Source organism: Marinobacter koreensis (genome assembly GCF_023156285.1).
In the GTDB taxonomy this organism is placed as follows: domain Bacteria; phylum Pseudomonadota; class Gammaproteobacteria; order Pseudomonadales; family Oleiphilaceae; genus Marinobacter; species Marinobacter koreensis.
In genome coordinates this window covers 572,057-629,727 of record NZ_JAKZAJ010000003.1, presented here as the reverse complement: position 1 = coordinate 629,727, position 57,671 = coordinate 572,057, and the positions used below count along the sequence as shown (strand labels likewise).

At 57.5% G+C, this 57,671-nt stretch carries 46 protein-coding genes, 1 other RNA gene and 1 riboswitch (2 of these 48 running past the window's edge); of the genes, 30 read left to right on the top strand and 17 right to left on the bottom strand.

The features are described from left to right. The 13 genes from MLD04_RS11185 to MLD04_RS11125 form a co-directional block, all read right to left on the bottom strand. Positions 1–832, bottom strand: partial view of a glycosyltransferase family 4 protein gene (locus tag MLD04_RS11185; RefSeq protein WP_248158198.1) — the 5' portion only. The gene continues 293 nt to the left of window position 1, outside the view; only the first 832 of its 1,125 coding nucleotides appear in the window; it begins with the start codon at positions 830–832; the stop codon falls past the left edge of the window. A 64-nt stretch (positions 833–896) separates the two neighbouring features. Continuing rightward, the gene (locus MLD04_RS11180; protein ID WP_248158197.1) at positions 897–2,726 is read right to left on the bottom strand and encodes a hypothetical protein; all 1,830 of its coding nucleotides are present in this window, start codon (positions 2,724–2,726) and stop codon (positions 897–899) included. Between the two features lie 174 nt (positions 2,727–2,900). Further along, entirely contained in the window at positions 2,901–3,830 is a 930-nt protein-coding gene (locus MLD04_RS11175; protein ID WP_248158195.1) for a glycosyltransferase, read from the bottom strand. Positions 3,831–3,842: 12 nt separating this feature from the next. Continuing rightward, on the bottom strand, positions 3,843–4,433 hold the full coding sequence (locus tag MLD04_RS11170; protein WP_248158193.1) for an acyltransferase: 591 nt from the start codon (positions 4,431–4,433) through the stop codon (positions 3,843–3,845). Next, positions 4,433–7,033 carry an RIFT barrel domain-containing protein gene (locus MLD04_RS11165; protein WP_248158191.1) on the bottom strand — a complete coding sequence of 867 codons (2,601 nt, stop codon included), beginning with the start codon at positions 7,031–7,033 and terminating at the stop codon, positions 4,433–4,435. The genes MLD04_RS11170 and MLD04_RS11165 overlap by 1 nt, the downstream gene beginning before the upstream one ends. Positions 7,034–7,038: 5 nt before the next feature. Beyond that, the gene (locus MLD04_RS11160) at positions 7,039–8,526 is read right to left on the bottom strand and encodes an exosortase/archaeosortase family protein (protein WP_248158189.1); all 1,488 of its coding nucleotides are present in this window, start codon (positions 8,524–8,526) and stop codon (positions 7,039–7,041) included. 118 nt (positions 8,527–8,644) lie between these two features. After that, entirely contained in the window at positions 8,645–9,415 is a 771-nt protein-coding gene (locus MLD04_RS11155; protein WP_248158186.1) for a PEP-CTERM sorting domain-containing protein, read from the bottom strand. A 42-nt stretch (positions 9,416–9,457) separates the two neighbouring features. Further along, positions 9,458–9,540: riboswitch (cyclic di-GMP riboswitch) on the bottom strand. 191 nt (positions 9,541–9,731) lie between these two features. Continuing rightward, positions 9,732–12,359, bottom strand: coding sequence for a tetratricopeptide repeat protein (locus tag MLD04_RS11150; protein WP_248158185.1), 2,628 nt, complete (start codon positions 12,357–12,359; stop codon positions 9,732–9,734). A gap of 41 nt (positions 12,360–12,400) precedes the next feature. Continuing rightward, the gene (gene prsR, locus MLD04_RS11145) at positions 12,401–13,774 is read right to left on the bottom strand and encodes a PEP-CTERM-box response regulator transcription factor (RefSeq protein ID WP_345799617.1); all 1,374 of its coding nucleotides are present in this window, start codon (positions 13,772–13,774) and stop codon (positions 12,401–12,403) included. Positions 13,775–13,909: 135 nt separating this feature from the next. Further along, positions 13,910–16,054, bottom strand: a complete 2,145-nt coding sequence (gene prsK / locus MLD04_RS11140; protein ID WP_248158183.1) for an XrtA/PEP-CTERM system histidine kinase PrsK — start codon at positions 16,052–16,054, stop codon at positions 13,910–13,912. Positions 16,055–16,104: 50 nt separating this feature from the next. Continuing rightward, entirely contained in the window at positions 16,105–17,052 is a 948-nt protein-coding gene (locus tag MLD04_RS11135) for an SDR family oxidoreductase (protein WP_248158181.1), read from the bottom strand. Beyond that, positions 17,052–17,867 carry a lysophospholipid acyltransferase family protein gene (locus tag MLD04_RS11130; protein WP_248158178.1) on the bottom strand — a complete coding sequence of 272 codons (816 nt, stop codon included), beginning with the start codon at positions 17,865–17,867 and terminating at the stop codon, positions 17,052–17,054. The genes MLD04_RS11135 and MLD04_RS11130 overlap by 1 nt, the downstream gene beginning before the upstream one ends. Before the next feature lie 13 nt (positions 17,868–17,880). After that, complete coding sequence (locus MLD04_RS11125) at positions 17,881–18,801, bottom strand: D-hexose-6-phosphate mutarotase (RefSeq protein ID WP_248158176.1); 921 nt, start codon at positions 18,799–18,801, stop codon at positions 17,881–17,883. Between the two features lie 115 nt (positions 18,802–18,916). Between MLD04_RS11125 and MLD04_RS11120 the strand changes: the two genes are divergently transcribed. The 21 genes from MLD04_RS11120 (at position 18,917) to MLD04_RS11020 (ending at position 38,120) form a co-directional block, all read left to right on the top strand. Then, the gene (locus MLD04_RS11120) at positions 18,917–19,666 is read left to right on the top strand and encodes a 2OG-Fe(II) oxygenase (RefSeq protein ID WP_248158175.1); all 750 of its coding nucleotides are present in this window, start codon (positions 18,917–18,919) and stop codon (positions 19,664–19,666) included. Between the two features lie 101 nt (positions 19,667–19,767). Next, positions 19,768–19,864, top strand: an RNA gene (ffs, locus tag MLD04_RS11115) — signal recognition particle sRNA small type. A gap of 145 nt (positions 19,865–20,009) precedes the next feature. Continuing rightward, positions 20,010–21,932 (top strand): DNA polymerase III subunit gamma/tau, encoded by a 1,923-nt coding sequence (gene dnaX, locus MLD04_RS11110; RefSeq protein ID WP_248158173.1) that lies wholly within the window; start codon positions 20,010–20,012, stop codon positions 21,930–21,932. Between the two features lie 3 nt (positions 21,933–21,935). Further along, on the top strand, positions 21,936–22,259 hold the full coding sequence (locus tag MLD04_RS11105; protein ID WP_008938503.1) for a YbaB/EbfC family nucleoid-associated protein: 324 nt from the start codon (positions 21,936–21,938) through the stop codon (positions 22,257–22,259). 35 nt (positions 22,260–22,294) lie between these two features. Continuing rightward, the gene (gene recR / locus MLD04_RS11100; protein ID WP_248158171.1) at positions 22,295–22,897 is read left to right on the top strand and encodes a recombination mediator RecR; all 603 of its coding nucleotides are present in this window, start codon (positions 22,295–22,297) and stop codon (positions 22,895–22,897) included. 17 nt (positions 22,898–22,914) lie between these two features. Then, positions 22,915–24,066, top strand: coding sequence for a ribonuclease D (locus MLD04_RS11095; RefSeq protein ID WP_248158168.1), 1,152 nt, complete (start codon positions 22,915–22,917; stop codon positions 24,064–24,066). Then, entirely contained in the window at positions 24,063–24,356 is a 294-nt protein-coding gene (locus tag MLD04_RS11090) for a YcgL domain-containing protein (protein WP_248158166.1), read from the top strand. Before MLD04_RS11095 ends, MLD04_RS11090 begins: the two co-directional genes overlap by 4 nt. After that, positions 24,353–24,799, top strand: coding sequence for a YcgN family cysteine cluster protein (locus tag MLD04_RS11085; RefSeq protein WP_248158163.1), 447 nt, complete (start codon positions 24,353–24,355; stop codon positions 24,797–24,799). The genes MLD04_RS11090 and MLD04_RS11085 overlap by 4 nt, the downstream gene beginning before the upstream one ends. Then, entirely contained in the window at positions 24,799–25,143 is a 345-nt protein-coding gene (locus MLD04_RS11080) for a hypothetical protein (RefSeq protein WP_248158161.1), read from the top strand. Before MLD04_RS11085 ends, MLD04_RS11080 begins: the two co-directional genes overlap by 1 nt. Then, positions 25,143–27,209 carry a vWA domain-containing protein gene (locus MLD04_RS11075; protein WP_248158159.1) on the top strand — a complete coding sequence of 689 codons (2,067 nt, stop codon included), beginning with the start codon at positions 25,143–25,145 and terminating at the stop codon, positions 27,207–27,209. The genes MLD04_RS11080 and MLD04_RS11075 overlap by 1 nt, the downstream gene beginning before the upstream one ends. A gap of 18 nt (positions 27,210–27,227) precedes the next feature. Continuing rightward, positions 27,228–28,070: an AAA family ATPase gene (locus MLD04_RS11070; protein WP_248158158.1), complete on the top strand. Its 843-nt coding sequence runs from the start codon at positions 27,228–27,230 to the stop codon at positions 28,068–28,070. 22 nt (positions 28,071–28,092) lie between these two features. After that, the gene (locus MLD04_RS11065) at positions 28,093–29,271 is read left to right on the top strand and encodes a vWA domain-containing protein (protein WP_248158157.1); all 1,179 of its coding nucleotides are present in this window, start codon (positions 28,093–28,095) and stop codon (positions 29,269–29,271) included. Positions 29,272–29,585: 314 nt separating this feature from the next. Then, positions 29,586–30,134, top strand: a complete 549-nt coding sequence (locus MLD04_RS11060) for an AraC family transcriptional regulator (protein WP_248158156.1) — start codon at positions 29,586–29,588, stop codon at positions 30,132–30,134. A 24-nt stretch (positions 30,135–30,158) separates the two neighbouring features. Next, positions 30,159–31,778, top strand: a complete 1,620-nt coding sequence (locus MLD04_RS11055) for a tetratricopeptide repeat protein (RefSeq protein WP_248158155.1) — start codon at positions 30,159–30,161, stop codon at positions 31,776–31,778. Beyond that, on the top strand, positions 31,775–34,576 hold the full coding sequence (gene bamD / locus MLD04_RS11050; RefSeq protein WP_248158153.1) for an outer membrane protein assembly factor BamD: 2,802 nt from the start codon (positions 31,775–31,777) through the stop codon (positions 34,574–34,576). Before MLD04_RS11055 ends, bamD begins: the two co-directional genes overlap by 4 nt. Beyond that, positions 34,566–35,051, top strand: coding sequence for a hypothetical protein (locus MLD04_RS11045; protein WP_248158151.1), 486 nt, complete (start codon positions 34,566–34,568; stop codon positions 35,049–35,051). The genes bamD and MLD04_RS11045 overlap by 11 nt, the downstream gene beginning before the upstream one ends. Continuing rightward, a complete protein-coding gene (locus tag MLD04_RS11040) occupies positions 35,048–35,386 on the top strand; it encodes a hypothetical protein (protein ID WP_248158149.1) in 339 nt (112 codons plus the stop codon). The genes MLD04_RS11045 and MLD04_RS11040 overlap by 4 nt, the downstream gene beginning before the upstream one ends. Positions 35,387–35,413: 27 nt before the next feature. Further along, positions 35,414–36,064 (top strand): MotA/TolQ/ExbB proton channel family protein, encoded by a 651-nt coding sequence (locus MLD04_RS11035; protein ID WP_248158147.1) that lies wholly within the window; start codon positions 35,414–35,416, stop codon positions 36,062–36,064. A 43-nt stretch (positions 36,065–36,107) separates the two neighbouring features. Next, positions 36,108–36,638: an ExbD/TolR family protein gene (locus MLD04_RS11030; protein WP_248158145.1), complete on the top strand. Its 531-nt coding sequence runs from the start codon at positions 36,108–36,110 to the stop codon at positions 36,636–36,638. Next, positions 36,635–37,123 carry an ExbD/TolR family protein gene (locus tag MLD04_RS11025; protein ID WP_248158140.1) on the top strand — a complete coding sequence of 163 codons (489 nt, stop codon included), beginning with the start codon at positions 36,635–36,637 and terminating at the stop codon, positions 37,121–37,123. The genes MLD04_RS11030 and MLD04_RS11025 overlap by 4 nt, the downstream gene beginning before the upstream one ends. After that, on the top strand, positions 37,116–38,120 hold the full coding sequence (locus MLD04_RS11020; protein WP_248158139.1) for an AgmX/PglI C-terminal domain-containing protein: 1,005 nt from the start codon (positions 37,116–37,118) through the stop codon (positions 38,118–38,120). Before MLD04_RS11025 ends, MLD04_RS11020 begins: the two co-directional genes overlap by 8 nt. A 36-nt stretch (positions 38,121–38,156) precedes the next feature. Here the strand turns inward: MLD04_RS11020 and MLD04_RS11015 are convergent, their stop codons facing one another. After that, positions 38,157–38,630 carry a MaoC/PaaZ C-terminal domain-containing protein gene (locus MLD04_RS11015; protein ID WP_008938485.1) on the bottom strand — a complete coding sequence of 158 codons (474 nt, stop codon included), beginning with the start codon at positions 38,628–38,630 and terminating at the stop codon, positions 38,157–38,159. Between the two features lie 186 nt (positions 38,631–38,816). Here MLD04_RS11015 and MLD04_RS11010 point away from each other — a divergent pair, with 186 nt between their 5' ends. The 3 genes from MLD04_RS11010 to MLD04_RS11000 all read left to right on the top strand — a co-directional run bounded on the left by MLD04_RS11010 (position 38,817) and on the right by MLD04_RS11000 (position 45,795). Beyond that, complete coding sequence (locus tag MLD04_RS11010; protein ID WP_248158138.1) at positions 38,817–40,490, top strand: AMP-binding protein; 1,674 nt, start codon at positions 38,817–38,819, stop codon at positions 40,488–40,490. Positions 40,491–40,675: 185 nt separating this feature from the next. Next, positions 40,676–44,539 carry an ATP-dependent RNA helicase HrpA gene (gene hrpA, locus MLD04_RS11005; RefSeq protein WP_248158287.1) on the top strand — a complete coding sequence of 1,288 codons (3,864 nt, stop codon included), beginning with the start codon at positions 40,676–40,678 and terminating at the stop codon, positions 44,537–44,539. A gap of 134 nt (positions 44,540–44,673) precedes the next feature. Next, positions 44,674–45,795, top strand: coding sequence for a beta-ketoacyl-ACP synthase III (locus MLD04_RS11000; protein WP_248158137.1), 1,122 nt, complete (start codon positions 44,674–44,676; stop codon positions 45,793–45,795). Positions 45,796–45,804: 9 nt separating this feature from the next. On the opposite strand, the gene MLD04_RS10995 is transcribed toward MLD04_RS11000, so the two are convergent. Further along, entirely contained in the window at positions 45,805–46,212 is a 408-nt protein-coding gene (locus MLD04_RS10995; RefSeq protein WP_248158136.1) for an acyl-CoA thioesterase, read from the bottom strand. Between the two features lie 89 nt (positions 46,213–46,301). Between MLD04_RS10995 and MLD04_RS10990 the strand changes: the two genes are divergently transcribed. The 5 genes from MLD04_RS10990 to dinG are packed head-to-tail and all read left to right on the top strand — an operon-like array spanning position 46,302 to position 53,149. Further along, entirely contained in the window at positions 46,302–47,081 is a 780-nt protein-coding gene (locus MLD04_RS10990) for an MlaA family lipoprotein (RefSeq protein WP_248158285.1), read from the top strand. Between the two features lie 32 nt (positions 47,082–47,113). Further along, positions 47,114–48,601 (top strand): DUF3336 domain-containing protein, encoded by a 1,488-nt coding sequence (locus MLD04_RS10985; RefSeq protein ID WP_248158135.1) that lies wholly within the window; start codon positions 47,114–47,116, stop codon positions 48,599–48,601. 10 nt (positions 48,602–48,611) lie between these two features. Then, positions 48,612–50,264: an ExeA family protein gene (locus MLD04_RS10980; protein ID WP_248158134.1), complete on the top strand. Its 1,653-nt coding sequence runs from the start codon at positions 48,612–48,614 to the stop codon at positions 50,262–50,264. 3 nt (positions 50,265–50,267) lie between these two features. Beyond that, complete coding sequence (locus MLD04_RS10975; protein WP_248158132.1) at positions 50,268–50,960, top strand: general secretion pathway protein GspB; 693 nt, start codon at positions 50,268–50,270, stop codon at positions 50,958–50,960. Further along, positions 50,960–53,149: an ATP-dependent DNA helicase DinG gene (gene dinG / locus MLD04_RS10970; protein ID WP_248158130.1), complete on the top strand. Its 2,190-nt coding sequence runs from the start codon at positions 50,960–50,962 to the stop codon at positions 53,147–53,149. The genes MLD04_RS10975 and dinG overlap by 1 nt, the downstream gene beginning before the upstream one ends. 276 nt (positions 53,150–53,425) lie before the next feature. On the opposite strand, the gene MLD04_RS10965 is transcribed toward dinG, so the two are convergent. Then, positions 53,426–56,161, bottom strand: coding sequence for a winged helix-turn-helix domain-containing protein (locus MLD04_RS10965; RefSeq protein WP_248158128.1), 2,736 nt, complete (start codon positions 56,159–56,161; stop codon positions 53,426–53,428). A 191-nt stretch (positions 56,162–56,352) separates the two neighbouring features. Between MLD04_RS10965 and cysB the strand changes: the two genes are divergently transcribed. Continuing rightward, entirely contained in the window at positions 56,353–57,330 is a 978-nt protein-coding gene (gene cysB / locus MLD04_RS10960) for an HTH-type transcriptional regulator CysB (protein WP_248158126.1), read from the top strand. A 26-nt stretch (positions 57,331–57,356) separates the two neighbouring features. Here the strand turns inward: cysB and MLD04_RS10955 are convergent, their stop codons facing one another. Beyond that, on the bottom strand, positions 57,357–57,671 hold the final stretch of the coding sequence (locus MLD04_RS10955; protein WP_248158123.1) for a phosphoadenylyl-sulfate reductase. It continues 408 nt past the right edge of the window; only the last 315 of its 723 coding nucleotides appear in the window; its start codon lies off the right edge, out of view; its stop codon occupies positions 57,357–57,359.

Genomic DNA, 57,671 nt, shown 5'->3' with positions numbered 1-57,671 from the left:
TAATCTCGGGAATAGCAAAATGCCTCGTTGATATTACTGGAAGACCATAAGCGGAAGCCTCCAAAATAGCAAAGCCAAAAGCTTCCTGAAAGGTAGGCGAAACAAACACATCGGAGTTCGGCAATATTTCATTCAACATCGTATTTCTGTCAACTGGACCGAAAGTTATATCTGGATTGCTCGAGATCTTCAAAAAAAACCTATCTCTTAGTTCCTTGTTTTTTATTCTTAAATCAGGTGATGAACAAATATAAAGCTTTATATTATTAAACTCCTTCTGCAATTTCTCGAAGGCATCTACTACACTTGCGCCGCCTTTCAAAAAAAAATCACCACTAAATAGGAAGGTAATGTTTTTTTTGTTATATCTAACCAATGAATCTTCTACTCGACGCATGCAGGGATAGACAATGTCTACCTTTTTCAAAAAGTCTTCGTCAGTTATTTTTGCATAGGTTTTTAGAGTATTCGCACCAGCCTCACTTTTGAAGATGAGCTTAATGAAATTTTTACGTTTAAACAGAAGTTTGACTAGGAATACCTTAATAAACGGAGGAATTGGCATTCCCAAGAACGTGAAGCTAGTTGCTCCTGAAAAGCGGGCGGGGGTATAAATCCAGGGCTTATTTGTTAGAATAGGGAAAAGCGGCGCTTCTAGAATATCACAATCTTCGCCCTCAAAGAAATTTAGCACACCTTTTGCAGGACTTCGAATAAAGAAGTCAGTCCACTTTTTCTTACTTTTCACTTCAACGTACTCGATCCCTTCCGGTGGATTGGCCATAATTTCTTGCGCAATTCCATGAAGTTCTGTAATTCCAACTCTTATCATTTTCCGTTGTCCAAATCTATGTATTTAGAGAGAGCATTCTTAATTCTATTAATTCACCTATTATCTAATCTACCTTCAAAGATTCAGGCGGAGAAGGGGGGGTAGAAAGCGACTTGTATTCTACAGCACCCAAAGCGGAACCACTTGACGGTCTTTTGGTTCCGTAAATATCAAATGATAAGGATGATCCGCTCTTTCCGAGTGCAGGTGACGCCTCTTCTATTGAAATTAAAGAGTTATATAGACTGATTAAGGGGTCGGAGAATATGGATCGGTCAAATGAACTTGGAACACTGCCTGAATTGTTCAAACTTGAGTTCGCAATATAAAATATATTATTGGATCCGGAAATGTTGTCAGAATGATCGACTGAGGGGCTAAAGCTGTGGGTTTTAACAAACTCGGAATCATGAAAATTAGTACAGATGTTATCATTAAAGAAAACTTTAGCTGAATCTCCTGAGCCTCGTAATACGATGCATGCAGCGAGTGTATCTGTTTGTTTTTTAGAATCCCAGCCATAAACGGTATTATTCGAAATATAAACGTTACCGAGTAGACCATGGTCGGTCTGGTCTCCGACTACAATAGCGGAGCTAACATTCCCGCAATTAAATGAACAATCGGTGTCTATGGGTAACCCTACATTTATTAAAATATTATTTTCGATGTAAGTGTTTTGAGTCCACCCGCACGCAGACTCTACCTGAATTCCGGCACCGCCTTGGTTTTGGATTACGTTATCATGAATGCGCATGTTTGTTGATAGATCGCCACATTCGGTACCTGATCCAACGTTTTCGTCATAAAAATGTAATCCATTTTTTGCGTGATTATTTATTAGGAAATTCCAGCCCAATTCCCAAGAGGCTATAGTTTTATCATTTTGATTATCTCTTATTGTGAAATACGTTGTGTGATGAAGTTTTCCGGTTCTCGGACAACCATAGTCATGAATATAGTTGCCAAATACCTTAGCGCCTTCCACATGGTCAATGCCACCGCTTATTGCTCCCGCCTGCCCACTTGAGCACATTCCGGGCCTATCTGTTAACTCATTTCCTATAACCCGTCCCCAATCACTTGGAGTTATGCCGACGGTCCCTCGCTCGACGCACCCGTCTAAGGTTTCATCCGGACAATTCGACGTAAATACACTCAGTTTCGAAGAAACTATTCCAGTGGTTAAATACATATGTACGCCAATCTTTCCGTATAGCCTAGCTCTTGTCCCTGGGTAGGACGCATAAACAAACTGATTTTTTGTGTTTGCTTTGAATCCTCTATTGTTGTAAAAAACACGACCGGTTTGGTTGTCTCCGTAGGTATCTACATCGTGTATATATATTGTATCTCCAGCGGTTGCGATTCCATCGGCCTTCGCTACGGTAGCCCAAGGAGAGCTGAATGAGCCGTCGCCTGCCTCATCGTTTCCAGATTTCATTACGTGATAAATATTGCCACTTCTGACCGTGAACGGTAATTGGCTTGTTTGATTGTTAACGGTCACTTTAATTTCTCCAGCACCTGGAGCGGATTTTGGAATAGAAAAAGCGATTTCCTGCATTCTATGCGATTTAAAGAGATCTGAAGGCCCAGAAGGAAGATTTCCGTCTGCATTTTTCCAGTAGAAGACAAAGCCTTTGCGACAAACTGACGTTGAGTCGCAAAATTCGATTTTTGACTCATCTTGAGTTGATCCTAGGTTTTGTCCCCAAACGGTTACGACAACCCCGCTACCACGAGGATCTCCCAGTCCCACATCCGGCCCCGAAATTAGATCACTAAAAGCCAGTTTAGGCTGAAGAGCCAAGGCCGAAGGAATCACGCAAAACATAAGCAGCGCCGCTACAAAAAATCTAGGTAATGAGATATTTAACGAAGTGCTCAACATTTTCGGCCTCATTCTTATCATGGTGAGTTGAATAAAGTATAGTTCTAAATTCCCTGTGTGTTATACGCTTTTGTTTGGTATGGCTAGATCATTAAAATTAGTGGTTATTGCTATTCTGGAGTAATGGGTTGTCTCTGCTATGGATACAAACATTTTGTTTATTGCGCGCGGAAATTAGTTATTCGAGCGAGCTGCCGGCCTCCTATTAGGTGTGAAAAATGATGCTGACCTTGCTAATAAGTAGATTTCAAAGCAGATCGCTGTTGAAATCGTATTTGGTAGGGAACGAAATTTAAATTTAATTATAGATAATGATATGGTTAGTATAATTATCAATAATAAAGGTATTAAGAATTCATATGAGCTTTTAAATATCGCTGAGGCCATAAAATATACAACGAGGATAGAGTTTGTGATACTGGCGAGAGCGGTTTTAGAATTAATGAAATTACGAAAAGAGCTAATGTCATTTTTGCCATGCCAGCATTCTCTAAGAAAAAAATTTTTAATGGTGGTTGGATATCCGGTGTGGTAGGCAATCAATTTTTTGTTCTCGAGGATGTCAATTTTTAGTTGGCTTGCTCTGAGACAAAAGTCATAGTCTTCTGCAGTTTCCAGTTTGCGGTTGAAGCCACCAATTTTCTGGAAACATTTTTTTGTGGTTATTAAGTGACCGCTATTGATATAAGACGAATTTGAATTTTCAAGATTGGAAAACCAATTTTTCTCTATAAAAGATGATGAGGAATCTGGTAACAGGCATCTGCTTCCTGTTATGAAGTATCTTTTATCGAATACGTTTCGTAAGAAATTTTTAAATTCAAAAAGCCAGTCCTTTGAAAGATAGACGTCGGCGTCAATAAAAACTAAGTTAGTTCCTAGACTATGAAGAACGCCGGTGTTTCTTAATTCTGAAACATTAACATTTGGTTTGCTTAGACATCTTGCACCCATAGCACTTGCAACGCTTACAGTCCGATCGTCGGATCCATTGTCTACAACGATAATTTCATGAGCCTTGGTTTGCATAGCAAGGCGGATAGACCTTATACAGACTTGTATATTCGATTCTTCGTTTAAAGCTGGAATTATAAAGCTGATCATAATTTCGCACTTTCAGTTTGAACGATAACGTAGTGTTTTTGCTGGGTTCCCACCAAGGATCTCTTGACTTCCCGTCTCGTCAATAATTAAACTTGCGGCAGCTATAATGCATTGGGGGCCAACTGATTTTAAAATAGTAGAGTTGTTACCTATCCAGCAATCATCTCCTATGCATATTTTTTCGAAATATCCGCCTTGCTCCTTAATGGGCGTTTGGAGGTCTGTGTATTTATGTTGGTTTCGACCGCTTAGAATATGAACGCCACTACCTATTAATGTGTTTTGGCCAATTGTACATTTGCCAATATTGCACTGTGGACCAACGTATACGCCTTTCATTATTGTAGTATCTGCGTGAGAGAAAATTGTAAGAAAGCCAATGGAAATATCATCCGAGGTGTCTATGCACGCGAAACGATAGAATGCCGCCCGAATATAGATGCCGGTTTTGCCGGGAATGAGGCTGATCAGTTGGGAAAAAGACTGGAAGGTTCCGTCTTTGCTTCCGAAGAGGCTTAACATTCTGTAGAGCACATAGAGAGGCGCAACAACTATCAGAAAGGCCGTTTTGACGGTTCGTTTGATTCCATGGCGGATATTCATCAGCGATCCAACCTCGCGTTGAGCCAGTTCTTTTCCCGGGCGGGGTTGAAGTTCAACAGTCCTTTCGTCAGTCGTCCCAGCACTCGAAGGGCGATACCAGTCCACGTCAGGCGTGGCTCGTTTGGATGCCAGTATCGCCGGTTACTTTGCTCCGATTCCGTTTCAGGTTGCTTGAGTGCGAAAAAGGCTTGCGATTGAGAGCCGTGGTTTTGCATCAGGATGACCAGAATCCGGGTGTAATGGGCCTCCTGACTCTGTTGTAATCTTGCTACAACATGCTCCAGCCATTCGTCACCCTTTGCGGTGTAGGCCTTCGCTAACGGACGATCAAATTCGCGGGCCTGAAACACAATCATGGCTTTCCGGATGTCCTGAGCTGTCCAGGTATCGTTGGGAAACTCGAGGATGTCCGGGTTTTCCAGAAATGGCTTTTCGTTTTCTATCATCCAGCGGGTGTAGTGAATAAGCGAATCCCTGGAATAGGTGTAGTGTTCATCCCTCTGTCCAAGTTCCTGTTTGAGGCACAGGTATCTGATAAGGCCGGACAGCAGAACCAGGTAATGCCAACCGGTTTCTACGTCGAGCAGATTCCGTTTTTCGATATTATCGGCAGGGTGGATCGTTGCCTGTATCACTCGCTCGGCCTGATTCATCCATTCGGGTTTACCGGTCAGCAGCCAGGCGTCCAGCATCGCGTTGATGTAGTTCCCGGTGCCACGAGTGAATGGGTAGCGGTGTGACGTCGGGCGCTCACGGTTGAGCAGGGCTTTGAACTTTGGCAGATCGTTCTTTTTGACCAGAAGTATCTGTTCCAGCAGCCCACCAACTCCCTCATGGGCTGTTTTCAGCCAAGCCGCAAGGTCCAAGGCGGCTTCTTTGGAAGCAGGCTCGCCGGTCATTGTGTAGTGGTAGCGAAGTCCGCTCGTGTAACAATGTTCTGCGCCGGGACCACCCCCCGTTTGCCCCGGTGTGGAACTCGTATCGTTGTGCCGGCTGAAGGTGCGGTGTGTGGCCGTATGAGCGTCCAGGTAATGGTCGGTGTGCCAGAACAGCCCGTTATTGTATTCCGCGCGATCTTCCTCGGTGTGGTAGATATCAATGTCGGTGACGTGGCGTGCCAGGTCGTCCATCAACTCAAACCAGCGCCGGTCCCCGGTCAGGGCAAACTGCCGTGCAAAGCCGTAGATCGCGTCGTATTGATTGTTGTAGTGGGAAATATAGGGCGCTTCGCCGGGCTTCTGATAGAGCGTCTCGTGATCTGCAAAGACGTCCCCGAAATTGCGCCAACCATACTCGTCAATAACTTCGCGCTTTTGGAAAAAGTTGTCGGGGCCGTCTATCCCCTGGCGGAGGAGCGCTTCGAGCGGGCCCGGTTGCGCATCTGCTTTGAACCATGGGAAGGCCTCTGCGCGTTCAAAATGAGCGGCGGGAATGACCGGGACGATTGGGTGCTGTGTCCAGTCCAGGGCGCTGTTGTCACCTGTCAGGTTAAAATACGCGGTCTGGGTTTTTCGTTCGCCACCCTGTAATTCATAGGGCGTCGCCGAGTCTGCCGGAAACAGCGCGACTTGCAGTTCCTGGCCCCTTGCACTCAGGGCGCTGGGGAAGTTCTGCCAGAACTGTTTCACGCTGGCTTGTGCGCCGATCGACTTGCCCTGCAGCCCTATAATCGGTTCGGCTCTGAGTCCTTCGCGAATCGGGTTTGCACCGGAATACAGGCGATAGCCGCGAAAGCGGGTTGTCAGGTTTCCCTCTGCGTCAATGTGATTCCGGCTTTGCCAGTTCTCTCCGCCGCTCGAATCCTGGTAGAGCTTCAGCGCTGCCTCGTCGGGTTGGAAATAGGGTGTTTCTTCGGGTCGTTCTTTCACCCATGAGGTCTGCATTTCGGGAAATTCGGCGATGATGTCGAGGGATCGGAAATGAATCGATCCCGGATCACCAAGATCCCACAGCCCACCTGAATGCCTGGCGCGGTTCGGATTGTGGATGCAAAAGTCGACGGCGAGGGTCTTGCCCTGGTTGAAAAAGGTCAGGGTGCATCGATACCTGGAAAAGCGGTTTCCCTGATCGTCCGCCCATTCGCCCTCGGATTGCACCCGGGTATATACCGGCCCCTGTTCAAGCACGCGCCAGGGTTGGGCCTCCTTGATGGAGGGCGTTGCATGGGTACTATCCGACAGGCATACGCGATAGTGCCCCTCAGGCTCCTCTCCATCACCCCGGGATTGCCAGGCCAGAGTTCCATGCCGCAATTCGACCGAATTCGATCCAAGCTCAAGCCTGAGGGAGTTGTCAGTATTGGTATAGGACGGTGTCCATTCGGGCAACTGCGCTGGCCCACCGTCGGTGTGGAGGGCAAGGGTTCTGGTCTCGTTGGGTTGCAGGGATGTCAGTAAGGAGACTGTGAGCCAGCGGATACTGCCATCAGGCCAGAAGACGGTGGGAGAGGCCTGAAAAACCACAGGCTGATCATTGTCTGTCAGCCTGACATTTCTTGGGGCAAATATGGCTCCCCGTACCAGTGGCACGCCCACCTGGACCAGTTCGTCGAGATGATGGATTCCCCGGTCTTCTGCGAGGCAGATCTGTACTGCGTCCATTGGCATTACTTCTGGCTCTGGTCCGAAAATTGATGCGTGGTGGCCACACTCCCACTGCCTGCATCGCGCTGTGACGTGATGGTCAGCCTGGGCCTTAATGCGTTCAGGCCCTCAAGTTCTCTCTGGCAGGCGCGCTCTGTGCAGGGCCGCTGTACCGTGATGACAGCAAACCGGCGATAGCCTTTGAGCATGGCGGGGATCTGCAACAGTTTCGCTTTTCGGTAGGAATCTGTCTCGTAGCGACCGAGCTGGAACCATTGCCAGACAACCACCTGTTCCCTTGAATACAGGTTGCGATAGATTCGGATTCCGTGATCCAGGGATTTTTCTATCTGCCAGTTGCCACTCCGGATGGGAGGATGGAAATAGGGCACCAGCTTCTCATCATTATGCTCTTTGATTGACTGTGCCACGGAAATCCACGTCCCGGCATCTTGCCAGACGCTGTGGCGGAACCGGTCCGGGTATTCCAGGTTGATCGGAAGGCTCTCTGATGGCGCTACGGTGAACCCTGGGTCCTTCAGCGTCCATTCCGGAAGGGGATGGCTGATGGAGTTAGCCATTGCAACTGCCACTGGTCCGATCACGATCGCAATGAGGGCAAAACCTATACCCCGACGTTGGATGTTGACCGTGGCATTGTGATCGGTGGACTGCGAACGCCGGCGGACTGGCGAGAAGTAGAGCGCGGGTAGGACAAATCCAGCGAAAACGAGCCAGCCCATGGTCTCGTGGTCCGTCAGAAGATCGCTCTGCATCCGTGATTCATAGGCTACGATCACCAGGATGATAATTCGAACCCAGTTTGCCAGCAGTCCCAGAAAGGCTGCTGTAGCCAGGGTCAGTGTCCAGTCTTTGAGCTTTGCATCGTTCAGAATGGAAACCATGGTGCCCAGAAGAATGGCAATCGCAAAGTACCGGATGCCGGAACACCCGTCGGCAATCACAAGGCGACCATACGGAAGGCTGATGCTGTTGCCCTCTACCAAGACCGTCATTCCGAAAAGATGCACGGTTTGATTGACGACCAGACTGGCGAGCCTGACCAGAAAGGGCACGAAATCCGCCCAGACCGGTAGCGAGAGGGACAGCAAAAAGAGATAGGGAACAAATCGCCACGCCGGCCGGCTACCGAGCAGAACCCAGGCAAAAGAAGCCAGACCAACCGGTAGCATCAGAAAAGCCAGGGTATCAATACGAACCAGTTCAAGGATTCCCCAGGTCAGCACGACGAGGATAAACACTGTACCGGCGAGCCAGTTTGTTTTTCCGGACCTCGAAGTAAGCTTGTCAGCCGGGTTCCGTGGCGGATGGATAAGCAAAAGGCCGATAAAAATCAGCGCAGTAAACAGACCGTGTGCCAGCACCTGATCGAAGGCGAGCCAGCGTTCAATGAGCCGGAGCCAGGTGGGATAAAACAGCAGTAGACCGATCCCCGTAACCAGGAGGTAGGGCCGGGAGAAGGGCAAATGATCGAGAGTCTTCCTTAACATCGTCAGCACGCCTGATAAAACATCCTTTGCTCAGGATACTGTTTATTATTATGACATTACATAGCGTATCGAGACATAAAAAAAGCCAGCCGAAGCTGGCTTTTTTCGAAGGCCTGAATCAGGCTTTCTGGCGACGGCGCGCAGCACCGAGGCCGGCCAGGCCGAGGCCCAGCAGAGCCAATGTGCCTGGCTCGGGGACTGGCAGTACTGACTCGACCAGGACTACGAAGTCGGAATAGTCGTAGTCAGAATTCGGGAACATCAAGTCTTCCCAGGCGAGAATGAACTCACCAGAGTTGAAAGTCTTGTAGCTTGTGCCGCCATTGATATCCAGACGTGTTGCGTCATCACCGCGGAATGCAATCATGTGATCCGTGGTGTTGTTATGGTTCGCATCAGCGATACCGGCATTCAGCGCAGACTGTGAAAAGAATGTTCCATCTCCTGAAGAGAGATAGTAGCCAAAGCTGTCAGACGAGAAGGTTGCAGAACCGCCACCGCTCAGCGTGCTGAACTGATAACCGGCGCCATCCACCAGCAACTCGAGGTTCCCCTGCGGAGTGCAGGTTGTGTCGGCTGTGCCGCAAGCCGATCCGTCGAAAATCATCAGGCGGTTGTTTGTGTCGTTCAGGTCATAAATCCCAAACTGAGCGGAAGCCTCGAAGCCAGCAAATTCAAAGATCAGCCGGTTAACGGATGCGCCTGAAGATGTGATCTGCCAGACTTCATCCGGATTGTACTGATCATTGTTCACGTCATAGAAGGCGCCGCCTTCGGTCAGTGCGTCGAGGCCGTTCTGCAGGCTATTGGTAGAAACGGTGGTATTCGCTCCAGCTGTAGCCGCAAACGCGCCAAGACTGAGTGCAAGCAGCGTTTTTGTGAGTTTCATGGGTCTTTCTCCGGTTGTTTAGCTCTAATTCCCTGTAGTGCGCTTTGCAACCAGGCTGTCTCTTCTTGTTCTAGAGATCCTTGGCTTTCCGTCCCACCCTCGCGAGTGGTTTGGCATCCGACCGGGAATCGCCCCGATCCTCACACTGGTTAATGCGAGTTCCGTGCCAATTTATAACTAATTGAATATATGGGAGTTTAAGTGGGCGCCCGACGATGAGTGTAAAAAACATCGACAAGCTTAACGAAAGGGGCCGATGAATCCGGATTCATCGGCCCCTTAACTATCGTGGATGTAGGCGGGTTGTCAGGTTGCTTTACATTGCCTGTTTGACGGTATCGAGATGTGCCTCGATATCGGCGTTACCAGGTGCCAGTGCCAGAGCCTGTTCAATGTACTTTTGTGCGTTCTGGTGGTCTCCCTTCAGGTGCAGGATCCAGCCATAGGTGTCCAGAATAGCGGGGTTCTTTGGCTCCAATTTGCTGGCCTTTTGGGCGTATTCCCCGGCTTTCTCCAGATCGTCTTCCCGTAGCATCCAGGCGAGGTTATTCAGTGCCTTGGCATTGTTCGGTTGGCGCTTGAGAACTTCTTCATACTGGGCTTTGGCGGCCACATTCTGTTGCTGGTTCATGAGCCACTCGGCCCTTGCCATATGGGCGGCAGGGCTTTCCGGAGTTGCACTGAGCCATTCGCTGGTCAGCATGTCCAGATCAGAAGGCGACGTTGCCCGGGCCACTCCCACCAGGGAGGGCATTAAGCGGGTGTTTTTGGTGGCCTTCCACTGGTCAAGCAGATATTTGTAGGCTTCGTCCTTGCCATCTTTTGCCTGAAGCAGGGTGGCCCTGGAGAGAATGACAGCGGGTTGGTTTCCGAAGCTGGTTTCCACGCCATCCAGGGCCTTGAGTGCATCGTCGTATTTTTCCTGCATCTGCAAAAGCCCTACGGGGAGTAACGCGAAACCAAGGTTCTCCGGTTCCAGGGCAATGGCTTCGGCGGCTTTACCGCGGGCCTCGTCCCAGTTCTTGGCGTTGGCGGCAGCGCGGGCTTCAGCGACCAGTAGCCGGCCATTGGCGCGTTTGAGTGGCGCGCTGTCGGGATCCGAGTGCCGGTCAAGCAGCTTGCGGGCGTCCGCCAGATTGCCCTGTCTGATGTTGATCAGGGCCTGCAGGATGTCAGCGTTGGTCTTCAGCGGCGGATGGGCGTCCGCCACCTTGCCGAGCCAGGCTTTTACCTGGTTCATGTCGTGGTCCCGGGCGTATAGCTGGCCGGCCTGCTGCAGTGGCTGTATGGCGTTCGGTGTAATCAGCGCCGCTTTTACCAGAAGCTCAACGGCCTGGGATGTCTTGCCGGTCTGGGCGTAAAGCGTGGCCAGGGCAACCATGGGAGCCTGAAGCTCGGGCTTCTGGTCCACCAGTTTTGCCAGTCGTGTAACGGCGTTGTCCACATTGCCCAGCCGTGCATCGGCCATGCTGGCAAGCAGGATTGCCTGGGGTTCGTCGGCATAACCATTGAGGAGGGAGTCCCGAATCTCAGTCGCTTCCTTTTTCTCGCCCTGCTGAATCAGAAGGTTCAGGTAGGTGCCGGTGGTTGCCCAGTCTGCCGGGTTTGAGGTGAATGCCATCCGCAGTTGCGCGAGTGCCTGCTCCGGTTGATCAACACCGATGTAGTGGCGGGCAAGGGCAAGCCGCAATCGGACCCGATCGGGTTCGTTGGCCAGAACCTTGCTCAAACTGGTGATGCCTTCTTTGGCGTGTTCGGGGAGGCTCAGTGCCAGGATGCCATGCATGGCCAGGAGCTCGTTATCGTCCGGCCGGGCTTCGATCGCTCGGCTCAGGGTTTTGAGGGCTTCTTCCCGTTGGCCCTTGTCGATCTGGGCCATGGTCGCTGCGCGGATAAATTGCGTCGGCGTGGTCTCCGGATCCAGGTTTTCGGTCAGGAGCTGCGTACCTTCATCCAGTTCGCCGGAGCCGGCTTCCAGGGTGCCGAGGATCAATGCGGCAGACTGGTTGTCGGGGTTCAGTTTGAGCATATCCCGGAGAATCTTTTTGGCTTCGTCGATCTTGCCATCCTTGATAGCCGCGATGGCGGCTTCCGCCTGGGCACGGGCTTCGGTGTTCATGTTTTCCGCGAGAATCTTGTTGTACACCTGCGCCTCGGTGATACGGCCCTGTTCTGTCAGCACTCGTGACAGCGCGGAGAGTACATCTCGACGTACCGGTAGGAACACGTCCGAGCTGGGGACCTCGCCGACAGCATTGGTCAGGGTATCAGCTGCCGCATCCAGGTTGTTCTGTCGGTACTGGGCAATACCCTTCCAGTAGAGAACCTCTACGTTCGTCCCTTGCTTGCTGAGCCAGTCGTCGGCCGTCTGGACCGCGGTGGTGTTCTGGTTCAGGTTGATCTGGGTGTTCAGGAGGCCGCTGATGGCAGCAACATTGCTCGGGTTGGACGTGGCAAGGTTCTGGTAAAGTGCCAGCGCCTCGGCCAGTTGTCCCGACCGGCGAAGCGCCTCCGCGCGGATCAGGTCCGCCTCCAGTTGCTCTTCTGGAGATGCTGGCTTGTGAAGGGCCAGGGTTTCGGTTGCAGAGAGGTGCTTGCCCTGATTGACATAGGCGCGAGCCAAGGGCAGGGCGACCGTATCCGGAAAATCCTTGAGCCAGGGTTCCAGCAGTTCCGACGCTTGTTTGTTGGCACCGATGTCCAGGTAAAGCTCGGCAAGCTGCACAATGTAGTCGACGTTATCGGGCTGCATCTGGATGGCGTTTTTGACCTCAAGCAGCGCGGATCGATATTGGCCCTGGTCGGCGTAGGTTTCGGCCCGATTGATGTGCGACGCCGCCTCGGAATCGTCCGGCTGATTGTTACAGCCGGCAAGAAGCGGAAGGGTCAGTGTCAGAGCGAGTACGATTCTGGAGACTGCTGAGCTGGTGTTCCCTGTTTTCATTGATTTACTCCCCGAGCTTTCCGTCCGTGGCAGGGCGGTACTCATACTTCTGATGGTTCAGCTGTGGTGCTGATCTTGTATTTGTCAGTGAGGTTATACAGTGTGGGACGGGTCACCCCGAGCAGGCGGGCTGCCTGGGCCATATTGAATGAGGAACTCTGTAACGCCTGAAGGATTGCCTGCCGTTCAGCCTGTTCCCGCACCTGGCGGAGATTGATGTGCCCGCCATTGAGGGCTTCTCCGGAGCTCAGCTCAAGATCCTCGGCCGTCACGCGCTTTCCGTCCGCCATGATGGTCGCCCGCTTGACCTTGTTGATCATCTCCCGGACATTGCCAGGCCAGCTGTAACTGTTGATGGCGCTGATCGCTTCCTCGGTAAATGCGAGGTTGGTGCGGTCCATCTGCTTGCCGAGTGTCTTCAGGAGGTGTTGGGCGATCAAAAGGGCATCGCCGTCCCGCTCGCGCAATGAAGGCACGTCGAGCGTGATTTCACTGATCCGGTAATAAAGGTCTTCCCGGAAATCGCCGCTGTCGATCAGTTGCCGGACATCCCGATGGGTCGCACACACCACTCGAACATCCACCGGGATTGGCTTGATGGAGCCTACGCGATCGACCATACGTTCCTGGAGAAAACGCAGCAGTTTCGCCTGCAACGCCATGGGCATATCACCGATCTCGTCCAGAAACAGGGTGCCGCCATTGGCACTCTCGATCTTACCCTTTTTGCTCTGGGTCGCTCCGGTGAAGGAGCCTTTCTCGAAGCCAAACAGCTCACTTTCCAGCAGGTTTTCGGGAATGGCGGCACAGTTGATGGCCGCGAAGGGCTTGTCGGCACGGGGGCTGAGATCGTGCAGCGCTCGAGCCAGTAGCTCCTTACCAGTACCGGTTTCTCCGGTGATCAGCGTGGTGACGTCGGTAGGCGCCACTTTCTCAAGTGTGCGGCAAATGGCAAGCATCTGAGGACTGGCGGCGACAATGCCTTTAATGCTGGTGCCGTTCCGTTGGCTGGCCAGATCCCGGTTTTCCCGTTCCAGCTCGGCCAGGCGAAATCCCCGATTCACAACGAACGTCAGAATGTCCGCATCCAGGGGTTTCTGGTAGAAATCGGACGCACCCATGCCAATGGCACGGACGGCATTTTCCTTATCTTCTCGGCCGGTGACGACAATAACCTTGGTCATCGGCGCGAGTTTGAGAATGTCTTCCAGCAGGGCAAACCCTTCCGTGGCACCCCCTGGATCGGGTGGCAGGCCGAGGTCGAGGGTGACAACATCCGGTTCGGTACGTCTCAATGCTGCCAGCGCTGATTCACGATCGGAGGCAACGGTCACCTCCAGTTCATCACTGAAGCACCAGCGCATCTGACTCTGGAGGCCCGGATCATCTTCTACGATCAGTAGTCGTCTGGTCACAACTGCAACAAATCCCTTGTTATGTACTCTGTTATGGCATCGAAACAGCCTGTTTCGATGGTTCCTTACACCTGATTCTTAACTGAACATTGGCAGTTTGCAATGATCAGTTGGATTAAACGTGAAAACCGCCAACTAATTGACGTCTTTGGCCGGGCTTCCTGTGCCAGTCATTGACCATTCCGTGGAATCTGACGGTTTGAAAGTGGTGTCGGTATCCACCGCCTCAAGCGGAATGCGCACAGTGAAGCACGAGCCCACCCCGGGCTCGCTGGTTACGTCGATATTCCCGCCCAGTTGTTGAACGTATTCCCGGGCCTGATAGGCGCCAATGCCCATGCCGGTCAATCCCTTGGTGCTTTCAAACGGTTTGAACAGCGATGTATTGATGAACTCTTCGCTCATGCCACTGCCGGTGTCCTGGATGAAAAGCACCACGCTGCCGCGGGCACGTTTGACGTTCAGGGTGATTTCGCCGGTAGGTGGTGTGGCATCCTGCGCATTCTGTATCAGATGGCCGAGCACGCTCCGCAATTGTTCGTAATCCGCACGTACCATCGCAGGGAGCGGATTTCCCACCAGCGTCGGGGCTGGAGACTGATGGCTGTATTGGGTAACGAGCCCGCGTGCAAGCTCACTCAGATCGATGCTCTGGTAGTCGGTATCTTCAAGGCCCGCAGGCTTCCGGATGTGATCGACCAGGTTGGACATCTTGCGAACAGCATGCTCCGTGGTGTTGATCATGTCGTCGATGAAGGCGGGGTTGTTCCGGTGCTTTGGCGCATTCTTGACCAGCAGGGATAGCTGGGCGATCAGCGTTTTCAGGTCGTGCACCATGAATGCAGAGGCTTTGCTGACCGCCTCGAACTGCATGGCCCGGGAGAGTCGATGCTGGGCATCCGCCTGGGCAAGGAGGTTGCAGGACTGGCGAGCAACGACCTTGATCAGGTCGAAGTTTTCCCAGTTCAGCTCGACTTTGGCATACGAGTTGCCAATCATGGCGATGCCGTAGAGATCGTTGCCCAGATAGAGCGGAATGACCAGCCAGGCCTCTGGGATTTTTGCGATCGAATCCGGAATTTCGAGCAGATTGTAGCTCAGAGGGTCGGCCCGGTATTCGTGCAGGTCCACGATCCATTCCCGCTCTTCGAACAGGCGGACCAGCTCGCAATCGCCATCTATGCTGGTGAACTTGGGCATGGACAGGTTTACGGACGATTTCAGGGAATAGGCGCCCTGTTCGTCCTTGACCCAGACGGCGCCGGCATTGCTCTCCACCAGCCCTGACAGGATTCGGATGACGCGTACTGGAAGCGGTGGGTCGTCACTGACATTGGCCAGTTCCCGGGTCATCTTCAGCCATTCGTCACGATAGTCGTACTTGTAGTCGAAGAAATTCTGGCTGATCAGCACCATGAGTTTGGCCCGCAGCCGCCGGGAAAGAACCAGTGTGGCGAGGAAGGCCAGGGCGATGGTCAGGAAAAGTACCTGAAGGGCATCGCCCCAGTCACCACCGAGTATGCGCACGTAGTAGCCGCCGATGGCCAGGAACAGGAGATATCCGCCGGCGAACACCAGGGTGCCGGCGTGGAATACAGCGGACCGGGAGAGTTGAAAATCCACGGGCTGTTTGCGGGTGTTGACCACGTTAACCGCAAACAGCGGCACCAGAAGTGCGTTGACCAGGCCTCGGGCGTTCCAGAAAGCGGCATCCACGTGGCCAAAGAGCAGGGCATCGGCGTACATGAAAAAGTCGAAGGCAAAGATCGTGGCAATGCCGATGCAAATGTATTTGATGCTGGAGCGGCCAAAACTGGGAGAGTTGCGCCAGATCTGCTCAATCAGCGACAGCCCCAGCAGCGTCAGAACGATCTGGCCGAGGACCTTGGTTTTGCCGCTCAGGATTTGCCAGCTAAGCACGAATTCGAGGACGGCAAATCCAACCAGCAGTACGATGAGAGAGAATGTCGAGATTCCGAGAAGTTTGCGTAGCTGGGTGTGGGCGTTGCCTTGCCGGGAGGCGTTCCGTAGCAGGGCAAACAACAGCGTGATCCAGGACCCGTCCCGGAGCAGCTCCAGCAGGTACCGGATGGTGAACCCCGGCGCGCCCCAGAGGCTCTGGGTCACCAGTGCCCCGGCCCACAGGGTGGATACCAGCCCGGCAAGGAACAGTGCCTGGTCGACGTCCCGTCTCAGGTAACGCGCAGCAACCAGCATGGCCAGCAGGCCGAAGGCCAGCGTTGCCGCACCGTAACTGATCAGGCTGAAATCACTGAGCATGTTCGCTTCCTGCGCTTTGCCCGACTGGTCCCCGACGTCTTGTCAGGTGGCTACACCGGGCTCTTGTTGTTCCGGTAGAAACGGAAAATTTCCTGCAGCGGTCGCCTGGGCTTGAAGTTGAACTCCCGGGCGAAGGCTCTGCCGTCGATTACTACAGGATACTTGAAAAACGCCATGAGATACGACGGAAAACGCCGCATATTGAGCGTTCGAAGGATCAGGCTGGGCACAATCGGGGGGATGGACGGGATCGGAATACGTTTGCACCCGCACAGGCGCAGTGCGTGCTGGTACGCCACCCAGTCCTGGGGCGCCACGTTAAAGACGCCACGGACCGGCTTCTTGTAGGCGAGCACGATGGCATCGGCCATGTCGTCGATGTGAATGAACTGCATCATCGGCGAAAAGCCCGCCAGCACCGGGGCACGCTCGCTCGCCAGTAGTGTACTCATGGTGTTCCGGACGCCCGGTCCGACGATATTGCAGGGGCGCAGAATGGTGATGTTGAGGTCCGGATAACGCCAGAGGTAGATGTTGGCGAGGTTCTCCAGTTCTACCGAATCCACCAGATCCGCACTGAGCCCCGCGGCCTTGAGTGGCGCGGACTCATCGATCAGGGCCGGATTGTAGGCCACCGCTCCGTAGACGTGGTATGTGGAGAGCACCACCACGCGTTTGATGCCGTACTTGTGGCTCAGGTCCAGTAATTTCTGCGTGCCCAGGACGTTGGCATTGTAGCGGCGCATCCGGGTGAGCTGGCTGGACTGGATCCGGCCCAGGTGGATCACGCCATCGAACTGGTAACGCCGGAACAGGTCCTCGAACACGCGCTTGTTGAAGTCGATGCAGTAGCTGGGGATGTCATCGCCCAGGTAGACCTGTTCGCGGAAATCCACGGCAACGAGATCGCAGGTGTCCCGGAGTTGGTCGATGACCTGTTGGGCCAGCGCCCCGGCGGCACCGGTGACCAGAATATGTGGGCGTTTTGGAGTCGTCATCAGAACAGCTTTTTCCTCTCGCTCAGTCCTTTATCGATCAGGCGGCTGATTTCGGCCTTCACCGTCTCGACCCGTTCGGTCACCAGTTCTTCGGGAATTTCCGTGTTGTCAAAATACATGGGGGCTCCGAAATTCAGGTGCACCTTGGCGGGCAGCACCGCGGGCAGGGCGACCGGGGCATACGGAATGCCAAGCGCTTTGGCCAGCGGTTTGATGTTGGCGATGGCCGGGATGGTTTCTTCGCATCCCACCACGCCAACCGGCACGATCGGCGCGTTGTACTTCATTGCCAGGTGCATGAAGCCGTTCCCGAAGCGCTTCAGTTGATAGCGGTCTTTGTACAGCTTTCCGGAACCCCGGATCCCCTCCGGAAACACGATGACTGCTTCGTTGTTGGCGAGCATCTTTGCACAGTTGACCGGATCCCCGAGTACCGCCCCCATCTCATTGAGCAGGTTGCCGAGCCAGGGAACCGTTGGAAAGAACCGTTCGATCATGGCCCTTGGGATGCGCGGCTGTTCGGGCCGGGAGGCAAGGGCATAACCAATCAGGAGCCCGTCGATCGGAAGCTGCCCGCTGTGGTTGGCGATGATCAGGACCGGTCCTTCAGCCGGAACCTGTTCGACACCATGGGCTTCCACGCGGAAATACTTTTCGTAGATCTGCCGGGTGAGGGCGAAGCCGTATTTGATGGCCTCGTTGTTGTAGCCCCAGGGATCGTAGCCCAGCGAGCCGATCGGTTTGCGGATGCGGTTGATGTGTTTGTCGATGTCCGCAGGGATCAGTTTCGACTTCAGGTAGGTGGCCAGGCTCATTCCTTCTCCACGATTATTTGCGTCCGATGAGTACACCCAGGGTGTGGCTTTGTCCGTTATTCAGCACGCGGTAGTCGCCCGCTGCATTGGCGGTTTCGACACAGAGCATGGTCTTCCAGGCATTATCCGGAAAATCCGAGAGAGTTCGGGCCTTTTCCGGGCCTGGATTCCAGACCACCGTTGAATCGCTGCCAACGGGCGTGAGCCGGCGGCTGCTCCCGGGTGTCACCACCTTTAACGGTTCGCCGCTCTCGTAGATCCGGTCGGTTTCTCCATCGAAGTACACCGGCCCTTCCTGTGGTTTGTACTCCCAGTTGTCGAGGGTGTCGATGTACTGGCTGTAGCCAAGCCCCAGAACCCGCGTGCAGGTGATGTCCGAGGTGGGCAGGTAGGTATGGAGCGCCTGGCTGAATGCCAGAGGCTCATCTGACAGGTTGGTGGTGGTGAGCGCCAGCTGGCAGCCCCGAACCGAAAAGTGAAACGTCAGCAGCGCCAGCGCCCGGCCTTGCCATTCCTCGGCAAAGTCTTCATTGGCATCCAGAGACAGGCTGATTTCGATCTCGTGGGCGCTTTCGCGCACGTCCTCAAGCTTCCAAAGGGCGGTTCGGGCAAAGCCGTGGGCCTTTTCGGACAGGATGCGCTTTCGCACTTCCGGGGGATTTTTCTGCGGACTACCGAACCAGGGCCAGCAGACGGGAATACCGCCACGGATGGCACGGCCCGGTTCAAATCGGGCCGTTTCACTGAGCCAGAGCCACTCCGGTTCGCCGCTGGGGGCAAAATGCGTGAGGTGTGCGCCCTGCAGGAACAGGGTTGCCCGAAACAGGGGATGGTGAATAACCAGTGCTTCAAGATGGCCAATGGTTGCCCAACGGGTGAACGACCATTGTCCTGGCGACAATGCCCGGGAGGGGCGATGACTGCTCTCTGACATGGAGGATCGACTTACGGCTTGGTTAAGTGTATCTGCTTATGACCAGAGTAAATTAAAACTGACCGTCCGGCGAGAATTGTGCCTAAAATAGCGTCGATTTTTGAGGAGACGCGCCATGGACCAGCCCAAAGTAACACCGATACATCCTCCCGTTCTGAACTCGACCGGGCAGTTTATGGATGCGGTTGCCGGCAGTGACGTCGAGGTTTTCGATAACGCGAATTCAGTGCCTGCTCCGGTTTCTGATGAGTGGCTTGACCAGCTTGCCTCCGGCCTCAGCGAATCGGGCTGGATGTCCCTTGATGTCCGCGAACGCCTTGGCGATCCCTTGATTCAGGCGTTGAGGGAGGAGGTCGCGATTCTCGATCGGACGGATGCGATGAAGCGCGCCGGTATTGGCCGGGGGACCGATCTGGTCCGGGATCGGTCGGTGCGTCGCGACCGGATTGCCTGGCTTCAGGGCTTCACCGCGCCGCAGTCACAACTGTTCGAGTTCCTGGGCGCCATCCAGCAAGGGCTGAATCAGCGTTTGTTTCTCGGTCTGAAGCGGTTTGAGACGCACTACGCCACCTACCACCCCGGTGACTTCTACAAGCGCCATCTGGACAGCTTCCAGGGGCGTGCTTCCCGGGTGGTCAGCCTGGTGCTCTATCTGAATGAGGACTGGTCTGCGGATGACGGAGGTGAGTTGCAGGTGTTCAACCAGGACAGCGACAGCGAAGTGTGCGGACTGGTCCTGCCCGAAGCGGGGCGGATGGTGCTGTTCATGAGCGAAGAGATACCCCACGAGGTACTGCCGGCGAATCGCACGCGATACAGTCTTGCCTGCTGGTTCCGGCAGGATGAAGTGCCGCTCCCCCTTTAGATTTCCGGGCGTAGCTCGATTTTCCGTTGTAGTCCCGGAACCCTTTTGCTAATATGCGCGCCGCTTTCGAGGGAAACCCCGAAACGCCGTTATGGTGGCCCCATTGGTGCCTCCGCAACATGAAACCGTGAACCCGGTCAGGCCCGGAAGGGAGCAGCCGCAGCGGTGGATATGTGTGCCGGAGATTTGCTGATGGGGTCACCCCCAGTTTTCCCCGCTGTTCCCAGTCCCTGAGATACTCTCCGTTTCGAGCGCGATGTCCGGCGTTCAGCACTCATCTTTGCTTCTTATCAAAGCGGGTCCATGCTAAGGTTAAGCCCATTTTTACAGCAGTTGATGGAACATGAGCTACCAGGTACTTGCCCGTAAATGGCGTCCCCGCACCTTCGAAGACATGGTGGGTCAGGAACACGTGCTTCAGGCACTGATCCACGCCCTCGAAAACCAGCGATTGCACCACGCCTATCTGTTCACCGGTACCCGTGGGGTTGGTAAAACCACCATCGGCCGGCTGCTCGCCCGTTGCCTCAACTGTGAGACCGGCATCACCCCGCATCCCTGCGGCGAGTGCTCCAGCTGTCAGGAAATCCAGGAAGGGCGTTTCGTCGATCTGATCGAGATCGATGCAGCCTCTCGAACGGGCGTCGATGATATGCGGGAGCTGACGGACAACGTTCAGTACGCGCCCACCCGCGGTCGTTACAAGGTGTACCTCATTGACGAGGTGCACATGCTCACCAATCAATCGTTCAACGCGTTCCTCAAAACCCTTGAGGAGCCGCCCGATCACGTCAAATTCCTGCTGGCGACGACCGATCCCCAGAAGCTGCCGGTGACGGTTCTGTCCCGGTGTCTGCAGTTCAACCTGAAGCGCATGACGCCGGAGCACATTGCCGGTCATCTATCCCATGTGCTCGCAGCCGAAGGCATTCCGTTTGAGGAGCCGGCCCTGTGGCTGCTGGCCCGGGCGGCGGACGGCAGTATGCGGGATGCGCTCAGCCTGACCGACCAGGCCATCGCGTTTGGTAACCAGAAGCTGGCGGCAGCGGATGTCAGCAACATGCTCGGCACCATTGACCAGCGGGACATCGAAAAGATTGTGAACGCCCTGGTCGAAAGGGACGGCCCCGGCCTGTTGTCAGAAATTGCCCGCATTTCGGATTATGCGCCGGATTACAGTGTGATTCTGGCGGATCTGCTGTCGCTTTTTCATCGGGTTACCATGGAGCAGGTGGTCCCGGGCAGTGCGGATAATGCCCTGGGCGATGCCGCACAGGTTCAGGCCCTGGCTCGCCGGCTTAGCGCCGAGGACGCCCAGCTTTTCTATCAGGCGGCACTGCTTGGCCGGAAGGATCTGGACATTACGCCCGATGCCCGGATGGGCTTTGAAATGACCCTGCTGAGGATGCTCGCGTTCCGGCCCGGGTCGGATCGCCGTGCCCCGCCGGCGGTCAGTTCGGGGGGCGAGGTTGCTCGCGGCGACTCCCGGGATGAACCCGAGCCTGCGCCGGCACCGCAGACTGCGCCTGAGGCTCAGGCAGTACCCGAGGCTCGGGTGGCTCCCGAACCACAGCCAGCGCCGGCCGCTCCCGAACCGGTTCCCACACCGGAATCAATGTCGGAACCGCCACCTGCGATGACCGAGGAAACGGCTCCGGTCGATGAGGGTGCAAACAACGACGAGTGGCTTGCGAGCCTGGATGCCGGCGCAGACGCTGGATACCCAGAGCCAGAGCCAGAGCCAGAGCCAGAGCCAGAGCCAGAGCCAGAGCCAGAGCCGTCACAACAGGCTGACAGGCCGGACGCCGTGGCACCGGAACCTGAACCGGAGGCCGCGCTCCGGCAGGACGAAGCCGTGCCCGATAATGGAGCCGACGGTGAGTTTGTCTGGGAACGGGATTTTCGGGATCTGGGCATCGTGGGCATGCCGGGCAACCTGGCCAGTCACGGCGCCATGGCCCGCAACGCCGACACCATCGTATTAACCATCGATGAAGGGCATGCCCGCCTGCTGAACCCGAGGCATGAGGAAAAAATCCTTGCTGCCTTGAGAAAGCGCTTTGGCGACGCCATTCAACTGGATATAAGGCCCGGTGATCCTGGCCCTCACACGCCGGCGGCCTATGAAGAACGGCAGAGACAGGCCCGGCAGCAAGCGGCCGAAGAGGCCATTCGCCAGGATCCGGTGGTGAAGTCCATCGTAGAACGTTTTGAGGCACGGGTGGTCGAAGACAGTATCCGGCCCATAGAACTGAGCAGGAGATAAGACATGTTCAATAACATGGGCGACATGATGAAAAAAGCCCAAAAGATGCAGGAAGAAATGCAGAAGGCCCAGGAAGAGATCGCCAAGGCGGAAGTCACGGGCGAATCCGGCGCGGGTCTGGTGAAGGTCACCATGAATGGCCGCCACGATGTGCGCAAGGTGGACATCGATGACTCCCTGATGTCCGAGGAGAAGGAAATCCTGGAAGACCTCCTGGCAGCGGCAGTGAACGATGCGGTTCGTCGCGTGGAGGCCAACCAGAAAGAGAAGATGTCCGGCATGATGTCCGGTCTGGGCGTACCGTCCGATTTCAAGATGCCATTTTGATGGCTGACTTGACGTCGCAATCCCGAGGTTAGTGGATGGCTTTCAGTCCCCTGGTAGACGAACTGGTTGAATCGTTGCGGTGCCTGCCCGGCGTTGGGCAGAAAACGGCGCAGCGAATGGCGTTTCATTTGCTCGAGCGCGGTCGCTCGGGTGGTTCCCGGCTATCGGATGCCCTGCGAAACGCCATGGACGGGGTAAGGCGCTGTGAATCGTGCCAGAATTTCTCCGACACGGAACTCTGCGGTATCTGTGAGAACCCGGAGCGCACCAACGGAACCCTGTGCGTGGTCGAAAGTCCGTCGGATCTCCTCGCCATCGAACAGGCCGGCGATTACCGGGGCAGCTACTTTGTGCTTATGGGGCACCTGTCGCCGATTGATGGCGTCGGCCCGGAAGAAATCGGCATCGAACGGCTGCTCAAACGGGTTCGGGAAGAGGGTGTCACTGAACTCATCCTGGCCACCAATCCGACGGTGGAAGGCGAGGCGACCGCGCACTATATCTCCGATCGTCTCGACGGCACCGACATCCTGATTACCCGGCTGGCCCATGGCATTCCCGTTGGCGGGGAACTCGGCTATGTCGACGGCTTTACTCTGACCCACGCATTTCGCGGTCGTAAACCCCTTTCCGAATAGGCAATCCGGACGTTTTTATGGCAGTTGATTCCCCGGCCGTTGCGGCGCCTCCGGCGCCGGCAGTTATTTCATGGATTGAATCCCCGGAGGAGCTGGATCGCTGGCTTGGATCCGTTTCGACCGGACAACCCCTGGCCCTGGATACCGAGTTCGAGCGGGTAAGCACTTTCTATCCCATTCCCGGTCTGGTTCAGCTCGGTATCGGAGAAGAATTCCGGCTGGTGGAACCGGCGGTGGCCGAGGCTTCCGCGGAGTTCCGCCGTATCCTGGCCAGCCCGGATCTGCCCAAACTCCTGTATGCGATGAGCGAAGACCTGGAACTGTTCCGGCATTGGCTCGGTGTCGATCCCCGGGGCGTGGTGGATTTGCAGATAGGCGCCGCCATGGCCGGGGCCGGCTTCTCCCTTGGCTACGCCCGCCTGGTGGAAACCCTGTTTGGTGAGACTCTCGACAAGTCCGCAACCCGCTCCGACTGGCTGGCTCGCCCGCTCTCAGAAGCCCAGCAGCGTTACGCGCTTGACGACATCCGTTTTCTAGAGCCCATGAACCACTGGGTACTGTCGAACCTGGAGAGCCGGGGACTGGTGGAGGCCTTCCACGAGGAATCCGCCCGCTATGCGGCGGAGCTGTCACAGCAGGAAGACCCGGATCGCCACTATCTCAAGCTCAGGGGTGGATGGGCCCTGTCTCCCGGGCAACAGAACGTTCTACGCTCCCTGGTCCGCTGGCGGGAACACGAGTGCCAGCGTCGGGACATGCCCCGGAACCGGGTTCTGGCCGATGCCCTGCTGATCATGATTGCCGAGCGACTGCCGTCAACTCTCCGGGAACTGGATAATATCCAGGGCATCCCCGGCGGTGCGGTGAGACGTTACGGAGAGACATTACTTAACCTTGTCCGGGACGCCGGGGCCGTCGATAATCCGGATCTGGATCTGATTGCGCCGCCGCTGAGCCGGGATGATCAGGGGCGATTCAAAAAGCTCAAACGGGTGGTCAGAAACGTTTCGGAGCAGGCTGATATTCCGATGGAACTGCTCGCTCCCAGAAAGCGCCTCGAAAAACTCATGCAGGGCGGTGACCTGGCCCGTGACGAGTTCTTCCGAGGCTGGCGATCGGACGTGCTGGCGCCGATTCAGACCGAAATCGAGGACATACTCAAGCAATGAAACAACGGGAATTTGTGTCGGTTTTCAGGAGTAGCCGGAAGGCGGACACCTACATCTTCGTACGCCGTGGCCAGAAGTGGGACGAGCTGCCTGAGGGGCTGAGGGGTATCTTCGGACAACCGGTTCATGCCATGGATCTGTTGCTGACGCCGGAAAAAAAGCTGGCCCGGACCACCGGAAAGCAGGTGCTCGAAGCGATCGAGGAGAAGGACTTCTTCCTGCAATTGTCCGATGAGCAGGACGACTATATGACGGAACTCAAACGTCGCCTGGAGTCGTCCCGGAAATGATTGCCCAGATCCCGTTCTGGCAGCGCAAACGGCTCGACCAGATGACGCCAGGGGAGTGGGAGTCGCTTTGCGACGGCTGTGGCAAGTGTTGCCTGAACAAACTTGAAGATGAGGACACCGGGGAGGTTTACCATACGGACCTTGCCTGTCAGTACCTCGATACCGAGCGTTGCCAGTGCACAGTGTATTCCGACCGGCTGAACCGGGTGCCGGGATGCACAGTGCTGACACCGGATACGGTGAACGACTACCATTGGCTGCCGCACACCTGTGCCTACAGGACCCTGGCAGAAGGGCGGCCGCTCCCGGACTGGCACCCGCTGGTCAGTGGTGATCCGGACTCCGTGCACCAGGCCGGTGTTTCCGTCAGGCACAAGGTTGTCTCTGAAAATCAGGTCCCCGAGGAAGACTGGGAAGAACACATCATTCACTGGGTTTTGTAATGATCGACGCAGATACGCAACTGGCTTACGGTATTTTCTGGGCGGCCTACGCCATCGCCTTCGTCGTGTTTTTCTACATGATGAAACAACTCTTCAGGCTAGTGCCCCTCTACGGGCTCAGAACACTGCTGCTGGCGGCGTTGGTGGTGCTGTTTCTGACTCCGGTACAGTCGCCGGACCTGGCGGACTGGTGGGTTCCGGCGTGGATCTTCGGCGGCTACGAGGCCATCCTCGGCCACATGGAGTCCGCGGGACGGGCGGTCTTCAACTTCGGGATTGCCGGCCTTGTAATGCTGCTGGTGTGGATCCTCGATCTGGTCCGTTATCGGTTGGTGACACGCTGATGAGAAAGCCGGTTCTTCTACTGCTTTTCGCTCTGGTTGCCCTGCCATCTTTCGCTGCAGCAAAGGACGAGACCCTGACCCTGCCTGATCAGTCCGATGTGCGGATGATCGTCGACATTTCAGGCTCAATGAAGGATACCGATCCTGACAACCTCCGGCAGCCTGCGGTCCGGCTTCTCGCCGGAATGCTGCCGGGTAATTCCATGGCGGGTCTGTGGACCTTTGGCCAGTACGTGAACATGCTGGTGCCATTTGACGACGTTACAGACAAATGGCGGCAGCTGGCGATCGACCGGTCCGAACAGATCAATTCGGTGGCCCTGCGAACCAACCTGGGCAAAGCCATCGAAGTGGCCAGCGATGACTATTACTCCGGCGGAACCCTCAAGAACACCCATTTCATCCTGCTCACCGATGGCAAGGTGGATATTTCCGACGATCCCGAGGTGAATGCCGCGGAAGAGAAGCGGATCCTTCAAACGCTCTTGCCCAGGCTGGTTGCCGAGGGCGCGACGTTCCATCCGGTAGCGTTGTCGTCCCAGGCGGATGCGGCATTCCTGAAAAAGCTGGCGGACGAATCCGGTGGCAGCTTCCATGTCGCCGATAATGCCGAAGCCCTCAATCTTGCTTTCATGGATGCCCTGAATTCCGCGGTCCCCCAGGAGCAGATCCCGATTGAAGGCAATGGCTTTACCGTGGATCAGGGTGTCAAGGAATTCACCGCGTTGATCTTCCGTGGCCAGGACGATACCGGCGCAACCAGTGAACTCACACTGGTCCGTCCAGATGGTCAGTCCGTAATTGTCGGGACGCACGGGGATAACGTTCGTTGGGCCAACGAGAAGGCCTACGACCTGATCACCATCGACAAACCGCAGGCCGGGGACTGGAAGATCCAGGGAGAATTGGGTGAGGGCAGCCGGGTAACGGTGGTCAGTGATCTGAAAATGGTGGTCAGCGACATTCCATCCACCTTCAGCGCGGACGAGCCGATAGATCTGTCCGTCGGATTTTTCGAGAAGTCGGAAAAAATCGTGAATCCGGATTTTCTGGGTGTGGTGAAGGTCAGCCTCACGATTACCTCGGAAGACGGCCGAAGTGGTACGAAAATTCTTTCCGGGGAAACGCCACCGGACGATGGCGTTTATGGGGATACGATTTCGCAGTTGCCGGCCTCGGGCACTTACCGAATCGAGGTGGTTGCCGATGGTAAAACCTTCAGCCGCAAGGTAACGGCGGACACGACATTCGTGGCACCGGAGCCAGTGCCGGCCTCTGAACCGGCGGAAGCTGCTCCGGCTCCTGACCAGGGTCCAGTCGTTGAAGAGCCGGCCGCGCCGGCTATTGCGGCTCCGATCGATACCAGCGCCGTTGAACAGCCGGAACCGGAGGCGCCGCCGCAGGCGGAAAATGCGGCAGATGAACCGCAACCGGCGCCGGTGGCCCAGGCCCCGGAACCTGAAGCGAAAACGCCCACTGACGATGCTCAGGAGCAGCCTGCCCAGAGCGATGACAAACTGCTGATCTGGGGCAGTGCAGCAGGCGGGGCAATCGTAATCCTGGGACTGCTGGCCTGGTGGGCCATCCGCAGAAAGAAAAGCCAGGAGCAGGCGATGGCCTCAGCGGCGTCCGAACGGGAAACCCTTGAGGATCTGAACGAACCAGAGCCGGAAGAAGAGGTGATACCGGAACTGGAGCCCGAGGCGGAGGAAACGGCGGAGCCAATGCCCACGGTGGAACCGGAGCCCGAATCCGAGGCTGTCCCTGAGCTTGAGCCTGAGGCCGAGCCGGAGGAGATCATTCCGGAAATCACGGACGAGGCTGATGACGCCAGCGATGACGACGAGATTCCCGTAGCGGAGACCGTCGTGGAGCCTGAGGCGGAACCGGATACGGCGGAAGAGCCGGCCGATCACGCTGAGGACGATGATGAAGAGTTCGGCCTTGAGGATTTCGACCTGTCGGAATTTGACGATCTGCCGGACTATGAAGAGGATGAGTCCGGGCTGCCGAGCGACAAAAGCGACAAGGGATCCCGCGCGGATCAGGATCCGAAGAAACAGTAACCAACAGGAAATCGAAGCATGAAGTTCACCGGTACCGAAAAATACGTAGCCACTGACGACCTTCAAATGGCGGTCAACGCCGCGATTTCGCTCCAGCGTCCTCTGCTTATCAAGGGTGAGCCTGGCACCGGTAAAACGCTGCTGGCGGAGGAAATGGCGGCTGCACTCGGCATGAGGCTGATCCCCTGGCATATCAAATCCACGACCAAGGCCCAGCAGGGACTGTACGAGTATGACGCCGTCTCGCGTCTCCGTGACTCCCAGCTCGGTGACGAAAAGGTCAAGGACATCCGGAACTACATCGTCAAAGGCAAGCTCTGGGAAGCCTTCGAATCCGATGAACAGGTGGTCCTGCTCATCGACGAGATCGACAAGGCCGACATCGAGTTCCCGAACGACCTCCTGCTGGAACTGGATCGCATGGAATTCTTCGTCTACGAGACCCAACAGTTCGTAAAGGCGAAGCATCGGCCGATCGTGGTGATCACCAGTAATAACGAAAAAGAGCTGCCCGACGCATTCCTGCGCCGGTGTTTCTTCCATTACATCAGCTTCCCGGACCACGAGACCATGCAGGATATCGTGGATGTGCATTTCCCCGGCATCCAGCAGGCCATCGTCCGGGACGCTCTGGAGGTGTTCTTCGACGTGCGCAAGGTGCCTGGCCTGAAGAAGAAGCCGTCCACATCTGAACTGATCGACTGGCTGAAGCTGTTGATGGCGGATGAGCTGACAGCCAAGGCCTTGCAGGAGAAGGATACGGGTACCGCGCTGCCACCGTTGTATGGCGCGCTGGTAAAGAACGAGCAGGACGTGCACCTGTTGCAGAAGCTGGCGTTCATGGCACGGCGTCGCAACTGATTTCCGGCAAGAGTTCCGCGTTATGTTGATTGATTTTTTTCTCGAAGTGCGGCGGGCCAGGGTGCCTGCCAGCCTCCGCGAATTTCTCGACCTGCTAGAGGCGCTCGAGAAACGCCTGGCGTTTGCCGACATGGAGGAGTTCTATTACCTGGCGAGGTTGTGCCTGGTAAAGGACGAGCGGCACTTCGACAAGTTTGATCGCGCCTTCCAGGCCTATTTCGAAGGCATCCAGAATCTGGACGACCTGCTGGAGTCCCTGATTCCTGATGACTGGTTGCGGGCGGAATTCGAGAAGCACCTCTCCGAGGAAGAGAAAGCCAAGATCGATTCCCTGGGTGGTCTTGAAGAGTTGATCGAAACCTTCAAGAAGCGAATGGAAGAACAGCAGGAGCGGCACGCCGGGGGAAACAAGTGGATCGGTACCGGCGGCACATCTCCGTTCGGTGCCAATGGCTATAACCCGGAAGGGTTTCGCATCGGGCAGAAAAACGGGCGCCAGGGGCGTGCGGTCAAGGTCTGGGAGAAACGGGAGTTCAAGGATCTGGACGACAGCATCACGCTGGGCATCCGCAACATCAAGGTGGCCCTGAGGCGGTTGCGCAAGTTTGCCCGCCAGGGCGCCGCGGATCAGCTGGATATGGATGACACCATCCGCTCCACGGCCCGGAATGCAGGCTACCTGGATCTGAAAATGGTTCCGGAACGCCACAATGCGGTGAAGGTGCTTATTTTCTTTGACGTGGGTGGATCCATGGATCCGCACGTCCGGGTATGTGAAGAACTCTTTTCTGCCGCGAGGCTTGAGTTCAAGCACATGGAGTATTTTTATTTCCACAACTTTATCTATGAGAGTGTGTGGACCAATAACATCCGCCGGATGAATGAAACCACGAGCACCTGGGACATCCTCCATAAGTACACGCCGGACTATAAAGTGATCTTTGTCGGAGATGCCACCATGGCGCCCTATGAGATTTCCCATCCGGGTGGTTCCATCGAGCACTGGAACGAAGAAGCCGGTGCGACCTGGTTCCAGAGAATTTCGGACCATTTCCGGAAGGTGGTCTGGCTGAACCCGTTGCCCGAAAACTATTGGGGCACCGGTGGATCACTGGGAATGACCCGTCAGCTGGTGGGTGACCACATGTATCCGCTAACGATTGATGGCCTCGAATCGGCCATGCGCCACCTGAGCAAATAAAAAAGCCGATGCGACATGTCGCATCGGCAAAGCTCGGCATATTTGGGCGGGCGAACCGGTTTGTCCTCCCGCCGATTCATGTTGAGCAAAATCAGGGCCATGTAATAAAAGATATTATAAAACAATAGCCTGTCGGGTTTTTGGCTGTTTCCGGCACGCTCCTCCCGATCTCCTCCCCAAGCTACTGTCAAATAAACCGACACTTCCTGTTTCCGATTTGGTGATCTGTATACCGTTCTTTGCGGTTACCAAGTGTTACGCTTTTCGCACGTTTGTTACGGAAGTTTTCCAGTCTTGGAGAGGGCAGGAAGCGTATGCACGGCTCGCAACCATTGAAAGGATGCCTGAGATCACCGAATTTGCTGGCAACAGTGTTGGTCATTCTATTGTCCTGGGTGTGTATCCCGGGAGCCGGCGCCGCAACGCTGGATGACCAGATTGATCAGCTGGCGGCCGAGGTCAACGACCACTCGGCGAAGGTTGAAGGGTTGCAGGAGTCTTTGCTCTATCCGGTGAATACCCGACTGACAGTTTTCCTGACACTTGAAACCCGCAAAGCCCTGGATCTGGATTCGGTCGAGTTGTTTGTGAACGACCGCCCGGTGGCCTCACATCTCTACACGCCCCGAGAGCGCTCGGCCCTTGAGGCCGGTGGCGTTCAGCAACTCTATATCGGCAATATCGAGAGCGGCGCCCATAATATCCGGGCGGTGATTACCGCCCGATCTGCCGACAAGGATTTCGTCCGGCGGGAGGCGTCTCACCCCTTCACAAAAAGGCCTGGTGCCCTGGGGGTCGAACTCAAGCTCGGCGCCCGCGCACCGGATTTCGAGCCTTACGTCTCCTTTACCGAATGGAAGTGACGCCGGATGTTTGTGGGACGTTCATTGCGGATTTCTCTGACGGCTTTCCTGGCGGCCTGCGGCTGCATGGCCGGTCCGGTGTTGGCCGGGGGCATCGCCGTTCCTGAAGATCTCCGGCCAGGCGTTGTCCGTTATGCGCTTGCCACTGGTGACGCTCCCGATGCGGTCCGGATGATTGGCGCGATGAACGGTGAAGAGGCGCCGTTGCTTCGGGCCCGGGCCTGGCTGGACAGTGGCCATCGGCAACAGGGCCTGGAGGAGTTGCGCCGGATTGCGGACAGCGACACTTACCGGGCAAAAGCCTCGATGCTCCTCGGGCGCGCATCCCTGGAACAGGCCGATTCCCAGCAAGCCGCTCGGTGGTTCGGTCTCGCAGCGCGCTACGGGTTCGGTGAGGATAAGCAGGAAGCGCTTTATCACCTTGCCGATTTTCAGAGACAGGCTGGCGCCCCTGAGAAGGCAGGCAAGATTCTGTCAGGCATGGAAGCTGGCTACTGGGCTGCGGTCGGTTACGGGAATCTCGCCAGTGATTACGCTCAACAGGATACCAATCCGGCCCGTGCATTGGTCGCTTTGAGGGTAGCACTGGCGATGACCGAGGCGGATCAGGAATCCGATCGGCAGGAAGATCTCCGGAACCGCCTTCTGGCGAGGGCCGGTTATCTGGCCTATCAGAATGGCGAGTATGACAAGGCCATTGGTTTCCTGGAGAAAGTGGCACTGGACAGTCCCGTAACCCCCCTGGCGTTGTATTTCCATGGGCTGGCATTGGCTGAACGGGGCAATCATCGCGCCGCCATGCAGAGCTGGCACCGGGCCAAAAAGTTTCCCCTGGCTTATGCCGGTGTAGCGGACGCCTGGATCGGGATGGGGCGGGGCTATGACCTCGCGGGTTATCTCGGGCAGGCTGGAGAGGCCTACCTCGCAGCGAATGCCGCATATGAAAGTGAGCGCGTAACCCTGCGAAAACTGAAGCAGCAAATCAGGGAAAAGGGAGCCTACGGTGCGTTGGTCAAGGGCGCTCAGACATCCGATCTGGAGTGGTTCCTGGCGGACAGCCGGACCATGCAGCAGCCCCGCCAGGCTTACCTGATGGACTTTCTGGACACGCCGTCAGCACAGATCGCGGTAGCCCGGGTGGCAAGACTTGAACGGCTCGATCACCGGCTGTCACAGGAGCAGAGCAATCTGGAAGTGTTGCTGTCCGAGCTTGATCACAGGGAGAAGGGTGGTTCCGCAGACCAGGGTGAGCTCCGGCAACTGCGCGCGGAGGGCAACGCGCTGGGCGATCAGGTAGAAAGGTTGCTTGAGAAAGCGACCGGGGCGGAACAAAAGCGCCGTTTGGCGGAAATGGATCGGATTCTCGGTGATGCGGACTCCGCCCTGACTGCGGTTTCGCACGCCGGATCCGCGAGCGGCGGCGTCGGGGCAAGGCTCAAAGCCCTGCTATCCGAGATTGCCGGTTACCGCGAGAGAGTATCGGCGCTGCGGGCAACCGCCGAAAGTCGACTGGATGAGCTGGCTCTGGCTTACGTGGACGACCAGGACCAGAGAATGGTCTATGCCTATGACAAGACCGAACAGCAGATCGCGCATCTGTATGAGTACCTGGCACTTGAGAACCTTCAGGAGACGTCACAATGAGGGTTCTTGCGGGACTTTGCGCGTTCAGCCTGTTGTTACCGGGCAGTCTGTTGGCCCAGGAGTCGTTCAAGGTCGAGTTGGACCGGGACGGTAAAACCATTGCCGATATGCGACCGGTTTTCCTCAAGTTCGAGAGTCGGCCCTTGCCCGCCATTTCCCCCGCAGAAGTGGGCCGGCGCTATCAACGGCTTTTCGAAACCTCTGATGAGCCGGAAGTGCGGGTGGACGCGTTGAACCGGCTGTCCAATATCCGAATGCGCTCCGGAGAGGATGTTGGTTACAGCGCCGACCAGGAACCGGAGATCTATCGGGAGGCGATTGCCAGCTATGAATCGATTCTGGATCGTGGCTCCTTTTCCGGGCGTCTTGACGAGTTGCTCTACCAGATGGCCAAGGCCCACGCCCTGACCGGGCACACCGATGAATCGACAGAGCGTCTCCGGCAACTGGTCGGCCTGTACCCGGACTCGCCACTGGTACCGGAATCGCGATTCCGGATTGCCGAAGCGGAATTCTCCGCCGGCAAGTATGCCCGGGCCGAAACCAGCTATCAGACGTTGATAAAGGGTGAGGGTGGCGAGGCGCTGAAGAGCAAGGCCCGGTATATGTTGGGCTGGAGCCAGTTCAAACAGGGCGCCGGGGCCTGGGACCGTGCCGCTGCCACCTTCCTGGATGTCCTGGATGGGTTCCTGCCCACCGAAGCGAGCCTTGGATCGGTAGCACAGTCTTCCGTAGACACCATCGACGATACCCTGCGAATCCTTGCCGTGATGGCGTCGAGGAAGCAGGGAGTGGCAAGCCTGGAAGGGTGGTTGGGCGACGGCGTGCCCCGCCCCTGGGTGCCCCTCGTCTATGACCGGTTGGCCGATCTCTACGCCGTGACCGGTGAGCCTTCGGCGAGTGTCCGGGTAAACCGGCGTTTTGTACAACGTTATCCGGACCATCGGGACAACCCGGAGTTCCTGAACCAGGTCGTTCAGGTCTGGCGGCAGGCGGGTAAGCCCGAGGCCGCACGTGATGCGAAAGCGGATTACGTGGCGGCCTATCTTCCGGACGACGCCTACAAGGGGCTTGACCGGAACCAGCAGCGGCTCTGGCAGCAATATGCCCGTACACTCGCCGACTATCATTACCACTCCGCCTCGGAGCGCCTGGCGGCCAAAGGGGAGGCCGTGTCCGGGTTTGCAAGGGCGGCGGACTACTATGAGTCACTGGCACGAAGGCAATCCGAAGCAGGGTCGATCTGGCGCCTTGCAGGGGATGCGCGATTGCAGGCCGGTGAAGATGAGGCTGCAATCAACAACTTCCGGACGGCAGCCTATCAATCGCCCGACTACCCGGAAGCGGCCGACTCTGCCTGGGCTGCTATTACGCTGTATCGGAAGCGGGTGCCGTCCGATAGCAGTGCGCCATCTCCGGCGGAGGCGCTGAGCGATCTTTCAGCAGAGATTGACCGTTTTGCAAGCACCTTCCCGTCCGATAGCCGAACGGCGGCCGCGCAGGCGGATCTTGCGACACGCTGGTATGCCAACGGCGATTATGACCGTGCCATCGACTACGCCCATGCCGTCACCACGCCGTCCGGGGCTGGTCAGAAAGCGCATTATTCAGCCTGGCTGGTCATGGCGAAGGTGAGGCAGGCACGTCAGCAATACGCCGAGGCGGAGAGGGCGTGGCGTCAGACGCTGACTCTGATCGATGACGGCAAGGTGCCCGGAACCACCGGAAACGACCGGAAAGCGGTAGTGGGGCAGCTGGCGGCGGCGATATACCAGCAGGGCCAGGCTGCGGCATCCGCTGGCGAGGTTTCTCTGGCAGTTGCCCACTTCCAGCGCATTGAAACCCTTGCCCCCGGTTCGGAAATGGCGATCCGGGGTCGCTTCGATGCAGCCAACACCCTCCTGAAAGCCTCGGAATGGCAGACCGCTATCAACGAGCTTCGGCGATTCCGCCGGGACTATCCGGACCACGATCTGACGTCGGGGATCGGTGAAAAACTGGTGTATGCCTACACCGAGTCGGATCAGCCCGTTCGCGCCGCGGAGGAATTGCTCGCCATGGCGGAAACCCGGGAGGATCCCTGGCCGTTCAGGCTCCGGGCGGCCGATCTGTTTCACGACGCCGGCGACCTCAAACAGCGTAATGCCCTTTATGTTCGTTACCTGGACACCCGACCCAGGGCGAAGGATGCGGACAGTCACATTCGGCTCCAGACCATGCGGCAACGTCTGACGGAATCCGCGAGCCATCCGGAACAGTGGCAACAGGCCATGGTTCAGGCAGAGTTGTCCAGCGACTGGCATTCCGAGGAGACATTACGGCTGAGTGCCCGCAGTGCAATGGCGTTGGGCATCCGTGAGGCCGACACCTTTGCCAGCATCCCGTTGACACAACCGCTCGCCAGGGCGCTGGACCGTAAACAGGTAGCGCTCGAAGCGGCCCGGACATATTTCGTCCAGGCACAGCAGTTCGGCGGTGAAGCGGTCGAGTCGGAGGTCCTTTATCGGCGAGCTGAACTCTATCGTCAGCTCGCTGCCGATCTGATGGCGTCGACCGTGCCGTCGGACCTCAACGAAATGGAGGCCATGCAGTACCAGATGCTGCTCGAGGAGCAGGCTTATCCGTTTGAGGAGAAAGCGATCGCGCTGCATGCCAAAAATCACGGGCGGATCGTGGAGCATGGATTTGATCCCTGGATCGGAAGAAGCCTGGAGGTTCTGGGCCAGATGAATCCCGGCCGGTATGACCGGTCCGTTCGCTGGATGAGTTGGAACAGTGAGGGAAACGATGGTGCATAGGTTCACGTCCTCGTGGTTTTCCGGATTGCTGGTGTTGCTATGGCTTACCGGTTGCGCCGGGCCCTCTGTCACGCCGGAGGCCCATCCAAAGCCCGAGCCCGATCCGGTCAAGGCGGCGCAGCTGGCGGCGCAGGGAAAGGCGGCGTGGGATAACGGCGCGGCGGAGCAGGCCATCGAAGACTGGACGCAGGCCGTGCGGCTGAATCCCGCCGACGCTGCAACCATCAACAATCTGGCGCTTGCACTGGCGGATCGCCACGACTATGAGGCGGCCGCCGACTTCCTGAAACAGGGTATTGACGAATCCCCCGGGGTGCCCGAGCTGCATTACAACCTGGCGGTTATTTCTGAGCTGTATCTGCTCGACCTGAAAACCGCACTGTCACAGTACCGGGCATATGAGGCGCTCAGTCCGGAGGAGGATGCCGATGTGGCTGGCTGGATCGCCGACTTGAAACGGAGGCTGGAGGAATGATGAAGCGGTTGTTACTGACCCTCCCGTTATGGGTCGTCGCTATGTTCAGCCTGCCGCAGGCGCAGGCCGATAATTCGCAGAATACTGAGGCGGATCAGGCCGGGATCCGGCTCGGGATACAGGGCATTTCCGCAACCCGTGGCGAGGACGATCCCCGGATCCTGTTTATCCTGCCGTGGCAGCCACCGACCCTGCCACGCCGGCCCCGGGCCGAGCTGGACGATCGCGCACCCTCCCTGGAAGAGCCGGTGAACCCACTGGCGCTGGGCAATCACAGGCGATTCCGGGAAACCCTGGACCCGATGACACTCAATCCGCAGGGCATTCAGCCTTAACTGTGCAGTAGAAGACGGAGACAAGACATGCTGGACACAATCGTTCGTTTTTTTCAGGAAGGTGGCCCCTTCATGTACCCCATTGCGGTGGTTCTTGCGATCGGCCTGGCCATCACGCTGGAGCGGTTCATCTACCTGGGGGCGGTGCGACGAAAGAATCGCATTGCGTTCGAGAAGGGGATCCTGCCCCTGTTACAGAAGCGGGAGTACCGTCAGGCAATGAAGGCAGCCAGCCATTCAGACAGCGCCATCGCCGGTATCATGGGCGCCGGGCTAGGTCGCTTGCTGAATAACAGTCGGCGGGAAGACATCGAGTACGCGATGGAAGAAGGTTTGATGGAAGTCCTGCCCCGATTGGAGAAGCGCACCCAATACCTGGCGACGCTGGCTAACATTGCCACCCTCCTGGGGCTGTTGGGCACGATCATTGGTCTGATCTCCGCGTTTACGGCCGTCGCTGCCGCCGATCCGTCCCAGAAGGCCAGCCTGCTGTCCGGCAGTATTTCGGTGGCGATGAACACCACGGCCTTCGGGCTGATGTCGGCGATTCCATTGCTGATGTTTCACGCGCTGCTGCAGACCCGCACCAATGAAATCGTGGACAGTTTCGAAATGGCCGGTGTGAAACTCCTGAACCTGGTGTCCGAGCCGGTGGCCACTACCCGGGCAGCGGCGTGAAGCACAGGGTTCCGAGCGCAACAGAGCGGAACAGGAGGTAGCCATGAGACGTCGACATCGCCGAATGACCGGCTCACCGGAGCTCGACATCACCGCGTTCATGAATCTGATGATCGTACTGGTCCCGGTATTGCTGCTGGGCATGGTGTTTACGCAGGTTCGGACCATTGATCTTAACTTTCCGGGTATGGCCAGTGGAGAGACCCCGGATGCGGAAAGCCTGAACCTGGTGGTGACGCTTATTCCATCGGGCATTGAGGTGGCCGACTCTGAGCGTGGACTCATACGGGCCTTGCCACTGAAGGAGGGAGAGCAGGACTTTGCAAGTCTTCGAACCCTGCTTCGCGACATCAAGGCCCGGATTCCCGAGAAGACCGATGTGATTCTGGAGGTTGGGCCCGACATCGATTACCAGACGCTGGTGACGACCATGGATACCGTTCGGTCTTATCCCGCGGTCGTGGCCGCGAACGTGGTTCAGGGCGAGCTGTTTCCGGACATTTCCCTGATGGATGCCCCGGAGAACCGCAAGCTGGCACCGAGTGATACTGCATCGGACGGGGAGGGCGCATGAAGAGTTCTCACCGTTCCCGCCGACTGAAGCGTCACTACAGCCGGATGCACAAAACCGGTGGTCTGAACCTGGTGTCATTGATGGACATCTTCACCATTCTTGTGTTTTTCCTCATGGTGAACTCGTCCGATGTCAAAGTCCTGCAGAACACGACCGATGTGCCACTTCCGATTTCCACGGCGGAGCAACAGGCAGTGGAAAACCTCACGGTCCAGGTGAGTGGCCAGTCGATCCTGGTGCAGGGAAGGGAAGTGGCGCGTCTCGATAGCATTGGTGCTGACGACACCACTATCGCCGGGTTGTCCGAGGAGTTGTCATGGCGCCGGGACCGACTGGAATCCGTTCCGGACCAGGGTCTGCCGGTGACGATCATGGCCGGTCGGGATACTGACTACCGGCTGCTGCGCAAGATCATGCAGACCTGCGTCGATGAACGTTTCCGGCAGGTCCGGCTGGCGGTAGAGCCGGAGGTGCGTCGTGGGTGAAGCCATGTCGATGCCCTGGGCGCCGGTCTCGGAGCTGCCCTGGTCGAAGGAGCGGGGTGAACGAACCCGGTTCCTGATCATCCTGTCACTGGTAGCGCTTCTGTTTGTGCCACCGGCATTGTTGATTCCTCTGATCGATTTGCCCGAGCCGGACCGGAACGAGGTGGAGAAGGTCCCACCCGCTCTGGCGCATCTTCTGGAACAGCCCAGGCCGGAACCGAAGGCGAAGCCGGTTGAGCCGGAACCGGTTGTCGAGCCCCCAAAGCCTGAGCCAAAGCCCGAGCCAGAACCCGAGCCGGCCCCGAAAGCGGAAACGCCAAAGCCCGAGCCTGTGCAGACGCCGCCACCGAAACCCGTAGCGGCTGAGCGGGCTCCGGCGCCGCCCGAACAGACTGTGCAACAGGCCCGGGAAACGGCTTCCCGGTCCGGTTTGCTGGCGATGAAAGACCGATTGGCGGCGCTCCGAGCGCCGGAAGCCGAGCCGGCGCCTGTACTCAGGGCCAACGCCGGAAAAACCACACCGGCGGAGACTGCGGACAAACCCGAGCCATCCAGGGTACTTGCCGGTAGCAAAGGCGTGGAAAAAACCGATGCACCAACCACGGAGGTTGCTGTCGCAGGCCATGAGGTGAAATCGGTGCAAGCGGAGCCCGAACCGGTTCAGAAGGCCGTGGCAAAGGCCGAGCCCAAGGCTGATAAGGGGCCGGGTCAACGGGCCATGAGCAATATCAGGAAGGTCTTCGACAGCCAGAAAACCGCGTTGTACTCGCTGTACCGGCGGGAGCTACGCCAGGATCCGACGCTGCAGGGTAAGGTGCTGCTGGAGCTGGTCATCCAGCCCGATGGCACCGTGTCGTCCTGCGAAGTTGTCAGCTCCGAGCTGGACAATCCCACCCTGGAAAGCCGGATTGCGCTGCGGGTCCGCATGTTCAATTTCGGCGCGGACGACGTTGAGCCGAGAACCGTCCGGTTCCCGGTGGATTTCCTGCCGGGCTGAGAGCAGGGCCTTTCCGGCCCCGGCTCTCAGGGTGGGTCAGTCCTCAATCGTGATGGTAGGGAGATCGGGTTTGGTGAGAGATACCTTGTCTTTCGGAGCGATCACTTTCGCCTCACCCGATACCACCTGCTGACCTTTCTGGTTGCGTACATCGCATTCGATCGTTACCCGGTTTTTCGGTTCCTTTTTCAGAACCTTCAGGTTCACCGTGATGGTGTCATCCAGTTTGACCGGGCGTTTGAACGCGAGGCTCTGTTCCAGGTAGATGGTCCCCGGACCGGGCATGACCGTCGCAAGGGCGGCGGATACCAGCGAGCCACTCCACATGCCATGGGCAATGCGCTCCTTGAACATGGAATTCTCTGCAAACTCCTGATCCAGGTGAACGGGGTTCACGTCGCCTGAAACGGCGGCAAAAAGAATCAGGTCGTTCTCGGTCAGGGTTCGTGTGAACGTGGCCGTATCACCCTCGTTCAATTCATCGTAGGTCACGTTTTCCATATCGTTCATGATGTGCTCCGCACGCTGTTGGCCGGAAAGGCATTGGTCAGTGTCTGCGCTGAAACCTACCTCAACGTTAACAAAACTGCTATTCTCTCCCAGTTTTTTCGGGCTGCTACTTTTGTCGAGTTGATTTTTTGACCAAAAAGACATGGGTAGACCATTACAATCAGAAGCGCCAAACAGGAGATGGTGATGGATTTTGAGCAGTTCTATCAGGACAAGTATCCCGCCGGTGTGCCGCGGGAGATAGACCTGGATAAATACAAGAGCATGGTGGACGTGTTCGAGCAGGCTGTGAAGAAGTATGCAGACCGGCCAGCGTTCTCTGCTGTTGGCGCAACGCTCACCTACCGGGATCTCGATACCCAGACCCGGAATTTCGCCTCCTGGCTTCAGAACAAGACCGACCTCAAACCCGGTGACCGTATCGCGGTCCAGATGCCGAACCTGCCCCAGTACCCCGTGGTTGTCTTCGGCGCAATGCGGGCAGGGCTGATTGTGGTGAACACCAACCCGCTGTATACCGAGCGGGAAATGGAGCATCAATTCAACGATTCCGGTGCCAAGGCGCTGGTTGTCCTGGCCAACATGGCGGGAACCGCCGAGAAGGTCATTCCGCAGACGGGCATCGAGCACGTCATTGTCACCGAAATCGCCGACATGAATTCGCCCATCAAGCGGACTCTCATGAATGCGGTGGTCAAGCACGTCAAGAAGATGGTGCCGCCGTTCAACATTCCCGGCGCCCACAAGCTGCCGGCCGTACTCAGTGCCGGTGCTCGCGAAAAGTTCTCGCCGGTCGAGTGCAAGACGGATGACATTGCCGTTCTTCAGTACACCGGCGGTACAACTGGTGTTGCCAAGGGTGCCATGCTGACTCACGGCAACCTCGTGGCAAACCTGCTCCAGGTGCGGCCGATGATGGAAGACACCGTCCAGGAAGGCAAAGAAGTGGTGATCGCGCCGCTTCCGCTGTACCACATCTATTCGTTCACGCTGAACTGCGGGATCATGCTGGAGGCCGGCGCGCACAACATCCTGATCCCGAATCCGCGGGATATTCCGGCCTTTGTCAAAGAACTGAAAAACCACAAGTTCACCGCCTTCCTGGGCCTGAATACCCTCTTCGTGGCTCTGTGCAACAACGAGGAATTCCAGGACCTCGATTTCAGTGCGCTGAAGCTGACGTCTTCCGGTGGCATGGCCTTGACCAGCGATACCGCGAAGATGTGGGAGCGGGTAACCGGGTGTGCGATCTCTGAAGGCTATGGGATGACTGAAACCTCTCCCGTGGTCACCTTCAATCCCCACAGTGCCATCCAGCTCGGTACGATTGGCCTGCCGATTCCGTCCACGGTGGTAAAAACCATCGACGAGGAAGGCAATGAAACGCCGCTGGGTGAGCCGGGCGAACTTTGTGTCAAAGGCCCTCAGGTGATGCGCGGTTACTGGCAGCGTCCGGAAGACACTCGCAAGTCCTTTACCGACGACGGATTCCTCAAGACCGGGGACATCGCCCTGATCCAGGAGGATGGCTACATCCGGATCGTCGATCGTAAGAAGGACATGATCATCGTTTCCGGCTTCAACGTATTCCCGAACGAAGTGGAAGACGTGGTCAGCAGCCATCCCAAAGTGGTTGAGTGTGCGGCCGTTGGCGTGCCGGACGCCAAGAGTGGGGAAGCGGTGAAGGTGTTCCTGGTTCCCACGGCGGATGGCGTGACCGAAACCGAGCTGAAGGAATTCTGTCGTGAGCGCCTGACGGCGTACAAGGTGCCGCGCCTCTTCGAATTCCGGGATGAGTTGCCCAAGACCAATGTGGGCAAGATTCTCCGCCGCCAATTGCGCGACGAAGCCGCGAAGTAACGCACTGAAAGCCCCGCTCCGGCGGGGTTTTTCATTTTAAGCCCGAAAGTTTCCCGCTAGACTGTGCTGCTCGAATTGATCATGCCCCGAACTGAGAGCGGTTTTTCAGTCCAATGACAAGTTCCACATCGGATCGTCCGACATCTTCTTCCCCAAAACCGAACGCCCAGGGCGCGGTCAAGGCCATGATGGAGCAGCTGGACGCCTGCAATCAGCAGGAGGCTGCCCGCATCGTCCGTGCCGTGTCGCGTACCAAGGGCCGGCCTGGCCAGAAAGATCTGGAAAAAATGGCGAACTGGCTGGAGCAGGGGCTCGACAAGGTTCAGCGTCGCCAGGCCCTGCATAAGCCGGCCAGCTTTCCCGAAGGTTTGCCGGTGTCCGAGCGGGTCGACGACATTCGGGCGGCCATTGAACAGCATCAGGTGGTGATCATTGCCGGGGAGACAGGGTCCGGTAAGACCACGCAGATTCCCAAGATCTGCATGAACAGTGGTCGTGGTATCCGGGGGCTGATCGGTCATACCCAGCCCCGCAGGATTGCCGCACGAAGTGTGGCTGCGCGCATTGCCGAGGAAATCGGTGAGCAGACCGGAGAGCAGATCGGTTACCAGATCCGGTTTACTGACAAGACGTCGGAGCAGTCCCGGGTCAAGGTCATGACGGACGGGATTTTGCTGGCGGAAGTCCAACACGACCGGTTCCTGGATCGTTATGACACGCTGATCATCGACGAAGCCCACGAGCGCAGCCTGAACATCGACTTCCTGCTGGGCTATCTGAAACAGCTCTTACCCAAGCGTCCTGACCTGAAAGTGATCATCACGTCCGCCACCATTGAGGTTGAACGCTTCAGCGAGTTCTTCGGTGGGGCACCGGTGATTGAGGTAAGCGGGCGGACCTATCCGGTTGACGTCCGGTACCGGCCCCTGACGGGCGATGAAGACGATCGGGACCAGGGTTGGACGGACGGCGTGGTCAGTGCCCTGGCGGAGATTGAGGATCACGAACGGCGGGAAAAGCAGCCCCCCGGGGATGTGCTGGTTTTCCTGCCGGGTGAGCGGGAGATCCGGAATCTCAGTAAGGTGCTCCGGCATGTGGACCTGAAACACACTGAAGTGTTGCCCCTGTATTCCCGCCTGAGCAACAAGGAACAGAACCGTGTTTTCCAGTCCCACCGGGGGCGGCGCATTGTACTGTCCACCAACGTGGCAGAAACCTCGCTCACGGTGCCCGGCATTCGATATGTGATCGATACCGGCGTTGCCAGGATCAGCCGCTACAGCGTCCGGTCGAAAATCCAGCGGTTGCCCATCGAGCCGATCTCCCAGGCGAGCGCGAACCAGCGGGCCGGACGTTGTGGCCGGGTGGCTCCGGGTATCTGCTTCCGGCTTTACGATGAGACGGACTTCCTGAACCGTCCCGAATTCACGGATCCGGAGATCCTGCGCACCAATCTGGCATCCGTCATTCTCCAGATGGCCACCCTCGGTCTCGGCGAAATCCGTCAATTCCCGTTTCTGGAGGCTCCCGATCGCCGTCAGGTCAACGATGGCTACAAATTGCTGGAGGAACTCAGCGCGGTCGACGACCGGCGTCGCCTGACCCGGCTCGGTCGCACCATGGCGCGCCTGCCGCTGGATCCGCGGCTCGCCCGCATGCTGGTAACCTCCGGCGAGCTGGGGAGCCTGTCCGAGACCCTGATCGTGATTGCGGGTCTCAGTATCCAGGATCCCCGGGAACGCCCCCAGGACAAACAGCAGGCGGCCGACCAGGCTCATGCCGCATTCAATGACAAGGAATCGGACTTCGCGACCCTGCTGAACATCTGGAACTGGTACGAGGAGCAGCGTCAGGATCTCTCGCAGAACCAGCTCAAGAAGCTGTGCCAGAAGAACTTCCTGAGCTATATGCGCATGCGGGAATGGCGGGACATCCATCGCCAGCTGACCCTGATCTGCCGGGAGCAGAAGTTGGCGTTCAACCGTGAGCCTGCCAGTTACGATCCGATTCACAAGGCGATCCTGGCCGGGCTTCTGGGCCAGGTAGCGGTGAAGGTCGAGAAGAAAGAGTACCTGGCAACCCGCAACCGCAAGGTGCTGATCTTTCCCGGTTCAAAGGTCGCCAAGACGGCGCCCAAGTGGATTGTGGCGGCGGAGATTGTCGAGACCAGCCGGGTCTTCGCGCGCATGGTGGCGGCGATACAGCCAGAGTGGATCGAACCCCTGGCGGGCCATGTGGTCAAGCATCACTACTTCGAGCCCCACTGGGAGCAAAAGCGGGCCCAGGTCATGGGCTACGAAAAGGTCACGCTCTATGGCCTTGATGTGGTGCCCAAGCGCCGGATCGCCTACACGAAGGTGGATCCCGCCGAATGCCGTAATCTGTTTATCCGCAGGGCCCTCGTCGAAGGTGACTATCGCTCGAAAGCCCCGTTCATCGCCCGCAACCGGGCCATGCTGGATACCGTCGAAAACCTTGAAAAGAAAACCCGCCGGCGGGATTTGCTGGTCGACGATGAGGTGTTGTTCGCCTTCTACGACCAACGATTGCCTGACGACATCGTCAGCGGGCGTCATTTTGAAAGCTGGTGGAAGGGACTGTCGGCCGACGAGCTCAGGAATCTTGAGCTGACCGAATCCGACGTTCTGCAGCGGCCCGTCGATGCGCAGGCTGACGCGCTTTACCCGGACTACCTGGAATGGGACGGGGTGAAGTATCCCCTGAGTTACGAATTCGAGCCCACCAGTGAGCGCGATGGGGTGACCATGCAGGTTCCGATCATGGCGCTCAAACAGATCCCGTCCCGCCGGCTCGAGTGGCTGGTGCCGGGGCTACTCCGCGAGAAGTGTATTGCGCTGGTGAAAGGGCTTCCCAAGGCCCTGCGTCGCAATTTTGTGCCAGTTCCAGACTTCGTCGATGCCGCGCTGGCCAACATGCAACCCTCTAACGAACCTCTGACCCAGCAGCTCGGTAACGAGCTGAGACGGATGACCGGTGTGCAGATTGATCCGGAGGCCTGGTCCGAGGCGGAACTTCCCCGGCATCTGCGCATGAATCTTCGGGTGATGGGAGACAAGGGCAAGGTGTTGGCGGAAAGCCGGGAGACCGATGCCCTTCAGGGCCAGCTCGAAGGACAGGCCGAGGAAGCCCTGGCCTCGGTGGACTCGGAGGCGCGTTCAGGCCAGACCGCGGAAAGTTACGGGGACTGGACGTTCGGAGACCTGCCGACGCAGGTTCAGACCGAGAAAGGCGGAATGCAGGTAACCGTCTGGCCGGCGATTGAGGATATGGGCGGGCGCGTGCGTCTGATTCGTTGTCTCGATGCGCTGACGGCCGAGGAGACGACCCGCCGCGGTATAGCGCGCCTGATCATCAATCGCTTTGGCAGTACGCTCAGCGACCTGGATCGAAAACTGCCGAAATTCAAGCAATCCGCGCTGATGTTTGCGCCCGTGGGGCAGGCCAGGGTGTTGCTGGACGATCTCGTGCTGGCGGCTGTGATCCGGCATTTTCTCGGGGGCGAGCTTCCTCGCACACGCGCGGCGTTCGATCAGGTGTACGAAGCCCATCGGGGCGATTTCATCCCGGCTCTGGAAGCGGCGGACGAACAGCTGTACCAGGCAATGTGTGGTTACCAGAAGGTGGCGAAACAGCTGAAGGGAAAGATCAACCTGGCGCTGGCCAACAGCATGGCGGACCTGAAATTCCAGCTGGAGAACCTGGTGTATCCCGGCTTCCTTGTGTCCACACCTGAAGAGTGGTTGGCGAGGTTTGGCGTCTATTTCGAAGCCTGCCTGGTCCGGTTGGAGAAAATGCCCCGTGAAATGGGTCGGGAGCGGGAGTTTCTGCACACCATCGAGCCGCTTTGGGCCCGTTATGCGGCAAAACGCGATGAACAGCAGCGCCAGGGTGTTCGCGACCCTGAGCTGACCCTGTACCGTTGGATGCTTGAGGAGTTTCGGGTGTCGTTTTTTGCCCAACAGTTGGGCACAGCGATGACGGTCTCGGTCAAGCGTCTGGATCGACAGTGGGAAAGGACGCGGGTTTAATGGCTTCTGGTAGGCTGCCCCGTTGTTGTGCGGCGGTAACAAAGGTGAACGGGAAAATGTCACGGACTGTGTTAGTATTTCCAGCATCGGGACGTTTTGTCATCAAGTTTTCACAATCATGACGTGGGGTTAGCGTGATTAAAGCCGTCATTAGCGGGACCGGTCTCTACACACCGCCTGCAACCATCGATAATGACGAACTGGTCGAGGCTTTTAACCAGTTTGTGGATCTGTACAACGCCGAGCATGCCGACGCTATCGAGCAAGGTGAGGTGACCGCACTTCAACAGTCGTCGTCCGCATTCATTGAAAAGGCCTCGGGAATCAAACGGCGCCATGTCATCGATAAAGAGGGCATCCTCGATCCGCGGCGAATGACACCGCACATTCCTGAGCGGAGCAACGACGAGCGTTCGGTCCAGTGCGACATGGCTGTGGTTGCCAGTGAAGAGGCGCTCGCCCGGGCCGGTAAAACCGCAGCGGACGTCGACGCGGTGATCGTTGCCTGTTCCAACATGCAGCGGGCCTACCCCGCCATGGCCATCGAGGTTCAGCAGGCGTTGGGAATCGAAGGCTTTGCCTACGACATGAACGTAGCTTGCAGTTCCGCGACCTTCGGCCTGCAGGCGGCCGTCAACTCGGTTGAAAACGGAGCCGCACGTTCGGTTCTGGTGGTCAGTCCGGAAATCTGTTCCGGGCATCTGAACTTTCGCGACCGGGACAGCCATTTCATCTTCGGGGATGCATGCACCGCGATCCTGGTGGAGCGTGAGGCGGACACCAGGGCCGGGCAGGGCTTTGAAATTCTCGGCACCAGCCTGAAAACGAAGTTCTCGAACAACATCCGTAACAACTTCGGATTCCTGAACCGGGCCGATGAATCCGGTATCGGCAAGCCAGACAAGCTGTTTGTCCAGGAAGGCCGGAAGGTGTTCAAGGAAGTGTCCCCGATGGTGGCCCAGACCATCCAGAACCATCTTGGATCACTGGGGCTGACAGCGGGCGACCTGCGCCGGATGTGGTTGCATCAGGCCAATCTGAATATGAATCAGCTGATCGCCAGGAAGGTACTCGGCCGTGATCCGAGCCTGGACGAAGCACCCGTGATTCTGGACGAATACGCGAATACAAGCTCGGCGGGTTCGATCATCGCGTTCCATAAACACAGTGATGACCTGGAAACCGGCGACCTGGGCGTGATCTGCTCGTTTGGTGCCGGTTATTCCATCGGCAGCGTTGTGGTTCGCCGCCGGTAATCAGGCCTTTCAGCGTGCTGCCAGGGCTTTCAGGGTCTCTGGCAGTGCGGTGGAGGTGCGGGCTTGCCTGTCAAACCACACGATCTTTGCGTATCCTTCTCCATAGACCTCGCCCGACTCGGCGTCGGTCACCAGATGGTAGGTATCAAGACTGGTATTGCCGGCTTTGTCGGCGAATGTCTGGACGATAACCGAAGCCGGGTGCGTCAGCTCCTTCAGAAAGGTCGCGCTGGTCTTTATAATAACGGGACCAGTCGGTTCTTCGGGACCGCCGACGTTCAGGGATGCAAGCCAGTTAATGCGGGCCTCCTCGAAGAATCGGAAATAAACTGTATTGTTGGCATGGCCGTATGCATCCATATCGCCCCATCGCAGTGGCATGGTTATGGTGCTGACCAGATTACCCGGTACTGACATCGGACTCTCCTCCGGAAAAATAATTAAAAAAGCCAAAGCGCCGGTATTTTCGACGAACTGAAACCTGATTCACAACTCAAGAGTGCATGATGAAACGATTTTTTTCCCGGCGCTTACTCTGGCTACTGTTGGTCGCCGTGGCCTTCGTGCCCACCAGCGAGGCCTACGCCCAGGCTATGCAGGAACCGGCACCCAGCGGTTCCGCGCCAGTGGCTCCCAATGACCCCTATGAATCCTGGAACCGTAAGGTATTCAGTTTTAACCGGTTTGTGGATCGTTGGGCGCTCAAACCCGTCGCCCAGTTCTATCGGGATGTCACGCCGACCGTGGTTGATCAGGGCGTGACCAATTTCTTCAACAACCTTCAGGAAGTGCGCAATTTCATCAACAGCCTGCTCCAGTTGAAGCCCGAGTCGGCGGTGGTGGCCGCAGGGCGGTTTACCTACAACACGGTATTTGGGCTGGGCGGAATTTTTGATGTTGCCACTGCGTTTGACCTTCCGGAACAACCGGAAGATTTTGGCCAGACCCTCGGCTACTGGGGCGCCGGTTCCGGTCCCTATCTGATGTTGCCGTTCCTCGGCCCTTCCACGCCTCGCCACTTTACCGGACTGGCCAGTGACGCCTTTGTGTTTCCATCGGCCTGGGATTCGGTCGAGAGTCCGGAGGTCTATTACGCGCGTGCACTGCAGATCGTCGACAAGCGGGCCGACCTGATTCCGGCGGAAGCGTTCATGTCCGGTGACAACTACATCTTCGTGCGTAACGCCTTCCTGCAGCGTCGGCAATACCTGATCAATGATGGTAAGGTTGTTGAAGACCCCTTCGCCAGTGGTAACAGCGAAGACCTCATGCTTGAGGATTTCTGACTGGCAGGCGAACGCTGAACAGGGAGGCCGCGGTGATCAAGGATCCTGGAATTGCCAAGTACCGTCGTATGCTGGCGGAGGCGCCCAATTACGAAGTCTGGAAGGCGGCCGCGCTGGAGCTTGATTACCGTGAGGGCAATGTCGAGTGGAAAGAGGGGTTTGCATCGGACCTCTACCACTACGAACTTGTCTATGACCGGCTCAGCAATCTCAAGCAGTACCGGCAGCAGAATGATTTCGAACGCCTGAAACGGGCACTCCGGGAAGGACTGCATCACGACCTCGGCAACATGGGCAATCCGGCGCTCTATACTCGCTCCCGGGTTGGCACCAAGCATCTGATCGAAGAGTACATCACCCAGGTCTGTGAGGCCCTCGACTTCCTGTGTGATCATCCGGTGCCCGGATTCCCGGTGGCCGACAAGCTGCAGTTTTTCCGGGATACGCTGACCAGTTACGGACGGCCGACGCTGTTGCTCAGCGGGGGCGCCACACTGGGAATGTTCCATTTCGGGGTGATCAAGGCACTCTGGGAAAAGGGCCTGCTGCCGCAGGTTATCGCAGGCTCCAGTATTGGCGCGATCATCGCTGCGATCCTCGGTGTGCACACCGATGCCGAGATTCCCGAGATGCTGGTTCCGGAAAACCACGACCTCAAGGCCTGGAAATGGCGCGGTTTGCTCAGCGCTATGCGGGGCGACGGGCTGATGGACCAGGCGCAGCTGCGGAAATGCCTGAGGGCCAACATTGGCGAGTTCACTTTCGAGGAGGCCTATCAGCGTACCGGTCGGTCCATCAATATCTCGGTGTCGCCGGTTCAGGCGCACCAGAAGGCGCGCCTCCTGTGCGGATACACCTCGCCATACCTGCTGGTCTGGAGCGCGGCCCTGGCCAGCGCCGCGGTTCCGGGGATTTTCCCGCCCGTGACGCTGATGAAAAAGGACATCCATGGCAACGCGCTGCCTTACATGCCCAGACTGAAGTTTGTGGATGGCTCGGTGGTGAGTGACCTGCCCATTGAACGCCTGATGCATCTGTACGATGTGAATTTCACCATCGCCAGCCAGACCAATCCCCATGTGGTGCCGTTCCTGGGAAATCGTGGCCGGGATGAGAAACTGTCGCTGGCCCGACTGCCGATGCATCTGTTGAAATCGGAAATCCAGTTTCATGGCCAGGGACTGTTTGATTACCTGCGAAAGCGGGTGCGTCCGGAACTTCTCCGACAGGTATCCGGTCAGCTGTACACGATTATGGCGCAGCGGTATTCGGGCGATGTGACCATCGCTCCGACGTACTCGGTCCGGGACTATCGCCGTATGCTGGCCAACCCGGAGCCGGCGTATGTCCGTGAGATGATCCTTGCCGGCGAACGTGCAACCTGGCCCAAGATTTCCATGATTCGCTCCCACGCCAGGATTTCCAAAACGCTGGAACGTTGCGTTCGCCGCCTGAAACAGCAGAACCGGCGTACAGCAGAACTCAGAGTTGTCGGTCATCCGGAGTCCGGAGCATCGTGAGAGAAAGTTGATGTATTACGATTTTTTCGGTTTCCGGGAACCTCCGTTCTCAATCGCCCCAGACCCTCGATACCTTTATCTGAGCGACCGGCACAAGGAAGCCCTCGCCCACCTCATGTATGGCGTCAAGGGGCAGGGCGGTGGCGGCTTTATCGTGATCACTGGAGAAGTGGGGACGGGCAAGACCACGGTCAGCCGGTGCTTCATCGAGAATGCCCCGGACAACGTGGATATCGCACTGATCCTGAATCCCCGATTGTCGGTGCGGGAACTGCTGTCGGCGATCTGCGATGAGCTGGAAATCTCCCATGATCCCGGCGCAAGCATCAAGCAGTTGGTGGACCTGATCAATCAGGACCTGCTGACGGCCCATGCCGCCGGTCGGCACAAGGTTCTGATGATCGACGAAGCCCAGAACCTGTCCGCCGAGGTTCTCGAGCAATTGCGGTTGCTGACCAACCTTGAGACCGCCGAGAAAAAGCTCCTGCAGATTGTTTTGCTGGGCCAGCCGGAACTGCAACAGGTCCTCGCTCTGCCGGAGCTGAGGCAGCTGAATCAGCGGGTAACGGCCCGGTATCATCTCGATGCGATCGGCAAGGAGGAGCTGCCGGCCTACCTGCGTTATCGACTCAGTGTTGCCGGCCTTCGGGGGGATATTTTTACGCCCGGCGCCGTTCGCCGACTCTATCGGGACAGTCATGGTATTCCGCGGCTGATCAATCTCATCAGTGATCGGGCTTTGCTCGGCGCCTATGCCGAGGGCGAACACGAAATCCGGAAGGCCCACATCCGGCAGGCGTCGCGGGAAGTCAAGGGCGGTATCGGCTCTGCTGCACAGCCGACGTCGCCCGTGCCCATTTCGCGTTATCTGCTGCTTGCAGCGTCGATCCTGGTAGCGGTCATTGGCACCATCTGGTTGGTGTACAAGCCGCCGGGAGAGGGCAACATACTGAATAACCTGGCCGATGAGCCTTCCCAGGCGGCCGGTACCGTTAATCGCGAGCCTGACAATACAGCGCCATCACCTGTGGCCTTTGATATGTCCCAACAGAGCCTGACATCTGAGGCCGCGTTTGCCGCACTGCTGAATGTATGGGGCCGGGAATATGCTCCGACGGACGAGACCAAGGGGTGTGATTTTGCCCGGGAGGTCGGGCTGGCGTGCCTTGACCGTCAGGGAACCCGGCGCAGCCTCGAATTTCTCGATCGTCCCGCCATCCTTACGTTGAAAGGGGACGAGGGCGAGAGTGGCTATGTGGTTATCCGTTCGCTTGAGGGCAACCAGGCCCGCCTGACATGGCCGGGAGGACGTACGGAGGAGGTGTCCTTTTCCAGTCTGGAGCCCTACTGGTTCGGGAATTACCAGGTGCTATGGCGTCTGCCGGACTACATGACGGACGATGGCTTTTATGGGACTGGCACCGGTGAGGAACTGTGGATCGGTGCCCGGATGATGGAGCTTGCTGACCGGTTCGCCGGGTCGGAAAAGGAGAGCGCTCGCGTCAAGCGGCTGGCCCCGGAAGAGCAGGTGCGCTGGTACCAGGGTGTCAAGGGGCTCGCCGTGGACGGAATCGCCGGTGGTATGACAGTGATTCAGATGAACAATGACCTGAATGCCTCGGTGCCCAGATTGATGGCCCGGAAATCCGGAGCCAGGGGGTAACTCATGTCCTATATCCTTGATGCATTGCGCAAATCCGAGACTGAACGTCGCCAGGGCAAAGTGCCGGATCTGGGACATCAGGTTCAGCTGATACACGGGGCCGGGCGGAAGAAGGGTATTGCTGCCGGAGTCTGGATCGCCCTGGCACTTCTGGTGAATGCAGGCGTTCTGGCCGTGGTTTTCTGGCCTCGAGCCGTGCCAACCCCTGTGGATTCGGAGCCGTCGCAGACGTCCGTTGCCGGTTCTGTTCAGCGGGAAAGCGACGACGCTTCCTCATCGAGTGCCGTTGTGGAAAAGGAGAAAATCGATCCGCCGGCTCCAGTGACGGATGAGCCGGTTGAGTCGGAGCCGGCTGCTGTGGCAGAAGCTGAAAAGCCCACGATCATCGTGCCATCGGTCAGTCGTGAAAAGACGCAGGAGGTCTTGTCAGAAAGCCCGAATTCCGACAGGGTACCCCACCTTATTGAACTGCCCCTTTCGTTTCAGAAGAGTATTCCCGATTTGACGTTCAACAGCCACATTTATGCATCTGACCCCCAGGCTCGTCGAGTGATGATCAATGGGCAATACCTCAAGCCCGGCGACAGCTTCGACGGAATCACGGTGGACCGGATTACCGAGGACGGCGTGGTGCTGCGCAAACAGGGGCAGCAGTTCCGGGTCGGGGTCCTGCGGGACTGGGTGAGCCCCCGCTAATGGCGCTCACAGATCCGATCAAGCAGGAAATCCAGCAGGGTTACCGGGACGTTCTCGCCGGCAAGGGCATCAAGGCCCGCTACGGTCAGCGGCTGATGATCGCGGAAATTGCGCGGTACATGGGCGATATTACGGACAACGACGGTCAGCGGACGTCACCGCCGGCGACCTGTGTCGTGGAAGCGGGCACCGGTACCGGTAAGACACTGGCGTACCTGATTGCCGCGATTCCAGTGGCGCAGGCGTTGGGGAAAACCCTGGTGATATCCACCGCGACCGTGGCCCTTCAGGACCAGATTGTGTTGAAGGATCTGCCGGACCTGAAAAAGCACAGCAACCTGGAATTTTCTTGGACGCTGGCCAAGGGGCGGGGGCGTTATCTCTGCATGTCCCGGCTGGAGGCGCGGCTGCACGACGAGGGTAACGGTGACAGTGACACCATGCCGTTGTTCCTGCTCGATAATGCAGATGGTGATGAGCCCGGCTCCCGGACATTTTTCGAGAACATGCTGGCCAGTTATGGTTCCCGGGAATGGGACGGCGACCGGGATCACTGGCCGGAACAGATCCCCGACGAGGTATGGCGTCAGGTCACCACCGATCACCGGCAGTGTACCAATCGCCATTGCAGCTATTTTGACAGCTGCGCCTTTTTCGATGCCCGTAAGGACCTGGATGATGCCGACGTGGTTGTGGCCAACCACGATCTTGTTCTGGCGGACCTGGCACTGGGGGGCGGTGCTATCCTCCCGGAGCCTGAAAACGCCCTGTTCATTTTCGACGAAGCCCATCACCTTCCGGACAAGGCGCTGAACCATTTTGCCGCGTCAGTGCCGCTGAACTCGACCCGGCAATGGCTCAAGCAGCTTTCCCAGGCGCTGGTGAAGATGCAGCCTTTCCTGAGCCCGGGCACCCAGGCGACCAAAACCCTCGACAAGATCAGCACGGCGGCCCGGGATGTGGATCAGGCACTGGCCCGGGTCTATGAACACGCGGAACAGAATACCGGCTGGGAGTTCAATGAAGAGCGAAGGACCGCCCAGTGGCGTTATCCCGAAGGCGAACTCCCGGAACAGCTTGCTGAATTGGCGGCAGAGGCCCGGGTGGCGACCGCGGGCCTGGTCCGGCAGCTGGGGTCGTTGGCAGACGATCTACAGGGCGCCTTTGATGAGCGCAAGGAACATGAGATTGACCGGGATACGGCGGAGGCCTGGTATCCCGTTATCGGTGGCTTTCACGGCCGCTCGGAGGAGCAGCTGAGGCTCTGGGCCGCCTGGTGCGATCAGGTCGGTACCCGGCCGACGGACAAGCCGGAGAGCGATGCTGAGGAGAGTGCCGTTGCCAATCCGAAGAGTCCGCCCCCGGCCCGCTGGGCGGTCCGGCAACGTTGGGATCATGCCGAGGACATTACGCTCTACAGTTCTCCGGTACTTGCGGACAATCTGCTCTATGCGCGCCTCTGGTCACGGGCTTACGGAGCCGTTCTGACCAGCGCCACGCTGACAGCGCTCGGTCGGTTTGACCGGCTGAAATCGCGGGCCGGTCTGCCGGAGGCCAGTCGGTTCCTCGTGGTCCCAAGCTCCTTCCGATATGGGGAAATGGCAACGGTTGAAGTGCCCGCCATCCCGGTTCTTCCGACCGATGATGGCTTCGGCGATGCGCTGGTCCGGAAACTGCCGGAACTCTGGGCAGGGGAGAAAGCGACACTGGTATTGTTCACCTCCCGTCGTCAGATGCAGCAGGTACGAGACGCACTGGCACCGGACTATCCGGACCTCATCCTGACGCAGGACGATATGGCCAAGGGGGAAGTCCTCAAGCAACACTGCGGCCGGGTCGACGAGGGGCGCCCCAGCGTGCTGTTCGGGGTCGCAAGCTTCGCCGAGGGGATCGATTTGCCGGGGAAATACCTGCACCACGTGGTGATTACCCGGTTGCCATTCTCCGTGCCGGACGATCCGATCGAGGCGAGCCTGGCCGAATGGGTGACCCAGCGCGGTGGCAATCCGTTCATGGAGATCACCGTGCCGGACGCGTCCATCAAGCTGGTCCAGGCGGTCGGGCGGTTGTTGCGTACGGAGCAGGACACCGGACGGGTGACCATTCTGGATCGCCGCATCGTGGCACGGCGTTATGGACAGTTGCTGCTCGACGCGCTGCCGCCGTTCCGCCGCATCATTGAGCGCTAATCCGGCTGGATCGCCTCCTTCCCGGCCATAAAAAAAGAGCCAACCGATGGTTGGCTCTTATCAAAGGGGTCCAAATCGAACCCGGGCGTCGAAACAACGCGGAACAAGAGAATCTGAAGGCCTGAAGTTTCAGAATCCGGGGTGAGGGATTCCCTCACCGTTGGGAGAATAATAGGGGAGTAGAGGGCGTAGATGGATCGTCCAAAGGGCGTAGTAGGGCTTAAAACTTCCTGTAAACTGTGACAGGCGTCACAAAAAAATGCCTCGGCGATCCTTTCAGTTATTGAGCAGGCCCAGCTCTCGGGCCCGTGCCAGGGCCTCCGTCCGCCGTCCGACCGCCAGCTTCCCGTAAAGATTACGGATATGCGCCTTTACCGTTGCCGGTGCCACTTCCATCTTGCGAGCGATATCCTTGTTGGCAAAGCCGTCGTTGATTAAAGCAAGTACCTCCAGCTCTCTTTGGCTCAGGGGCTCCTGAAGGCCGGAGACTGGCGTTGAGGGCGGCTCCTGCACGGTGCTGTCTGGTTGCTCCACCGGCTGCCTGTCGGTGGCTGTCGCTTCCTGATCCCGGAGCATGTGAAGCACGGTCCGGTTCCAGCTCCCCGGCGTCCGTAACATGGGCAGGTCCATCAGCCTTTCGCGAAGCAGCGGGCTTTCCTCAGCGAACAGGCGGATCAGCCCGGCCTCGGAAGCCCTCTCCACGGCCAGTTCGAGAAGGGTGCGGGAGTCATCCCGACGATCCATCAGCTCCAGGGATTCTGCAGAGATGAGCAGCACCTCCACCAGGTGCAGGTGGTGTGCGTCCCGCTCGACGTTACTGCGCAACGGCATCAGACATTCCAGTGCCTGCCTGGGGTGACCCTGGGCATTGAGGACCCGGGCTTTACCGATGTAGTACTGCTCTTTATGAAGCGGGTTGGTGATGGCCTCCACTTGAATGTTTTCCAGGCTGGCCGCCGCGCGATCGATGGCTCCGGATGCAAGGAAGCATCGTGCCAGGAGGGCAGCACTGACCGGCGGCTCGAAGAGGATGTGGTCCCGGCGCTGACGCCCGGTATGGTGCGCATCTTCCAGGGCTTCGATGGCCTCCTCGAAGCGGCCCTCGCTGAACGCCAGGTGGCCCCGGACATGTTGGATAATGACATGTTGCCCCGGTTCGGTGCCCTGATTCACGTGCTCCAGAAGCGGCGCAAGGTGGCTGTGAGCCATCGCGGTCTCGTTGCGTTCCCGGTAGATTTCCGTGAGGGCGCTGTTCTGCCAGCAGGAAATGAGACGGGGCTGCGAGGGGTCCGCATAATGCTGATCTACCCAGTTTCGAACCTCGGTGCAGGTCCTCAGCGCGGTATCGATGTCACCCCGGTTGTACTGGATCCAGGCAAGCAGGCCGCCACTGGACAGCACGGTGCTGGGTTTGCGCTCGACCTGCCCGTAGTGAACCGCCGAACGGAGCGCTTCGGCGGCTTCAGGCAGCTCACCACGGCCGTAATAATCCAGCCCGAGGCCGTAATAGGTCACGGATTTGAGCGGGATCCGGGTATGGTCGATGTCTTCCAATACCTTCCGTGTCAGGTCACTGGCGCTTTTGTCATCGCTGCGGGTCCGGGCCAGATAGGAGCGGATCAGGGAGATCTCGCTGTTCAGCCCCAGGGCACCCTCGGCGTCGGGATGGGAGTCTGCCACGCGACGGTCCAGAAGGTCTTCCAGCGAGGTAAGCAGCGGTTCAAGACTGTCGACCCGATTCGCGAAAAACAGCCCCCAGATCCGAAGCATCTGCAGTTGCGGGCTGTCGTCGATCAGGTGGCCGGGCAATGCGTCCAGCCATTCCAGGACCGGAAGGTGGAAACCGCCATGAATCAGGTTGTTGCCATGCTCCGAGAGCACCCTTGCGAGCCAGGGCCAGTCGCCGTGACGGACGATCTGGGCGATGGCTTCCTGGACATGGCCGTGGGTCAGCAGCCATTCCATGGTTTGCCGCCAAAGCCGTTCTGCACGTTCCGGATCGTTTAGCTGCATGCGCTGCACCAGCGCATCCCGGAACAGATCGTGGTAGCGAAACCATTCGTTACGCGCATCCAGCGGGATCAGGAACAGGTTCTGCCGGAGCAACTCCTCAAGCATGTCCTGGCTGTCTTCCCGATCTCGGATGCTGTCGCAAAGGGAGGCGCTGAGGCGAGGGCAGCAGGCGGTGTCCAGAAGGAAACTGGCCAGGCTTTCCGGTTGCTGATCCAGTACCTCGGCCAGTACATAATCGCTGATCTGGCGTTCGTTGATATCGAGCTTACCGATGGTTCGCGGCGCGGCGCTGCGACCGGTGGCCTGGCCGCTGGACAGGGCGGACAGTTGCATGGCGGCCACCCAGCCCTCGGTTTTACGGCAGATCGTCCGGGCGTGTTCCTCGCTGATGTCCAGCCCCATGGTGTTTCGAAAGAACTGCAGGCATTCGTCATCGGAAAAGGCCAGCAAGCCTGGGTGAATGTCTTCGACCCATCGACGTACCCGCCAGCGCGACAGCGGTAAAGGAGGTTCGGAGCGGGAGGCAATGACCAGCATCTTTCCGGGCGGCAGGTAATCCACAAACCAGCCCAGCAGGCGGTGAATGGCCGGATCCTGGATAAAGTGGTAATCGTCGAGCACGAGGGTCCATTCTCCCTCATCGCGGGAGAGCTCGTTGATAACCGCCGTGATCAGGGCTGTGAGATCTTCGCCGCCCTGTTGCGACAGGATCCTGTGGCATTCCGACATACCGGGCAGCCCGGCGTATTCCAGCGCACCAACCACGTATTGCCAGAATCGCCTGGGTTCATCGTCGTGCTCGTCCAGCGACAGCCAGGCGGTAGGTGCTCCGGTACTGGCGCACCACTGACTGACAAGTGTGGTCTTGCCGAAGCCGGCAGGCGCGATCACTAGGTTCAGGCGTTTCGGCCCGTCCCGGTCAAGCCTTTCCCGCAGTCGGTCACGGGTGACTGCCCGGGGATCGGAGGTGGGCCTGAGAAACTTCGTGGTCAGCAGCATTGGATCTCTGAATGCCGGGAAATGTCGGTTACCGGATTGTCGGCTTTGCAGCGGACAAGTCAAGCGCTTCAGTGACGTAGGTTATTGTTGAAGGATGCGAAAATGCAATTTTGGTCTAAACTTTTGGAAAGGTATTGTATATAGTGAAAAAGAATGAAAAATAAAGTTTTTATGCGGGAGTATTGCCCTCAATGAAACTACAACAGTTGCGCTATATCTGGGAAGTTGCCCACCACGATCTAAACGTGTCCGCAACCGCCCAAAGCCTTTTTACGTCCCAGCCAGGTATTTCCAAACAGATCCGGCTCCTGGAGGACGAACTCGGCCTGGAGGTGTTCGCCCGTAGCGGCAAGCACCTCACCCGTATCACGCCTGGCGGCGAAATCATCATTCGTGAGGCGGGTGAGATACTGCGCAGGGTGGAGGGCATCAAGAAGATTGCCCAGGAGTTCAGCAACCAGCGCAAGGGTGACCTGAGTATCGCAACCACCCATACCCAGGCCCGCTATGCATTGCCGCCCATCATTCGGGGCTTCATCGAAGAATACCCCGACGTTTCGTTGCACATGCACCAGGGCACGCCGATGCAGATTTCCGAGATGGCGGCCAACGGGGCGGTGGACTTTGCCATTGCCACCGAGGCGATGGAGTTGTTCAACGACCTGATCATGATGCCCTGCTATCGCTGGAACCGCAGTGTGATCGTGCCCAGGGATCACCCGCTGGCGAAACTCGATGAGCTGACGCTGCCGGAGCTCGCAGAATTCCCGCTGGTCACCTATGTGTTCGGCTTCACCGGGCGATCAAAACTCGACGAGGCCTTCCGTAGTCAGGGCCTCACGCCGAAAGTGGTGTTCACAGCCGCCGATGCGGACGTTATCAAGACCTATGTGCGCCTGGGGCTGGGAGTGGGCATCATCGCCAGTATGGCGTTCGATCCGAAAACCGATACCGATCTGGTGGCTCTCGATGCCCGCAAGCTGTTCCGTCCCAGCGTCACCCGGATTGGTTTCCGCAAAGGCACCTTCCTCCGCGGCTATATGTATGACTTCATGCAGCGGTTTGCCCCCCATCTCACCAAGGAGAAGGTGGACGCGGCGGTTGCCCACCAGGGCAGTCGGACGGAAATCGAGGAATTGTTCAAAGACGTGGAATTGCCCACCTACTGAAGCGGGTGGGCGAGGGTCCGGGGCGCTCAGCCCCGGGCAATCAGGTTTCCCGCATGCAGACCACATTCCTTATGCGTGGCCTCTTCCCACCACCAGCGGCCTTCCCGCTCGTGCTGTCCTGGCAGTACCGGGCGCGTGCAGGGCTGGCAACCAATACTGACGTAACCCTGTTCGTGCAGCTTGTTGTAGGGGGCCTCGGACATCCGGATGTAATCCCAGACTTCTTTTGATGTCCAGTTCGCCAGCGGATTGAACTTGATCAGGGTCTTGCCGTCACCGGAAAACGTGGTGTCTTCCTGGACCACCGGCACATCGTTCCGGGTACCGGGGCTCTGGTCCTT

Excerpts from the sequence above, each read along its gene's own strand:
- MLD04_RS11180 (WP_248158197.1), bottom strand. The coding sequence starts at position 2,726 with ATGTTGAGCACTTCGTTAAATATCTCATTACCTAGATTTTTTGTAGCG.
- MLD04_RS11175 (WP_248158195.1), bottom strand. The coding sequence starts at position 3,830 with ATGATCAGCTTTATAATTCCAGCTTTAAACGAAGAATCGAATATACAA.
- MLD04_RS11170 (WP_248158193.1), bottom strand. The coding sequence starts at position 4,433 with ATGAATATCCGCCATGGAATCAAACGAACCGTCAAAACGGCCTTTCTG.
- MLD04_RS11165 (WP_248158191.1), bottom strand. The coding sequence starts at position 7,033 with ATGGACGCAGTACAGATCTGCCTCGCAGAAGACCGGGGAATCCATCAT.
- MLD04_RS11160 (WP_248158189.1), bottom strand. The coding sequence starts at position 8,526 with ATGTTAAGGAAGACTCTCGATCATTTGCCCTTCTCCCGGCCCTACCTC.
- MLD04_RS11155 (WP_248158186.1), bottom strand. The coding sequence starts at position 9,415 with ATGAAACTCACAAAAACGCTGCTTGCACTCAGTCTTGGCGCGTTTGCG.
- MLD04_RS11150 (WP_248158185.1), bottom strand. The coding sequence starts at position 12,359 with ATGAAAACAGGGAACACCAGCTCAGCAGTCTCCAGAATCGTACTCGCT.
- prsK (WP_248158183.1), bottom strand. The coding sequence starts at position 16,054 with ATGCTCAGTGATTTCAGCCTGATCAGTTACGGTGCGGCAACGCTGGCC.
- MLD04_RS11135 (WP_248158181.1), bottom strand. The coding sequence starts at position 17,052 with ATGACGACTCCAAAACGCCCACATATTCTGGTCACCGGTGCCGCCGGG.
- MLD04_RS11130 (WP_248158178.1), bottom strand. The coding sequence starts at position 17,867 with ATGAGCCTGGCCACCTACCTGAAGTCGAAACTGATCCCTGCGGACATC.
- MLD04_RS11125 (WP_248158176.1), bottom strand. The coding sequence starts at position 18,801 with ATGTCAGAGAGCAGTCATCGCCCCTCCCGGGCATTGTCGCCAGGACAA.
- MLD04_RS11120 (WP_248158175.1), top strand. The coding sequence starts at position 18,917 with ATGGACCAGCCCAAAGTAACACCGATACATCCTCCCGTTCTGAACTCG.
- dnaX (WP_248158173.1), top strand. The coding sequence starts at position 20,010 with ATGAGCTACCAGGTACTTGCCCGTAAATGGCGTCCCCGCACCTTCGAA.
- MLD04_RS11105 (WP_008938503.1), top strand. The coding sequence starts at position 21,936 with ATGTTCAATAACATGGGCGACATGATGAAAAAAGCCCAAAAGATGCAG.
- recR (WP_248158171.1), top strand. The coding sequence starts at position 22,295 with ATGGCTTTCAGTCCCCTGGTAGACGAACTGGTTGAATCGTTGCGGTGC.
- MLD04_RS11095 (WP_248158168.1), top strand. The coding sequence starts at position 22,915 with ATGGCAGTTGATTCCCCGGCCGTTGCGGCGCCTCCGGCGCCGGCAGTT.
- MLD04_RS11090 (WP_248158166.1), top strand. The coding sequence starts at position 24,063 with ATGAAACAACGGGAATTTGTGTCGGTTTTCAGGAGTAGCCGGAAGGCG.
- MLD04_RS11085 (WP_248158163.1), top strand. The coding sequence starts at position 24,353 with ATGATTGCCCAGATCCCGTTCTGGCAGCGCAAACGGCTCGACCAGATG.
- MLD04_RS11080 (WP_248158161.1), top strand. The coding sequence starts at position 24,799 with ATGATCGACGCAGATACGCAACTGGCTTACGGTATTTTCTGGGCGGCC.
- MLD04_RS11075 (WP_248158159.1), top strand. The coding sequence starts at position 25,143 with ATGAGAAAGCCGGTTCTTCTACTGCTTTTCGCTCTGGTTGCCCTGCCA.
- MLD04_RS11070 (WP_248158158.1), top strand. The coding sequence starts at position 27,228 with ATGAAGTTCACCGGTACCGAAAAATACGTAGCCACTGACGACCTTCAA.
- MLD04_RS11065 (WP_248158157.1), top strand. The coding sequence starts at position 28,093 with ATGTTGATTGATTTTTTTCTCGAAGTGCGGCGGGCCAGGGTGCCTGCC.
- MLD04_RS11060 (WP_248158156.1), top strand. The coding sequence starts at position 29,586 with ATGCACGGCTCGCAACCATTGAAAGGATGCCTGAGATCACCGAATTTG.
- bamD (WP_248158153.1), top strand. The coding sequence starts at position 31,775 with ATGAGGGTTCTTGCGGGACTTTGCGCGTTCAGCCTGTTGTTACCGGGC.
- MLD04_RS11045 (WP_248158151.1), top strand. The coding sequence starts at position 34,566 with ATGGTGCATAGGTTCACGTCCTCGTGGTTTTCCGGATTGCTGGTGTTG.
- MLD04_RS11040 (WP_248158149.1), top strand. The coding sequence starts at position 35,048 with ATGATGAAGCGGTTGTTACTGACCCTCCCGTTATGGGTCGTCGCTATG.
- MLD04_RS11035 (WP_248158147.1), top strand. The coding sequence starts at position 35,414 with ATGCTGGACACAATCGTTCGTTTTTTTCAGGAAGGTGGCCCCTTCATG.
- MLD04_RS11030 (WP_248158145.1), top strand. The coding sequence starts at position 36,108 with ATGAGACGTCGACATCGCCGAATGACCGGCTCACCGGAGCTCGACATC.
- MLD04_RS11025 (WP_248158140.1), top strand. The coding sequence starts at position 36,635 with ATGAAGAGTTCTCACCGTTCCCGCCGACTGAAGCGTCACTACAGCCGG.
- MLD04_RS11015 (WP_008938485.1), bottom strand. The coding sequence starts at position 38,630 with ATGAACGATATGGAAAACGTGACCTACGATGAATTGAACGAGGGTGAT.
- MLD04_RS11010 (WP_248158138.1), top strand. The coding sequence starts at position 38,817 with ATGGATTTTGAGCAGTTCTATCAGGACAAGTATCCCGCCGGTGTGCCG.
- hrpA (WP_248158287.1), top strand. The coding sequence starts at position 40,676 with ATGATGGAGCAGCTGGACGCCTGCAATCAGCAGGAGGCTGCCCGCATC.
- MLD04_RS10995 (WP_248158136.1), bottom strand. The coding sequence starts at position 46,212 with ATGTCAGTACCGGGTAATCTGGTCAGCACCATAACCATGCCACTGCGA.
- MLD04_RS10990 (WP_248158285.1), top strand. The coding sequence starts at position 46,302 with ATGAAACGATTTTTTTCCCGGCGCTTACTCTGGCTACTGTTGGTCGCC.
- MLD04_RS10980 (WP_248158134.1), top strand. The coding sequence starts at position 48,612 with ATGTATTACGATTTTTTCGGTTTCCGGGAACCTCCGTTCTCAATCGCC.
- MLD04_RS10975 (WP_248158132.1), top strand. The coding sequence starts at position 50,268 with ATGTCCTATATCCTTGATGCATTGCGCAAATCCGAGACTGAACGTCGC.
- dinG (WP_248158130.1), top strand. The coding sequence starts at position 50,960 with ATGGCGCTCACAGATCCGATCAAGCAGGAAATCCAGCAGGGTTACCGG.
- MLD04_RS10965 (WP_248158128.1), bottom strand. The coding sequence starts at position 56,161 with ATGCTGCTGACCACGAAGTTTCTCAGGCCCACCTCCGATCCCCGGGCA.
- cysB (WP_248158126.1), top strand. The coding sequence starts at position 56,353 with ATGAAACTACAACAGTTGCGCTATATCTGGGAAGTTGCCCACCACGAT.